This window comes from Bacteroides sp. AM32-11AC, from assembly GCF_003603515.1.
Lineage (GTDB): Bacteria > Bacteroidota > Bacteroidia > Bacteroidales > Bacteroidaceae > Bacteroides > Bacteroides uniformis.
Window position 1 is genome coordinate 1 of record NZ_QTNH01000022.1, and the last position, 52,409, is coordinate 52,409.

Consider the following 52,409-nt stretch of genomic DNA (forward strand, 5'->3'; position numbering starts at 1 on the left):
ATGGTTCAAAGATACTAAAATGAAAGCAAATCACAACGTGTGTGTGCGTGTCTGTGTGTATTTGTTTTCCAAAGATAGTGAATCTTAATAAGAATCTCTCTGATTTCGCTACTATTTGGTATCTTTACACACTTTTCTTTATACATGAGTACTGACTATAAATAAATCATATTGTGGAAATGATCCAACGCATCCGCCTCCTCCTTTCCGAAATGAACCGGGGAGTATACGAAAAAGAAACCGAAATAAACCTCTCCCTGCTGGCAGCCCTGGCAGGCGAGAGCATCCTGCTCCTGGGACCTCCGGGAGTAGCCAAGTCAATGGTAGCCAGGCGGCTAAAGTCGGCTTTTACAGATGCCCGTGCCTTTGAATACCTGATGTCCCGCTTCTCTACGCCCGACGAGATTTTCGGTCCTGTCAGCATTAGCCGACTGAAAGAATCCGACAAGTATGAACGTGCCATCGACGGCTATCTGCCCACAGCCGATGTCGTGTTTCTGGACGAAATATGGAAAGCAGGCCCTGCCATACAGAACACTCTGCTGACCGTCATCAACGAGAAACTTTTCCGCAATGGCGACAAGGAACTGCATCTCCCCCTCAAACTGCTCGTAGCTGCCAGTAACGAACTGCCCGCTCAAGGCGAGGGACTGGAAGCCCTATGGGACCGCTTCCTTATCCGCATTCTCTGCACCTGCGTCAAGCAGGAAGAATCTTTCTACAAAATGCTGCTGGACGATTCTGCCGACCATCCGGAAACGACTGCTTGCGAATGGCAAATCTCCGACCGCGAGTATGCCGAATGGCAAGCTGAGATACGCCGCGTAACCTTGCCTCTCGATGTTCTTTCCTGCATCACAGCCATTCGCCACGGACTGACAAGCGTAGAGATGCAAGACTCCGACCTGCGCCGCAATGTCTACGTCAGCGACCGCCGCTGGAAGAACATCGTGAAGCTGCTCAAGACCTCCGCCTTCGTCCACGGCCGCACGGAAGTCTCCATGACCGACCTGCTTCCCGTCTACCACTGCCTATGGAGTGAGCCTGATGAGAGCGTTGCCATCCGTGACATCGTAATCCGTGCCTTATTCGTGTCCCACACAAAACAGATTGCCGGTATCGCCTCCTCGCTGAAATCCGATTTGAAAGTCAGCCGTGTGCGCGAAGCCCTCGACAAAGCCCGCCTTGCCGGCGACCGTAGGGACGATGACCTGCTGATAACGGAACACTTCTACTACCAGGTGGAGAAACATGGTACGGGCAACACCTACATCTTTATCGTGGACTACAAAAATCTGAAGGAGTACAGCGCCAAAGATGTCCCCACCTTGGGCGTAATGTATGCCGACCCCATCAATCCCAAGCGTACCATCATCCGCGCCTTTGCCGACACCGGCGCCGTGAAAGAGGAAGGCACCGAACGCGTCACCCTCTACCGCGACGATAAGCATCTCTACATCAACGGTGTGCGCTTCCCCATGCGGCGTCTGCAACGAGGTGAGGAGCAACAACTCTGGCTGGGAAACCTCTCCGTCACCGACCGTGACTACGAGACGGAACTGGACACCGCCGCCACCAGCATAGACCGCCTGGTAAGAGATTTGTCCGACAACCTTTTCGTCTCCGAAGAAGACAAAAAGAGCGTAGCTCAATACGTCTCCATCGTCCGCAAGGAAATAGCCTGGGCGCGTGTGGACATGCGCAAACTGAGATATGGAGACGAATAATCCTCCAGTAACCAAGAAGAAGATGAACACCACCGTCACCCGATATGACACCGCCTTCTATGTGCAGGCACTGGACCGTTTCGTTGCCACCGGAGAGTGCGCAGAGACGGATACCGAGCCCTTGTATGCCTATCTACTCTCTGTGATGAACGACTCCATGGTCAAGGTGCAGGTGCTGGGCGATGAGGTCTGTGCACGTATCTTTTACGACACCATGATTCAGTTCATCCAATTGAACTTGGAGAAGGAGAGGTACCACCTCCGGAAAAGCCAGTCGGAACGGACCGGGATGAAACTCGTGCTGGAATGGTCCATGGCAAAGCGGAAAGACGGCTGGCAAGCCTTGCTCCAGCAGATTTCCGACAAATACCGGGAGTACGGCTTCGACTCCCGTTTCTACCGCAGCCACTTCGGCACAGAAGGAGGATATGCGGACGATGAAGTCTGGGAGAAAATGGTGGACGACTGGGAAGACGCCTTCCAACTGAAGATGCACGAAGAAAAGGAGAAAGAGATTGCTTTCCGCAAAGATGCCCTCGAGCGCAGGCTCCGTTCCAATCTGAAAGACATCCCCGAGTACATCCGCCAGAACCGGGTGGATAAGGACGAATTCTTCCAGACCTGGGGCATGATGAGCGGCTTGTGGAATACTGTTGACTTTGAGCGTATACGGAAAATCGTGCGCATCCAGCGCTCTTGCCCCGAGATAGTGAAAGTGGCCCGCAAGATGGGGCGTATGGCAGACGACGAAGGACGTGAGCAAATCCGCGTTGCCGAGGGAAACGTCTACAAAATGGAGCACTCCTCCAAATGTGACATCCTGGGTATCAGTACCGGCAACGACCTCAATGCTCTGCTTCCCATTGAGCTTGCCCATTCCGCTGACAGTGAACTGGAAGATTTGTTCGTCTACAAATACCTTACTCGCAAGCTTCAGACCTTCCGTTATAAATCGGAAATCATGCAGCCTGCCCGGCGTATCGAAACCAAGCCCGCCCGTCCCAAAGGTCCGATGATTGTCTGTCTGGACACCTCGGGAAGCATGGCTGGCAAGCCGGAGAAGATTGCTCACTCTCTGCTGATAAAGCTCCTGGAGATAGCCGACCGTCAACGGCGGAACTGCTTTCTGATAGCCTTTTCCGTCTCCATTCATCCGATTGACGTAAGGAAAGAGCGGGCAAGGCTGCTCGAATTCTTCTCAAAGACAGCTTGCGGGGATACAGATGCCACCCGCATGTTGGAAGCCACGTTCCGCCTGCTCAAAGAAGGCAAGGAGTATATGAATGCCGATGTACTTTGGGTCAGCGACTTCAAGATTCCTCACTCTTCACCTGCCCTTATGGAGGAGATTCGCCGTTACCGGGAAGCCGGTACACACTTCTATGGCCTGCAGATTGGCATCACGGAAAACGAGTGGGCACCTTTCTTCGACCGCATCTATCGGGCGGAGTATATCCCTTCGCGACAGTATTAAAAATTGATGTTTACACCTCCCATCACCGTAGCTTTCGGCATGGGGAAGCCTGCATTGATTTCATAGCGTTGTGCCAGCAGGTTTTCACCCTTGACGAAGACGTCGGCAAAACTGCACAGACGGTAGTTGGCACGCAGGTTCCAGAGTACGAAGCTTTCCTGCTTCTCCTTACCCGGGGTGACCGAGGTATGGAGACCCTTCACGTATTGTATACCGGTAGATAGGCCCCAACGTCCTTGCGTAAAGTCCGCACCGGCATAGAGTTTGTGCTCGGGAGCCGCCAGTACCGGATTCTCCATGTGCAGCCAGCTATAATTGGCATTCATCTGCCAGTGGCGGTTGATGCGGTATCCGAGGTTGGTTTCCACACCCCAGTTCTCTATCTCACCGGAGTTGACGTTCTTGCGCAGGGCAGGGTCCGTCATGATGATGTTGTCCCCGTTGATGTAGTAGAGGTTCACCCCATAGGACATGGGCCCTCCCAAAAGCTGCCCCGTAAAGGAGAGTTCATAGTTCATCAGGCTCTCCGCTTTCAAATCGGGATTCTGTGGAGGGAACATGTACATCTCCCGGATGGTGGGGTTACGGAATCCTTTGCTCACCATTGCTTTCAGTTCTGCCTGCCGCGGCAGATGGAAAGCCAGTCCCCCTTGGGGAATCCATTCCGTGCCTACGTGCGAATGGTGGTCTATGCGGACACCGGCGTCCAGTGAAAGCCAACTGTTGATGTCCTGCCTGAAATCCACATAGCCTGCAAATTCATCCATCTGCTTGTCCACGCCGGGGATGCGGTCACCAATCTGCTGTCCGGGTTTTGCCTCGTCGATGGCGACAACCTTGTTCCAGGACTCTCCGCCGAAGTGCTGGTAATCGAAACCTACGGTCAGGCGGTTACCGGTGAAGAGCGTGGCGCTTTGATACCACGATATGCCCAGCATCCGGTCCTTGGAGTTGAAGTGCGACTTCTGGGGCTCTTCTCCGGGGTGGTAGCCGTCGTTAATCCTGTGCCGGCCCCAGTTATAGAAGAAGCTCACGGCGCCGGAAGTACGGTCGTAACGATTTTCCAGTGCGAAGGAGGTCATGCCGCGTGTGATGCGCGAGTCGTTGTCTATATACGGATTGTCGGCTTCGCCGGGATTGGAGGCGTTGAAGCGGGTGATGTTCACGTCGCCCCACAGCTTCCAGGTGTCGCTGAAGTCGTATCCCAGTTTGGCATAGCCGCCATACTGCTCAAACTCCATGTCGTCACGGTGTCCGTCGGTACGGTTGTACGAGCCGGTCACCACGCTGCTGAAACGCCCTTTCCTCACGCGGTTGGAGACTTCCGTCTGCAGGGTATTGTAGGAACCGTATCCTATCTGCGCATTGGTTTTCACCCCGTCCTCCTGCATCTTGCGGGTGACGATGTTGATAACCCCGCCCATTGCATTGGACCCGTAGAGGACGGAGGCGGGACCGCGCAGCACTTCCACCCGTTCGGCCATCATGCTCTGGTAGGCGTCGGCGATGGGATGCCCCATCAGGCCCATGTATTGCGGATGTCCGTCTATCAGCACCAGCAGGCTGGTCGTAGGTCCTCCGGCGGCATTCACCCCGGCGCCTATGCCGCGCAGGCTCATGCCTCCTGCGGCTCCCGTGGATACGCCGTAGCCCATGATGCCGCGGCTTGTGGTGAAAAGTCCGGGCACCTGCTCGGTCAGTGCAGGCAGGATGGAGGGCTGGTAGGTCTGTTCCAGTTGCCGACGACCCACTACGGAGATGGCCATTGGCAGGTGGCGGATGTCTGTTTCATTTCTCGTCCCGGTCACCACGACTTCATCAAGCTTGTAGCTTTTCAGCCGGAGGCTGTCGGCAGGTGCGGACAGCATACTACCCGGAAGGGCGATACTTATTAAAACTGCGGTTAAAATCTTTTTATTCATCGTTTATCTATGGTTCTTTTTGCAAAGTTATACAAAAAGAAGAATCTGTATATGATTGGTAATCCTTAAAATGGACAACCAGGGTTGAAGGTAAGTCCGTTAAAGGGTTTCCTGCTTCAGCGCTTCCACAAATCGGTCTATCTCCTGCAGTTTCGCCGGGATGTCGATGCCTTGCGGACAGTGCGGGTTGCATTGGCCGCAACCGGTGCAGCGGTTGGCTTGGCGGAGACGGGGAACACTGCGGTCATAGCCTATCAGGAAGGCGCGGCGTGCCTCGCGGTAATTCTCGTCTTGGCTGTTCTGCGGCACGTTGCCCTCGTTGATGCAGCGGTTGTAGTGCAGCAAGATGGCTGGAATATCCAGTCCATAGGGGCACGGCATACAGTATTTGCAGTCGTTGCACGGCACGGTGGGGTATTGCAGCATTCGCTGGGCGGTATCTTCCAGCAGGGTAAACTCCTCTTCCGTACATGGAACAAGCGGGGAGAAGGTACGCAGGTTGTCTTGCAGATGCTCCATGTACGTCATTCCGCTTAGTACGGTCAGCACATCGGGGAAAGTACCTGCGAATCGGAAGGCCCAGGAAGCCACGCTCTCCTGCGGACGGCGTTGTTTTAGACGTGCCATCAAGTGGTCGTTCAGGCGGGATAGGCGTCCGCCCAGCAACGGCTCCATGATAACGGCGGGAATGTTGCGCTTCACCAGCTCGGCATATAGGTATTCGGCATCCGTGTTGCGGGTATTCACTTCTTTGGCATGTCGCCAGTCCACGTAGTTCAGTTGGATTTGTACGAAGTCCCATTTCAGTTCGTCGTGGCGGGAGAGCAGGTAGTCAAAGACTTCGATGTCTCCATGATAGGAGAATCCGAGGTTGCGGATGCGTCCGGCTTCGCGCTCTTTCAGCAGGAAGTCCAGCATGCCGTTGTCCAGATAGCGGGAACGGAGGGCTTCCATGCCGCCCATGCCGATGCCGTGCAGCAGGAGGTAGTCGATGTAGTCCACTTGCAGGTCGCGGAAGGAGCGGTGATACATGGCAAGGGACTCTTCGCGGCTGTGCGTGCTGGGACTGAAGTTGGACAGCTTTGTGGCAAGGAAGAATTTCTCCCGTGGATGGCGTTTTAAGGCAATGCCTGTGGCGCGCTCCGACAGACCTTGCACATAGGCGGGGGAGGTGTCGAAATAGTTCACTCCGTGGGCAATGGCATAGTCTATCAGGTCGTTCACGGCTTCCTGGTCTATTTCGTCTCCATTCCCGTCGGCGCGTTTCCGGGTGGGCCATCGCATGCATCCGTATCCCAGCAGGGAAACCCGGTCGCCCGTGTTGGGGTTGGTACGATAGGTCATCTTGTCGGTTGATATCTCGCCCAGTGCGGCCGATTCGCTTTCCCCGTTGTTCTTGTTGCCCGAACAGCCGTATAGGGCTGCTGCCGAGGCAAGCGTTCCTGCACCGGCGAGTTTGAAGAAATCGCGGCGGTTTATCTTGTTCTTATTGTCTTCTTTCATTGTGATAGGACTGAAATTATAAATGGATATTTGGATGATAAAGCTGCTTCAGATAGTTCTGTGCATCACATGGCCTTCCACATAAATGGCACTGAACGGACGCGACGGACAAAGGTTCTCGCATGCTCCGCATCCGATACAGCGTTCGGCGTTGACTACCGGTATCTTGATGGAGGCTTCGTCTTCCGGGTCTGAAGGAACCATCTGTATGGCACCGGCCGGACAATGGCGGGCACAGTTCCCGCATTCCATCTTGTCTGTGATGCAGATGCAATTCTCCTTAATCCATACGGCATGACCGATTTGGACGGCCGATTTCTCGGCGAGGCTTGTCAGATGGATGGCATCGGTAGGACACACCTCCGCACACTTGGCGCATTCGGGGCGGCAGTAACCGCGTTCGTAGGACATTTCCGGCTGCATCAGTTTTGTCAAGTCCGAAGAAGGACGGAGCACTTGGTTGGGACATACCGATATGCAGAGCTGGCAGGCTGTGCAGTGTTGTGCAAAGTGGCGGGCGCTCAGTGAGCCCGGAGGAGTGATGGGAGTGGCGCGCTCGGGGATTTTTTTGTCCTCGATGACAGCCAGTCCACCGTCCACTTTCTTCTCCTGCGCCTTGAGGGCTGCCGTAGCAGCAAACACGGCAGTTGTAGAGAGAAATGCGCGGCGGGCGTCGTTTACCTGCTCCGGTGCCACGGAGGTTTCCTGGGAGACAGCAGCGGAGGCCGGCTTGCGGCGTGTGTAAGTGATGGCACCTTTCCTGCACTTGTTGATACAGTCCATACATGCCACGCAACGACTGTAATCTATTTCGTGTGCCTTGATGTTGATGCACGATGCCTTGCAGTTGCGGGCACAAAGTCCGCAACTGTTGCACTTCTTTGTGTCAATCACCGGTTTCAGCAAGGAATACTTCGAGAGGAAGCCAAGCACTGTACCTACCGGACAGATGGTGTTGCAATAGGTACGTCCACCTCGCCATGCCAGCACGATGAGGACCACCAGAGTGACCGTGGCAATCAGCAGGGTAGGGAGACTCTTCATCCATACATCCGTTTCATAGAAGGCATAGCTGTCAGCACGTTCGGCCAGGTAGGCCAGTCCGTTGTTTGCCCACTGGTAGAGTGGGGAGAAAAGGCTGGAAACGATGCGCCCGTATGAGCTGTAAGGGGCCAGCAGCACGACAAAAGAGTTCAGTCCGCCGATAATGGCAAGTACGAATACTCCCAGCACACCGTAGCGTAGCCATTTCAGTGCGGACGAGTAGCGGAAACGGTTTTTCTTCCGTTTGGCGGAGAGCCAGGAAACAATGTCCTGGAATACTCCCAACGGGCAGATGACGGAGCAGTAGATGCGTCCGAATACCAAGGTCAGCACTGCAAGAAACAGTACTACACCGATGTTCAGTGCCAGCACGGCCGGCAGGAATTGTATCTTCGCCATCCATCCGAACCAGGCATGCAGTGTTCCCGTGAAGTCGAGGAACAACAGCGTGATGAGTGCGAAGAAGATGACGGCAAGGGTCAGTCTGATGGTACGTAGCATAAATGTATTGTATAGCGATTAGTATTCGTTCTTTATACCTTTTTTCCCATCTCGTAGGCTTCGTGCATGGAAGGCTTGTCGTTTATCTCGCCCACCTTCCAGGCACCCACGCCATAAATGGTGCCGCATTCTTTGGGCTCTTCCAGGCAGTCGAGGAAGCCACGGAAACCATCGATGGTACGCTCCATCATGGGGACACTTTCTTCGGCGGCGGCGATGATGAAGTAGAACTCCTTGTCCTTTATTTCAAGGTAGCGTGCGCAACAACGGTCAATCAGTGTCTTCATCTGCGCGCTCATGGTGTAGAAGTAGACGGGGGTTGCCATGACGATGACGTCGGCGGCAATCATCTTTTCCACCACTTCGGCGGCATCGTCCTTTTGCGGGCAGGGTTTGCCGTACATGCTGCATACGCTGCATCCCGTGCAGTAGTTGATGTGCTTGTCTTTCAGGAAAATCTTTTCTACTTGATGTCCGGCCTCTGCGGCACCGCGCATGAATTCATTGCACAAGAGGTCGGAGTTTCCATTCCTGCGGGGACTGGAGGAGAGGATTAATACTTTTTTGCTCATATTCGTTGTTCGTTAGTTAGTAAATGATTACGTGCTGCAAAAATAGGCAGGTTTTATGAGAATGGCAGTATACAAATTACGGTTGTTGTTACCTAAATTACTGATTCATTCCAAAAGTATCTCCCGTTCGATGCCGGTGTCTTTCAGAAACTCCCGGTCGTGGCTGATGGCAATTACGGTGCCGGCGTAGTCGCGTATCGTTGCCGTTATTATTTCTATACTCTCGATGTCCAGATTGTTGGTGGGTTCGTCCAGAATGAACATATCCGGGGTATTGTCGGCAATCATCAGGCAGCAGAAGGAGAGGCGCATCTTTTCGCCGCCACTCAGTTTGCCGCACGGCTTGTTCCACACGTCGCGGGGAAAGAGGTAACGGTTGAGGATGGTTTTCACTTCATGTTCCGGCAGGTGGCGGTGGTTGAAAGCTTCTGCTTGTTGGAGTACGCTGCGCTCATTACGGACGAGGGAGTATTCCTGGTCCAGATAGACGGAGGTGAAGTCGGCACGCTCCATCACTCCGCCGGTGGGGTGCAGTTCGCCCATGATGAGTTTCAGCAGGGTTGTTTTTCCACTGCCGTTTTTTCCTTTCAAGCTGAGGCGGTCGCCGCTTCTCAACTGGAAGGTGAGGGAGGAAGACCAGAGCTCCTTTACTGCCTCCGGACGGGTTGTCTCCATAGGAGAAGCCGCGAGGCTGGGATAATGAAAGTTGACGTCCTTTGCCTTGACCAGAACTTTCCCCACATGCAGATGAGAGGCATTGAAGTCTGTTTTCAGTTTGTCTGTCTGTGGCAGTGAACTTTTGATGCCTGACATTTCTGCCTGCAATTTTTCCGTTTTCTCCGTATGAATGCTGCTGAGTCTGCTGCTGCTGTTTTCCGCATTGTTTTTCAGTGCTCCCATCATGATGCGGGGAATCCCCTTTTTAATGGAGTTTTTTTCTCCCCGCACATTCTGTTTGGCCTTCCGTTCTTCTACTTCGCGTGCCACTTTGCGTGCAAGGCGCAGGGCTTTCTGCTTCTCTTCCAGTTGTTGGGTAAGGGCTTTCTGTTGCAGGGCCTTCTGTTCTTTGTAGAAGTCGTAGTTTCCGCTGTAATACGTCAATCCCTGGGAGGAGAGTTCGCAGATGGCAGGCAACTGATTCAGTAGCGTGCGGTCGTGACTGATGACGAGCACGGTAGCCGATGTCCGTCGTATCAAGTTATACAGACGTTCCCGTCCATCCGCGTCCAGATAGTTGGTCGGTTCGTCCAGCAGGATGGCTGTTGGGTTGTGCAACTCCATGCCTGCCAGGAAGATGCGGGTCTTTTCGCCGCCGCTAAGTCCTTCCATCGGACGGGAGAGTGGGATACCGTCCAGTCCCCAGCTGTCGAGAGAAGTCTGGGCGCGTTCTTCCACGTTCCAGTCATCATTGAGCGTATTGAAGTGCTTTTCGGTAGCGTCACCGCTTAGGATGGCATGCAGGGCAGATAGCTTGTGGCTGATTCCCAAAGCTTGTGCTATTGTCTGCCGGTCGTATTGTCCGAAGTGCTGGGGCACGTAGTACAGATGTTCGGGGCGTAGCACCGTTCCCGAACTTGGTGACAAGTCTCCTGCCAAAATGCGCATGAGGGTAGACTTGCCGCAACCGTTATTTCCGGTCAGGGCTATTTTATCTCCGGAGTTGATACTCAAGTGGAGGTGTGAAAACAAGATTTCCTTATCTGCATGGATATAGCTAAGGTCTTTAATGATAAAGCTCATAAGTTTCTACTGTGTTTTTAGAAGTAAGAATGATAGGGGAGATGCAAGCATTCCCCGAAATTGAAATTCTCGAAGGGGAGGGGTACAGACAAACACAGTATTGGCTAAACATCTATATAGGTGATGCTCAGCGTTCAGTCTGAAAAAGCATGTTGATAGTGATGTTTACCGAAATGTGTTGTCTTTAGTCGGATATTCTCATCGGTGGAATTAATTGGTTAGTGGGCGCAAAGGTAATGATTTCCACTGAATAACAAAGGCTTTTTGCGATATTAATATCGTGTCGGCAAGAAGTTAATATCGTGTTTGCAAGAAATTAACTTCCTGCAGACACGATGTTAATACTTTATTGGTTCTGTTACTTCATGGCCGAAGCATCGAACGAGAGTGGCAGTAATTCTCCCACATTCTTCAGCTCGTAGATTCCCTTTTTGCCATATAGCAACACCCTCATGGGATGCTTGAAGCGCTTCTCCGTTTCGAGCATCACTTGCCGGCAGGCGCCGCAGGGAGGGATGGGAGACTCCAGGAACTCGTTGTGCTCGTTGCGTGCGGCAATGGCGAGGGTGGTTACCGCCTGGTCGGGATGTTGGGAGTTGGCATAGAATAGGGTGGTGCGTTCTGCACACAGCCCGGAAGGGTAGGCGGCGTTTTCCTGGTTGGTGCCGGTCACTACAATACCGTTTGCCAGTCTGGCTGCAGCTCCTACCGAGAAGTGGGAGTAAGGGGCATAGCTGCGGTTGGTAGCCTCGCGGGCGGCATCCATCAGTTCGCGGTCGGCGGCATCCAGTTCTTCATAGTCGTATATCTTGACGGCAATTTCGATATTTAATTCTTTCATAAGGCAAAGGGTTATATTGTAATTAATGTTACAAAGATAGAAAAGAGATTGGTTATTTCAATTCTTTTACGGACTTTTGTGCAGAACTCAACATTTTAAGCATGAAACGGATTTTCAGACTGACTGCTATCATAGCATTTCTTTTTATTTCCATAACAACAGTGCAGGCACAACGCCGGAATGCCCGCTACAATGAGTATATCAAACAGTATGCTCCCCTTGCCGTGGAGCAGATGCAACGTCATAAGATACCTGCCAGCATCACGCTGGCCCAAGGGCTGTTGGAGAGCGGTGCCGGATACAGTGAGCTGGCGCGCAAGAGCAACAATCACTTCGGCATCAAGTGTGGAGGCAACTGGCGCGGACGGACGGTGAGGCATGATGACGATGCCCGCAATGAATGTTTCCGCGCTTATCGCAATCCGAAAGACTCTTATGAAGACCATTCCGATTTCCTGAAACGGGGAGCACGTTATGCTTTTCTTTTCAAACTGAAGATTACGGACTATAAGGGTTGGGCGCGCGGCTTGAAGAAGGCCGGCTATGCTACCGACCCGTCGTATGCCAACCGCCTGATAACCATTATTGAGGACTATGAACTGTATAAGTACGACAGCCGTGGCATGAGCAAGCGCGATGTCCGCAGTTGGGAGAAGGAACTGAAAAAGAAACCTTGGCTGGCCAATCCGCATCAGGTGTACATTGCCAACGATATAGCTTATGTCGTGGCGCGCGACGGAGACACCTTCCAGGTGTTGGGCAAGGAGTTTGACATCAGCTGGAAGAAGCTGGTGAAATACAACGACCTCCATAAAGAATACACACTGGAGGCGGGAGACATTATTTACTTGAAAGAAAAGCGCAAGAAAGCCGCCAAACCCCATACCGTCTACATAGTGAAAGACGGTGATTCCATGCATACCATTTCCCAAAAGTACGGCATTCGTCTGAAGAACCTTTATAAGATGAATCGCAAGGATGCGGAATACGTGCCGGAGATTGGCGACAGATTGAGATTAAGATAAAGAAGCTATCCGAAAATGTACAGGGTGTCCGAAAACGGACACCCTTCTTTTTTCTCTTTTCGCTTACTTTCAGGGGTTTATGATTTTGGCATGGATTTAGTATATATTAAGCGTTATGTTCGCAAACAATAAAATTTAAAGATATGGATAGAGAAATTCCGAAAGAAGTGCGTAATAAAGAACGCAATAAGAAAATCATCCGCTACGGTGCTATCGGCGTGGCAGGTATCGTAGTGGTCAGTGTACTCATTTCATTGATGCGTACGGGAGTGAAGGAGAAAGACCTTGTTTTCTCCCAAGTGGGTAAAGGTACGATTGAAGTCAGCGTCAGCGCCTCCGGCAAGGTGGTCCCGGCATTCGAGGAAATCATCAACTCGCCCATCAATACCCGCATTTTGGAAGTGTACAGAAAAGGTGGCGACAGCGTGGATGTAGGTACCCCCATCCTGAAGCTGGACTTGCAGAGCGCCGAAACCGACTACAAGAAGATGCTGGACGAAGAGCAGATGCGCAGCTACAAGCTGAAACAACTGAAACTTGACAACCAGACCAAGCTGACCGACCTGCAGATGAAAATCAAAGTCTCCGCCATGAAGCTGGACCGCATGAAGGTGGAGCTGCGCAACGAGCAGTACCTCGACAGTCTCGGTTCGGGTACTACCGATAAGGTGCGCCAAGCCGAACTGAGCTACAACGTGGCACAACTGGAATACGAGCAATTGCAGCAGCAGTATGCCAACGAGAAGGAAGTGCTGGCTGCGGAATACCAAGTACAGGAACTGGATTTCAGCATGTTCCAGAAGACACTGGCCGAAACCAAACGTACGCTCGACGATGCGCAGGTGCGTTCGCCCCGGAAGGCTATCCTTACTTATATCAACAATCAGATTGGTGCCCAAGTGCCCGAAGGCTCACAGATTGCCGTCATCTCCGACTTGAGCCACTTCAAGGTGGAAGGCGAGATTGCCGATACTTACGGTGACCGTGTGGCTGCCGGCGGCAAGGCCATTGTGAAGATTGGCAGCGAAAAGCTGGAAGGTTCCGTAAGCAGTGTTACTCCGCTTTCAAAGAATGGCGTCATCTCCTTTACCGTGCAGTTGAATGAGGACAACAACCGCCGACTGCGTTCCGGTCTGAAAACCGACGTCTATGTGATGAATGCAGTGAAGGAAGACGTGATGCGCATAGCCAATGCCAGCTATTATGTGGGACGTGGGGAGTATGAACTTTTTGTACGCAATTCCGACAAGGAAATTGTAAAGCGCAAGGTGCAGCTGGGCGATTCCAACTTTGAGTTTGTAGAAGTGGTCAGTGGTTTGCAACCGGGTGATGAAGTAGTGGTGAGCGATATGAGTAACTATAAGAACAAGAATAAGTTGAAGCTAAAATGATAAAGGTTTACTTGAAACAAGCCTGGGAGCTGTTGAAGCAGAATAAACTGTTCAGCATGCTCTACATTGTGGGTACGGGGCTGGCCATTGCCATGACAATGATTATGGCGGTGGTGTATTATGTGAAGATTGCGCCCGTCTATCCAGAGGCAAACCGCATGAATACGCTTTACCTCAGCAATTCAAAATTCACGCAGGGAAGCGGCAACAATACTAGGACCATGCAATGGGCTGTTTCCTACAAGGCACTGCAAGACTGGTTCTATCCCGTAGAGAATGCTCTTGTCGTTTCGGCCGAGCTGCATAATGACTTGTCGGAAAACAGTTATATACAGCCTGCCGACCGTAGCGGTGATTTTCCGGTTATGGTAAAGTTGACAGACCCTGCTTTTTTCAAGATATATTCTTTCCAATTCCTGGAAGGCAGTCCATTCACGGCATCCGACCTGGCAAGTGGCATTTCCACTGCTGTCGTTACCGATGATTTGGCACGCCGCTTGTTCGGTACGACGGAAGAGGTAGTAGGACGCTCGTTCAGCCTGAACTATATCGACTACCGGGTTTGTGGAGTGGTGCGTAGCGCCAGTTACCTCACCTCCAAATCCTATGCACAGCTTTACGTACCTTATACGGTGTCGCCCGATTACAGCAGTCCTAAATACAACCTTCCCTATCTGGGAGCTTTCAGTGCTACCTTTCTGGTGCAGGACAGTAAGCAGGGAGATGCTCTGCGGGCTGAGATAAAGGAAATCTGCCGCAAGGAGAATCTTATGCATCCCGATGAATGGAAAGTAGATTTCTGGGAGCAGCCCACCTCCCATCTGTTGAGTGTCTTCAAGACTTATGCAAGTATGGAGTTTGACCTTTGGGCCACAGTGCGCCACTTTCTGCTTGTCCTGCTCGTATTGCTGTTGGTGCCTGCCCTGAATCTGAGCGGCATGATATCGAGCCGTATGGAGGGACGTCTGGCAGAGATGGGCGTGCGGAAATCGTTTGGAGCCGGACGTAAGATACTGCTTTCACAAGTGATGTGGGAAAACCTGCTGCTGACCGCACTGGGCGGAGCATTGGGCTTGCTGCTGGCATGGCTGGCACTTTACGTGGGACGCGAGTGGATATTTACGGTATTCGACAGCTGGCCGAATATGGTACCCGAAGGAGTGGAGGTCCGCGTATCGGGTGAAATGCTGTTTGCTCCGCTGGTTTTTCTCGCCGCATTGGCGCTGTGCGTCGTGCTGAATCTGTTGTCGGCCCTTATACCGGCGTGGTATTCCTTGCGGAAACCGATTGTGAACTCACTGAATGAAAAACGATAAGACACGGGAGGTTGGTATGTTTAAGTTAATATGGAAGAATCTTTGGGCGCGCCGCCGCAAGAACGGATGGTTGTTGGCCGAATTGATATTGGTGAGTATCATCAGTTGGGTTGTATTGGACCCGGTGATTGTGGTCACGCACGATCGTAATATCCCGTTGGGCTATGATGCGGAGCGGCTTTGCCTCATTTCATTGGGCGCATTGCAGCCCCAGGCACCGGGATACGATGCCGAAGCGCAGGACTCTGCTACGTTGGTGGACAACTATTATAATTTGGTGCGTTATGTCAAGGACTTTGACGGTGTGGAATCGGCCACTCCCGTGCTGGGATTCTGTTATCCCAATTCTTCGGGAAGTTCGAATAGTCAATTGTTTGCCGAAGGGGATACGATTCCCTTATCTATTATGATGATACAATTTTTGCCTCATACGAACTTTTTCGATACGTATGGTTTCCGTTCCGGTAAGGGGCGGACACCCGGACAGCTGTCCGACTACGCCTATGCCCCGAATGACATTGTACTGACGGAGAATGCTGCCGAACAGTTGTTCCATACCAAAGACGCGCATGGCAAACGCTGTATAAGCAGAGACCATGGAGATACCTTGTACATGCCGGTTGTCGGTACGATAGGAGCCATGAAGATGTATAGCGAGTGGCGTCCCGTCCCCGTTGCATTTATGCCGATGCTTACCATCGATACAAGTTATATCCCTGAAAGTGCCCATATCCTGGTACGTCTCAAAGAGGGTGTCAGCATGGAGCGTTTTCTGCACGATTTCCGTCCTTGGATGGTGAAGGAGATGAGGCGGGGCAATCTGTTTGCTCGCAGTGTCCGTTCCTATGAGCAGATTATAACGGAGAGCGAAGCCAGCAATTCCACACCGATTTACCGCCGTAATCTGGCGATGGCGGCTTTCTTCCTGGTGAATCTTTGTCTGGGTGTCATCGGTACCTTCTGGTTGCAGACACGTACGAGGCGCGAGGAAGTGGGAGTGATGCTGTCGTTCGGAGCTACACGCAGCGACATTGTCCGCCTGCTGATGGGCGAAGGCACGGTATTGACCGTGGTCGCTTCACTGACTGGTTTTCTGCTCTATTTGCAATATGCACTGAAAGAAGGGCTGGCCAAAGGGCAGAATTGGGTGGAGAGCACAGAGAGCTATTGGGTGTCGGATTTCACCTCGCATTATCTGCTCGTGTCGCTCGTCATCTTTCTGATACTGCTGGTGGTAGTGTTGGTGGGAATCTATATCCCGGCGCGCAACATCAGCCGCATTCCACCTACGGAAGCCCTGCGTGACGAATAGATGAAAACGGACAAGGTGTTCATTTTCGGACACCTTACTGCATGTATAAATAGCAGATAATCAATAATAAACGATTTTGGCACAACTTTTGACCTCTTGAAACAGAAATTGTGCGGAATAGAAACAGAACAGAATAATAACAATTAAATACTTACCATTATGATTAAGTTAACTGGCATCAACAAGATTTATCGTACAAACGAGATTGAAACCGTGGCATTGGAAAATGTAAACCTCGAAGTGAACAAGGGAGAATTTCTCAGTATCATGGGACCTTCCGGTTGTGGAAAATCTACGTTGCTGAACATTATGGGTTTACTGGATGCACCTACCAGCGGCACCATCGAAATAGCCGGTACAAAAGTGGACGGCATGAAGGACAAGGAGCTGGCTGCTTTCCGTAACCAGAAGCTGGGTTTTGTGTTCCAGTCTTTCCATCTGATTAATTCGCTGAATGTGCTGGATAATGTGGAGCTGCCTTTGCTGTATAGAAAGGTGTCTGCCAAGGAACGCCGTCATCTGGCGGAAGAGGTATTGAAGAAGGTCGGTTTGAGCCACCGCATGCGTCACATGCCTACACAGCTTTCCGGCGGTCAGTGCCAGCGTGTAGCCATTGCCCGTGCCATTATCGGCAACCCGGAGATAATCCTCGCCGATGAGCCCACCGGTAACCTGGACTCCAAGATGGGTGCCGAAGTCATGGAACTGTTGCATCAACTGAACAAGGAAGACGGACGTACCATCGTGATGGTGACCCACAATGAAGAGCAGGCCAAACAGACCTCACGTACCGTCCGCTTCTTCGACGGACGTCAGGTGGAATAATTACTGCTTAACAGCCAACTGTCAACTATTAATTATCAACTATCAATAAATGAAATGCAAACCGTAAGACAAGCTTTTACAATCTTGAAGCAGAATCCGCTGCTAAGTACGATTTCCATATTGGGTACGGCCTTTGCTATCACCATGATTATGGCTATTGTGATTACTTGGCAGACAAAATATGCTGACTTGGAACCGGAAGTGAACCGCAGTCGGTGTCTTTACTTTTCCGCTATGCACGTATACGACAAGGAAAAGGACGGCAATAATAATTGGAGTAATCCTTCGGCGGCATTTATGAAAGAATGCGTGCAGCCGGTGCCCGAAGTGGAATACTGTACGGCATTTTCCCCAGCCGGTTTGTCGTTGGCTTCGTTGACTGACGGTAACAATCGGGTGAAAGTGGATGCTATGCGGACAGATCCCGACTTCTGGAAAGTGTTCAGCATGCAGTTTCTTGCCGGACGCGGCTTCAGCGAAGCCGACCGTGCTGGAGAAAGCAAGGCTGTAGTAGTTTGTGCGTCTGTAGCGCGGAAACTGTATGGAAGTACAGATGTAGTGGGACAGGAATTCCTGCTGAACCGGGAACTTGCGCGTATCGTGGGAGTGGTGAAAGATGTTTCCGTCACTGCTAAGGATGCATATGCACAAGTATGGGGTATGTACAGTGCCGACGAACTGAAAATTACCGGAGTCCACAGTTATTTGGGAGGCATGCAGATTGCTGTATTGGCACGTACATCCGATGACTTTCCTGCCATCCGGGAGGGCATTGCCAAGCAGGTGGAACGTGTTAATGCCGGATTGGGTAATAAACAGATAGACATCATGGAACAGCCGGACAATATCGTGGCGCACGTCAACCACGTATGGGCTAATGTAGGGCCAGACTTGACAATGCTTTATCTTCAATATGCTGTAGCTTTATTTATCATTTTGTTGGTACCGTCACTCAATCTGTGTGGCTTGAGTAACAGCCGCATGCAGCAACGTATTACTGAATTAGGTGTACGTAAGGCTTTTGGAGGAACGAAAAGTGTGCTTGTGCGGCAGATACTGAACGAAAATCTGATGTTGACATTACTGGGTGGAGTAGTGGGACTGCTTTTCAGTTATTTGGCAGTATATGCCATGCGTATGTGGCTGTTCACCAATAATCAGAATGTGGGTACGTCGGGCGAGTTCAGCTTGAACATGGAGGCGCTGTTTAGTCCGTGGGTATTCCTGCTGGCATTTGTTTTCTGTGTGGTCATCAATCTGTTGAGTGCGGCACTGCCTGCATGGATAGCGGCACGGCGCACTATTGTAGATTCTTTGAATGATAAATAGAAGGAGGTACTTGATATGAAATTTACGATACATAACTTACGTATGATAAAGGCACGCTTCAGCAGTAACGGCTGGGTATTGGCTGAATTGTTCTTGGTATTCATCGTGATGTGGTTCCTCTGTGACTCACTGGGATGCATGAAATATACTTTCTACCGTCCGCTGGGTTATAATATTGAACATGTCTATAAATTATCCACCGTTGTAGGTGGAGAAAGTCGGGATACGAGTCTGACTGATGCCGATAAATATCTGGGTATATTGGCGAAATTGGAACAAGAGCCTTCCGTAGAGGCAGCTGCCCTTTGTTATTGGAGCCTTCCGATGAGTGGCAGTAATAGTTACAATGCGTTGGTTGTGCAAGATACTTCCTGGGTGCAAGGACGCTGTATTTATACGACTGGAGGATATATGGATGTTTTCCGGATAAGTGAGGACCCGCGTCACCCGTTCCGGGACACTCCCGCAGGATGGAACAATGTGACACTGAGTAATGCCGCTTTTGAACGTTTTCGTAAGAAAATGCCGGAGTTTTCGCAGACTACGCCGTTAGGTAATGGTGATTCTGTTACAATCATCAAGCAGATGGGGAAGACCGGTGCTTTCCGTTCCTATCGTTATGGAGTTGAGGAACCTTGGTTCTTTTATCATTTGGGAGAGAATATGATTAAGGCAGAGTTTGCCGACAATTGGTCGCAGATTGTTTTCCGCGTGAAGCCTGCTGCCGACGGACCGGATTATCGGGAGAAGTTTCTGCGCGAAATAGCGCCTAAACTGGACACGGACAATGCGTTTGTGGCAGATGCCGCTCCCTATACTGAACAACAGTTGCAGTTCGAGGTGATGAATGGCGATACGGATAAGGTGAACAGTCAGGCTGTGGTGGTGCTCTTCCTGCTGGTGAATGTATTTTTGGGGTTAATAGGCACCTTCTGGTTCCGTACTCGCCGCCGCCGTTCGGAGATAGCTCTACGGATGGCGATGGGCAGTACGCGTGGCGGTGTGTTTCGTTTACTGATAGGTGAGGGGTTACTGTTATTGGCGTTAGTGACATTGCCTGCCATGGTTGTATGCTACAATGTGGGGATGGCGGAATTTACTATAGGACGTACCTCTCTCATATCCACTTGGCCGATAGAGTGGAGTGTGATACGCTTCCTTGCAGGTTCTCTAGGGGCTTGGTTACTGATAGCTCTGATGGTAGTGATTGGAATATGGTTTCCGGCACGGCAGGCTATGAAGATTGAGCCGGCAGAGGCGTTGCATGAAGAGTAGTATGAAAAACAATAGAGGATTAACAATAAAAAAGAAGAAAAATGAAAACTAATATAGTAGGTATTATCATTGCATTGATATTGACATTTGTAGGTATGCTGAGTGTTTATGCACAAGATACCAAAGTGAGTGAAGTGCGCAAAGTGGATGCCTTTTCGTCCATTGAGATAACGTCTGTGGGAACAATTTATTTTACACAGAGTGACACTTATTCTTTCAAGATTGAAGGTAAGGAGAAGCACGTGAAGAATACAGAAACCACAGTGAAGGACGGCTGTCTGCTGATAGGCTTCAAGGATAGGAAAAACAAGAGCATGAGAAATCAGAAAGATGGCGTGACCATTTGGATTTCGGCTCCTGATTTGAAGAAGGTGGAGTTTACCGGTGTAGGGGAATTCAATTGTGAGAAGCCCTTGAAACTGGATGAAGTGTCATTTGAGGTAAAGGGAGTGGGTGAAGTGAATGTATCCGATTTGACGTGTGACGAGCTGAAAGTTACTTTACGCGGAGTAGGTAGCGCCGATATTCATGTAGTCTGCGATTATTTGACTGCCAGAATGAGTGGTGTGGGTGACGTCACTTTGAGCGGAACTGCCGGGCATGCTGACATTTCTAAAGGAGGCATAGGCGGAGTGAATACATGTAACCTGAAGGTGGGCCGTTGAGTAGCGGTAACACCAATCGTAAATAGTAAATCGTCTAATCGTAAATATCAATATGATAAAGCAATACTTCACACAAGCCTGGGCACAGTTGCGGCAGCAACCGATGATTAGTGCCGTCAGCATAGCCGGTACGGCACTTGCCATCTTCCTCATCATGCTGGTGGTGATGATGCAGCAGGTGAAGGTAGCTCCGTTTGCTCCGGAGAGCAACCGCGACCGCTTTCTACATGTGCATTATATGAGCATCACCAACAAAAGCTGGGGAGAGGGAAACAGTTCCAACGGACCGATGGGGATAAAGACTGCGCTTGAGTGCTTCAAATCGCTGAAGACCCCCGAAGCAGTAACGATTTATACCTGTATGGTCATTTCTACCCCCGTGAATCTGCCGGGACAACCTGCAACGGGTATCGACCTGTTGCAGACAGATGATACTTTCTGGCGTGTGTTTGATTTCTCTTTTGTTGCCGGGAAACCTTATGACCAGGCTACATTCGATGCCGGACTACCTGTAGCGGTAATTACGGAAAGTGTAGCGCGCAGGTTATTCCAGACAACGGAGGCTGTTGGTCGCGAATTCCTTTTGAACCATGCTCCTTATACAGTGTCCGGTGTAGTGAAGGATGTTTCTACTTTGGCCAACACTGCCTATGCGCAGGTATGGGTGCCCTATACTTCTACTGAGATAACGAAAAGCACATGGAGTGATGAGCATATGGGGATGATGAGCGTTACCATTCTGGCGAAAAGCCGTGATGATTTTCCTGCTATTCGTGAGGAGACGGAACGCCGCCGTCAGGAGTACGACACTGTAATTGGCGAGAATGGTTATTCGTTGATTTACCGTAACCGTCCTTATGACCAGGAGAAAAATGCCGCAGGAATGGCTGCCAACATCGAACCGGACGTGGACCAGGCACGCAGGCAGCGTCTCATTATCTTCATCATTCTACTGATTGTTCCTGCCATCAACCTCAGCTCGATGACGCAGAGCCGTCTGCGCCAGCGTGTGGCAGAGATTGGTGTGCGCCGGGCATTCGGTTCAACGAGACTGGAACTGATGGGGCAAATCATTGCAGAAAATCTGGTGGTGACATTGCTGGCAGGGGTGATGGGATTGTTGCTGAGTGTAGCATTCGCTTATTTGGGAAATACACTGCTGTTTGCGCAGGAATTCAGCCAGACGCTGAGTCCTCCGGCAGTGGATGCAAGCATATTGCTGCATGGCTCCACCTTTGGCTGGGCGTTGTTGTTCTGCTTTGTGCTGAACTTACTAAGTTCCGGTATTCCCGCATGGCGTGCATCAAGAATAGGGATTGTAAATGCATTGGGCGGACGTTTGCATAAATAACTCCATCACAAAACATTAATCATTGAAGAAAATGACTAAGAAACTTCTTACACAGATAAAGAATGAATGGCTCTCAAACCTATGGTTGGTGTTGGAGTTATTGGTAGTGAGTGTAGTGATGTGGTACGTGGTAGACTATCTCTACACGCGCGCCGCCACCTATCTGGAGCCGAGAGGCTTTAATATAGAGCACTGCTACCTTATAGAGTTGGGGGAACTGACACCCAAAAGTCCCGACTACATAGCCGGGCATACCTCTCAGCAGACCCACGATGACATAGCCGAGTTGTTGGAGCGTCTGCGTCGTCGGCCGGAGATAGAAGCGGTCAGCCTTTCGCAGAATTCGTATCCTTACAACGGAAGCAATTCAGGCGCTGAAGTAAGCTATGACACTTTGCGTTCTCCCGGTTGGACCATCCGCAGGTTAGTGACACCGGACTTTCCCCGTGTATTCCGCTATCGGGGCACGCGTGGCGAGACACCCGAACAATTGGCTGAAATGTTGGAGCGCGGGGAGTTTATGGCTTCGGATAACCTCTACCGGAAATACGACCGCCGGATGACAGATCTCGTAGGCCAGCGGTTCTATCTTTTTGGTGATACTACGAAGACCTACCGGCTGGGTGCTGCACTGCAAAATGTACGCTATCACGATTATGACCAGGCGCGAAGCTCATATTCCATGATGGTGAAGCAGAGTTTCTACTATATCGGTCTCGAACTTTGTGTCCGCGTCCGTGAAGGGCAGGACAATGACTTCATTGAGAAGCTGAAGGCAGACAGTGAGAGCCAGTTCCGCGTAGGCAACATCTTCATTTCGGAGATACGTTCTTTCAAGGATATTCGTCGCAACTACCAGCAGGCATGGACCAATGACATCCGTAACTATGTGATGGGTATGGGATTCCTACTGCTGAACATTTTCCTCGGCTTGCTCGGAACATTCTGGTTCCGTACGCAGCAACGCCGTTCGGAGATAGCACTGCACAAAGCGCATGGAGCGACAGACCGTGCCATCTTCAGCCGGCTGCTTAGTGAAGGGATATTGTTGTTGGCAATTGTCACCCCCGTTGCATTGCTCATCGATTATAATCTTGCACACCTGGAGTTGAATTCCTGGAGGAACGGTACGACGTTGGAGTGGGACCGCCTGCTGCTCTGTGCTGCCATCAGCTTTGTGCTGATTACCCTAATGATTGTCATCGGTATAGGTATTCCTGCCCGCAAGGCGATGAAGGTGCAGCCTGCCGAAGCATTGCACGATGAATAGAAAGCTATGGAACAAATTTTAGCTCTTATCCGCCAGAATCCCTTTTTCAGTGCTGTTTCCGTCATCGGTACGGCAGTGAGTATAACCTTTGTCATGGTCATTTACATGGTGTATGACATCCAGACGGCTGACTTGGCTCCCGAGTCGCACCGCAGTAGCATGGTATATTCTTCTTATGGATACTCTTACCGCAAGTCCGACCACAGCAATTCCAATACGGGCATGTCTTATCGGGCTGTCAACGCTATTTTTGCAGAACTTCCGGGTGCGGAACTTGTCACCTATCTGGGACCTACCTATCTTAGATACTGTGGGGATTCGCCCGTGCGGGGAATGCGCCGTACGGTTCGTCAGGTGGATTTGAACTATTGGCGTGTCTACGATATCCCTCTTGTGGCGGGCCGTCTTTTCAGTACCGAAGAGTTCGATGCTTGCCGGGATGTCGTGGTTATAGGCGAACAGCTTGCCCGCGAAGCTTTCGGGTCTGCCGAAGCAGCCATTGGCAAAAATTATTTTGTCAACTTTCGCCCTAAGCGCATTGTCGGGGTCACCAAGGATGTGAGCTCTCTGTTCACATTTGCCTATGGAGAGTTGTGGATGCCTTATTCCACCCGGGATTCCGGTCTGGGCAGTGAAGGGCTACGGGGAGATTTCGAGGCTGTGGCCCTTGTCAAGCCCGGTGTCGGCAGAGAGGAACTCAAGCGGCAGATAGAACAGTCGCTTGCCCGCTTCAACGAGATACTGGTCGAATATGAACTGGAGCTTCCCGACCTCAGCACCTATACGGAACGGCAGTTCTTCCGTAATGACACGATGAGTCCTGCCGTAACCTGCATCATCCTGGGTTTGATATTGCTTATTGTGCCCGCTATCAATGTCAGCGGACTTATATCTTCGCAAATGTCCCGTCGCATGGCTGAGCTTGCGGTAAGGAAAGCATACGGCGCCAGCCGTTCTACCTTGATGGTGCAGTTGCTCCGCGAGAACCTGGCCTTGGCATTTGCCGGCGCATTGCTCGGTTTTCTCTTTTCGTGCATATTCCTATGGCTGGGTAAGGACTGGATGCTTGGCGATGGTGCTTCCGGAACGAATTTTGATGTAAGCGTCTGGCTCTTCCTCCGTCCTGCGGTTTTCGTGGCTGTATTGGTGGTGTGTCTGTTGTTCAACCTGCTTTCTGTGTTTATTCCTGCCTGGCATGCCACCCGTCGCCCTATAGCCGAGGTTCTTGGCGGAGAATGAGCGGATAAACGAATCCCAATTAAAACAGTAACGAGTATGATACATTCTATTTTACACCAGATATGGAACCAGCGCCGCAGTAACGGCTGGCTGTTTGTCGAGCTGTTGATTGTATTTACATTGATGTGGTATTGTGTGGATGTACTCTATGGCTTTGCCCATGCAGAACGGCAGCCTAAGGGGTATGATTTGGAGCATGTCTATAAGATAAGGATTTCCTGCAATCCCACACAGATAGTGCCGTGCACGTCGGAAGACAGCCTGCAGACCTTCTGGTTCAAGCCGATGGAGGAAGTGCTCCGGCGTATCAGGCAATATCCTGCAGTGGAAAGTGCTGCCACGTGGCTGGGTACCGATACTTATACCCGCGGGCGTGTTTACCAGGGGTATACGACGGACAGCGTGCATGTTGTCGAGACTACAGTGCGCTATGTGTCTCCCGAATATTTCGACGTCATGCGCATTCCGCTGTTGCAGGGGAATGTCTCGGATTGGAATTCCACTGCCAGTCCTCTGCCTGCCGTGGTGACCCGTGATTTGGCAGACAGCCTTTTCCTGACAAGTGCCGAGGCGGTGGGTCGCGAGTTCCTGGATTATTACAACGGAGGTCTTCGTTACCGTGTTTCCGCAGTCTGTGCTTTGCAGAAGACGGATGATTATGCCCGTTACGGGCCTTTTGTACTGACTCCTTTCCCCAGTTGGTTTTATAAGGACCAGTACCTTCCGTTCATTTCCCTACGGATACGCCCGGAGGCGGATACGGATAATTTTGCAGCCTGTTTTTATCAGGATATGACATCGCAGTTGCAGGTCACTCCATTCTATCTTTTCGACATACAGAGCTACAAAGAACAGAAAATAGAACGGGATGCTGCTGAAGGAATAACTCCATACATTCGCAGTGCAAGGCTCATTGTAGTATTCTTCGTTTTCAATGTATTCATCGGGCTGATGGGAACTTTCTGGTTCCGTACCCGCCACCGTCGCAGCGAGATTGCTTTGCGCATGGCCATGGGCAGCAGCCGCGGAAGAATACGCTGGCAATTGCTGGGTGAAGGGTTGCTGCTGTTGGCACTTGCTTCCATCCCCGCTTTGATGATATGTATCAATATGGTTATGGCAGATGTCACTTTTACGGAAGCCACGGATGCCACTTGGGGGAGATTTGTCATATGCGTTTCTATTGTCTGGATATTGATGGCATTGATGGTGATTGCAGGAATCTGGTATCCGGCTTCACGGGCCATGAAGGTACAGCCTGCCGAAGCATTGCACGATGAGTGAGTTTTTTTTGAATAATCTGTGCTCATTCTCAATATAACTTGTATATTTGCGTGACGAATAAGAGTTTTGCGTTGAGTATACAAAATCTATATTATGATGAAACGCCTTTTCTTTCCATTGTTTGCAGGCTTGTTGTGGTTGATGTCGGGAACACTTTCGGCTACGGAACGTACGTACAATGTACTTTTCATACAGTCCTATACAAAAAATACTCCTTGGCACAGCCTTCTGACAGAAAATTTGGAGAACGGACTGGACAAGGGGGGAGTTAAAGCCAATATCACTACTGAATATCTGAATGCCGATTACTGGTCTTTCGCTTCCGAGTGCTTCATCATGCGCCGCATCTGCGAGCGTGCCAGGCAACGGAAAACGGACTTGATTGTGACCTCCAGCGATGAGGCTTTCTTCACATTGACCCATTGCGGTGATTCCCTGCCTTATCAGATACCGGTAGTGGTTTCGGGTATCAAATACCCGGATGAGAGGGTCTTTGAAAGAATGCCCAACGTCTCCGGCTATGTTTCGAAAACGGATTTCGATGTCTTGCTGGATGCGGCTGTCCGCATGTTTCCTTCCCGCAGGGAGTTGGTCTGTCTGTCCGACAGCAGTTTCCTGAGCCTTAAAGGGGTTAAGGCTGTGGAGGAATCCTGGGAACGCATAAAGAGCAACTATCCGGAGCATGAGTTGAAAGTGCTGAATGTGCAGGCCAAGTCCTTGAACTCTATCATCACTTCCATTTGCTATGACTACAATGCCTACAAGCATATTGTCATTGCTCCCAAATGGATTCCCTTTCTTTCCTTGAAGTTGAAGGCCCCCGTGTTTACCAGCCAGAACCTGGCTATGACGAACGGTGTTCTGTGTGTGTACGATGCCGTTCCCGGAGAGGATGCCTTTGCCGCCGGCCGGCAGGCTGCAAGTATTTTGAAGGGCAAGTCGCCCGCTTCATTGGGAGTAAAGGACTTTGGGGGCAAGTTACTGTTCGATTACAAACAGTTGCAGTTTTTCCGTGTGGACACGAACCGTGCGGAGAGCAAGGGCATCGTTTTGAATATACCGCTGGTGGAGCGCTACCGTGTCTGGTTCATTCTGTTCTATTCGCTGATTGTCGGGGCATTGGTGCTGCTGGTTGCTTGGCTTTTCCGTGCCAACCGTAGGGAATCGCGCAAGCGCATACATGCCCAGACCCGCTTGTTGATACAGCACCGCCTGGTGGAGCAGCGCGACGAGTTCGACAATATCTTCTGTTCCATTCGCGACGGCTTGATTACGTATGATACAGACCTGCGCATCCATTTTGTCAACCGTCCGTTGCTACAGATGCTGGGACTTTCTTCCGAGACCTATACGTCCCGTTTCTATGAAGGGCAGATGGCCGGCTCCATTTTTAGGATTTACATGAATGGAGAAAATATCCTGCAGGACTTGTTGAAGAAAGTACGTACCGGCAAGAGCCCTATTCCTATTCCGGAGAAAGCCTTCATGCAGGAGAACCATCAAGGAACGTATTTCCCCGTTTCCGGCGAGGTGGTACCTATCTTTGCCAATGAAAAGATGACGGGAATGGCGATTGTATGCCGCAATATCTCCGAAGAGGAGATGCAGAGGCGCTTTTTCAACATGGCGGTGGAGGAGAGCTCCATTTATCCGTGGCAGTACAACATGCGTATGAACCGCTTCCATTTCCCAGGTGGATTGCTGCGCCGTTTCGGGTATATAGGTGATACGGACTTGCTGACGCGTGATGAGATGGATGCCCTTATACATCCGGAAGACTTGCCGCATACGCGCAGGAATTTTGATGCCATTCTGTTGGGTAATGAAATCAATTCACGGATGAGTTTCCGGTTGAAGAGTGTGGACGGGAGCTATGAATGGTGGGAGTTTCGCAGTACCGCTTATGACGGCCTGACGGTCGATACCCCATACATGGTGTTGGGAGTATGCCAAAGCATCCAGCGTTACAAGGATACGGAGGAAGCCCTGATTGCCGCACGTGACCGTGCCTTGCAGGCCGACAAGCTCAAATCTGCGTTCCTTGCCAATATGAGCCATGAGATACGTACCCCTCTGAATGCCATTGTCGGCTTCTCGGATTTATTGAAGGACTTGGACGCTTTTTCTCCGGAAGAGGTAAAGCAGTTCGTCGAAACAATCAACATCAACTGTACGTTGCTGCTGGCGTTGATAAACGATATTCTGGACCTCTCGCGCATAGAATCGGGCACGATGGACTTTAAGTTCGGAGCATTCAACCTGGCGTTTATCATGCAGGAGGTCCATGAATCCCAGCGTCTGAGTATGCCTCGGGATGTAGAGCTGCGTATAGAGATTCCGGAAGGGGAAGACAAATTGGTCATCACCGATTCCGTCCGCTTGAAGCAGGTCGTGAACAACTTGATAAACAATGCCAAGAAATTCACGGTAACGGGCAGCATCACCTTCGGCTATGTCACGAACCGGGAAGGATATACCACCATCTTTGTCGAAGACACGGGAAGCGGTATCTCTGAAGACGCCCAGAAACATATCTTCGAACGCTTTTACAAAGAAGACAGCTTTACGCAGGGCGCCGGTTTGGGGCTGAGCATTTGCCAGACCATCGTAGACCGCCTGCATGGTTCTATCTCGGTCTCCTCAGAGTTGGGAAAAGGAACGCGTTTCGAGGTGGTGATACCGGATGCGAACGAGTAATCATTCAATCCGTTTGCAGGCATTGGCTTGCAGGAACTCTTCCAATATATCCTCGTAATTGCCATACAGCATGATGTGATGGTTGCCCAGCGGTGTCTTGAGGAAATAGTCGGCAGGGGAGTTCATTTTTATCCGCACTTGGGTGCGGCACATATTGATGTAGTTTGTATTCTCAACAAGCGTGCCGGTGCTCAAGTAATATTCGTCCAGGCTTTCGCTTCCGCATTTTACGATGGTTACATCTCCCGTCGGCAGGATTCCCTGAATACCGATGCCGCTTTCCGTCTCAAAATGGTTGCGTATGATGAACTGCTCCGTTTGTGCGATGCCGATGGTGCAGTGTGCCAATATGATTTCATTGGTACGGGCATTTATCATGGAAGGATTGGCCATGAAGGAGTTTTTCCCCGTCAGCACTTTTACGGCCAGCATGGTGAAGACGGATTGCAAATCGCCTTCACATCCGGCAATGATTCCTTCGTCGTTCAGCAAGGCAAGGGCAAGGCAGCCGGTGGTTCCCGTTTGGTCTATCAGGCGGAAGCAGCTGAGGGTAATGGCGCTCAGTCGCTCTTCCTCTACAATCCTCTTGATGGCTCGATACAGCCGCATGGCTTTTATCATGTCTTCGGGGCTTGCCTCTCGGCAGGCAAGCGCTTTTCCTGCCAGTCCGGCGCATGCTTCGCCCACCTCGTCGTCCGTTATCTGTCCGTAGTATTCATAAATGCGGTCCAATGAGACGTCTGTGTACTCGATACCCCAGCGGCGTTTGGCAAGCAGATAATCCACATTGCTGGCAACGAGCCAGCTGGACGGAGTGCCCATTACGCCGATGCGCATGCCGAAAAGGCTGCGTTGTGCCACGAAATTGCTGTGCAGGACAAAAATACGCTTGATGGTCTCGGGGAGCTCTCCGTGAAGAATCTCGCTTTTCATTCCCCGGCCGCGCAGCCAGGAAGATATTTCGAGAGCGGCGGCCAGTGAGTTCTGCATGCCGTCTGCCAAGAGGATGGCGGGGCGGGGAAGGGATTCGAAATGCTGGATTACCAGCCGTTCCACACCTCCGGTGGCAATGAATATAATACTGAAGTCATCGGGTGATAACTTGTCTATGTCTTTGTAATCAATGAAGTTGACGGTAAAGTATTTTTCCAATTCAGTCAATATCACTTCGTGGGAGCTACGGACTGATGCTTGTTTATGCAGTATGGAAGCAAAAGTTATAAGGTTGATGACCATGGTGTTATTTACTATTTGACTATTTACTATTTACAATTGATTCTACTTGGCTCGTTTGCTTTTTCAAAGATACAAGTTTCTGTTTACATATCATAGAGTTTTTACGATAGATAAGTTTTTTAAAGTTTTTATGGTCTTGCCTTCCTTTTGGTTTCAAATAATTCGCTACATTTGCAACTTTAATGATAAAGTGATAGCAATATCACCTATAAATACTCTATTAAATAGTAAATCATAAATCGTCAAATAGTAAATAAACCTCATGCCAACAATATCTATTCGCGGAATGGAGATGCCCGCATCTCCTATCAGAAAACTGGCTCCTCTGGCAGATGCTGCCAAGCAGAGGGGTATACATGTATTTCACCTGAACATCGGTCAACCCGACCTGCCTACTCCGGAAGTCGCGATTGAAGCGATACGGAACATCGACCGGAAAGTTCTGGAATACAGTCCCAGTGCGGGATATCGCAGTTACCGCGAGAAGTTGGTGGGTTACTATGCAAAGTACAATATCAATCTGACTGCAGACGACATCATCATCACTTCCGGCGGCTCGGAGGCGGTGTTGTTCTCTTTCCTGGCTTGCCTCAATCCGGGGGATGAAATCATTGTTCCCGAGCCGGCCTATGCCAATTATATGGCGTTTGCCATCTCTGCCGGAGCCAAGATACGCACCATTGCCACGACCATCGAAGAGGGTTTCTCGTTGCCCAAGGTAGAGAAGTTCGAGGAGTTGATTAACGAGCGCACGCGTGCTATTTTGATTTGCAATCCCAACAATCCTACGGGTTACCTCTATACACGCCGTGAAATGAACCAGATTCGCGACCTTGTGAAGAAGTACGATTTGTTCCTCTTCTCGGACGAGGTGTACCGTGAATTTATTTATACGGGTTCTCCCTATATCTCTGCCTGCCATCTGGAGGGCATTGAGAACAATGTGGTGCTGATTGATTCCGTGTCCAAGCGCTATTCGGAGTGCGGCATCCGCATCGGTGCCCTGATAACGAAGAACAAGGAAATCCGGGATGCTGTCATGAAGTTCTGCCAGGCACGTCTCAGTCCTCCGTTGATTGGCCAGATTGCCGCAGAAGCATCGCTGGATGCCGGTGAGGATTATCTGCGCGACACATACGATGAATATGTAGAACGCCGTAAATGCCTGATTGACGGATTGAACCGTATACCGGGCGTATATTCGCCCATCCCGATGGGAGCATTCTATACGGTGGCAAAGCTTCCAGTAGATGATTCGGACAAGTTCTGTGCCTGGTGTCTGTCGGAGTTCGAATACGAGGGACAGACGGTATTCATGGCGCCTGCGTCCGGATTCTATACTACGCCGGGTTCCGGTCGCAACGAAGTGCGTATCGCATACGTACTGAAGAAAGACGACTTGAACCGCGCCTTGTTTGTATTGCAAAAAGCATTGGAAGCCTATCCGGGAAGAGAAATGAAGGATTAGGGATTAATTTATGAACTTATCTCGCTTTATAGCGTTGCGCATTTATCGCAACTCGGAGCCGGGCAAGCAAGTTTCCCGTCCGGCTGTCCTTATTGCCATGGTGGGCATTGCTCTCGGACTGGCGGTGATGATTATTGCCGTGTCCGTCATTGTCGGCTTCAAGAGCGAGGTAAGGGATAAAATCGTGGGTTTCGGTGCCCATATCCAGATAGGCAACCTGGATGCTGCACGCTCTTATGAGACGCGCCCGGTGGTGGTGGGCGACAGCATGATGGCTGCGCTTTCCGATTATCCCGAAGTGAAGCATGTACAACGCTACTCCACCAAGCCGGGGATGATAAAGACCACCGATGCCTTTCAGGGAATGGTGCTGAAAGGTGTGGGGCAGGAGTATGACAGCACCTTTTTCCACCGCCATCTGCTGGAGGGGGAGTTTCCGCAATTCAGCGATTCCGCTTCGTCCAACCGCGTAGTCATCTCAAAGTCTCTTGCCAACAAGCTGCAATTGAAACTCGGTGACAAGATAGACACCTACTTCATCCAGGACGATGTGCGTGCTCGCCGCCTGAAGATTGTAGGTATCTACCAAACCAACTTCTCCGAATACGACAACCTATTCCTGCTTACCGACCTCTATTTGGTGAATCGCCTGAACAACTGGGAACCGGACCAGGTGAGCGGTGTGGAGCTGGAAATACGCGATTATGACAAGCTGGAAGAAACCACCTATGAGATAGCTGTCGATACGGACGAGAATCCCGACCGCTATGGTGCCGAGTATTGCGTCCGCAATGTAGAGCAGCTCAATCCCCAAATCTTTGCCTGGCTGGGCATCTTGGATGTCAACATCTGGGTCATTCTCATTCTGATGATTGGAGTGGCGGGGTTCACCATGGTATCCGGCCTGCTGATTATCATCATAGAGCGTACCTCCATGATAGGCGTGCTGAAGTCTTTGGGAGCCAATAACTTTACCATCCGTAAAGTCTTCCTTTGGTTTTCGGTCTTCCTCATTGGGAAAGGCATGCTTTGGGGGAACATAATCGGCCTTGCGTTCTATTTCGTGCAGCGCTGGTCCGGCTTGTTCAAGCTCGACCCTGAAACCTATTACATGGCTACTGTTCCGGTATCTTTCAATATCTGGCTGTTCCTGCTGCTGAATGCTGGCACATTGCTGGCTTCGGTCCTGATGTTGCTGGGCCCATCATTCCTGATTACACGCATCCATCCGGCAACTTCCATCCGTTACGAATAAGAGAATCACTTTCTCAGAAAACCGCTTTTCTTGCGGAACAGACAGTACCATTTCCAACGTAAAGACTGTATCGGCTGCAATAGGTCGAAAGCCGGTAGTGTGAAGTAATATCTGCGCTGTTCTTCCAGGTCGTGGGCAGTCTTGTTGACAATGACTGCCTGCATGGTGAAACGGAACAGGAACAAAAGAAAAGCGACGCCTGCTGCCAGCCAGTGGAAGTGCAGAATGCCGATGACCATCGCGGCTATCCAGGATGCGTGGAATGCCAGGCGGGTCAGGGTCTCAAAACCGGCCAGCCAGCGTTGCATTCCATGATACAGCCGTGCTGTGGAGGCGTAGCCTATTTTCTCTTCTTTCCAGTCCTTGGTACGCAGAAGCGGCTGCATGCGCACAATGGCATTGGCATCCGTTTCTACCCGCGTGTTCTCCGGGGTAGCCACGTGGTTGATGAACAAATCGTCGTCTCCCCGTTGCAGGTTGAGGTGTGCGGAGAATCCTTTCTGTTGGTAGAAGAGTTCCTTCCGGTAGGCCAGGTTACGCCCGATGCCCATGTAGGGGCTGCCTGCCAGGGCAAATCCCAGATAGCGCATGGAAGTGAACAGATTGTCGAATGCCGCCCGTTTGTGCAGCCAGCCTTTGCCGCGTTCGTAGCCGCTGTATCCCAGCACCACTTGGGTACGTGATGTGAAGTTGCGTGCCATCAGTCGCAGCCATTGGTTGCTTTGGGGCATGCAGTTGGCATTGGTAAACACCAGCCATTCATATTTGCTGGCCTTGATTCCAAGCGTCACGGCCAGCTTCTTGCGGCTGATGTAGCGGGAGGAATCGGGCACGAAGCTGTGGTAGAGATGGGGATATTTCTCCTCGAGGATGGTCAGGTAATCCTCGCTCTCATCGGTGTTGCCGTCGTTAATGACGATGACTTCAAATTGGGGATAGTCCTGCTCCAGCACGGCGCCCAGGTTGCGGCGCAGATTCTCGGATTCCTCGCGGGCGCAGATGATGACGGATATGGGGGGCAGTTCCTGGGTGAAGTGCGTGTCTCCCTGCTTCACGGCACGGTTGCGCGCATGAATACGGTTGTAGAGACAGAGGTAGTAGATAATTTGAATAAGGAACAGACCACCCGCCGTAGCGAGTACGATAATTTCAGTTGAATCTAATGTGAATGCTTCCATGTGCAGTAGGACGTTTATGTGCTGCAAATTTACACAATTTCCGGCACTACCTCAAACTTTGTTCCGGGAAAGTGCTTGGACAAATACTGCTTGATGTATTTCATCGTGTCTTCCTGGATAGTCTTGTCCTCTACCGTGGGATAGAGGTTGTAGAGTACCGTATCGAGCGCGATGCCCCGGTTCTTGATGGCTTCGAAGCTCAGCAAGGTGTGGTTGATGCTGCCCAGCTTTCCGGAGGTGACAAAGATAAGCGGGTACTGCTTCTCCGCAATGTAGTCTATCGTCAGGAAATCTTCGGTAAGGGGAACCATCAGACCGCCGGCGCCTTCTACGAGCACGGTATCATAGCGATGGGAAAGTTCCCTGGTGGCACGCTCTATTTTTTCGAAGTCTATCGGGCGCTTGTCTATGCGGGCGGCGAGGTGGGGGGAGCAGGGGTAGGAGAATATCTCGGGCATGGTCAGCCCCTCTTTGTCTTCCGGCAGGTAGCCGGTTCCGGTGAGGCGGCGGTGCAGGTCGATGTCCTCGGAATGGCCGGTGTTGCCGGTCTGGATGAACTTTTGGGTGATGACGCGCAGGTCGCGTTGCATAAGCTCACGGGCATACCAGGCGGTGCAATAGCTTTTTCCGGCATCTGTATCAATGCCGCTGATGAAGTAGATGTTTTTTGTTTCCATTATTTTGTTTTTTTTCGTGCGATGATATAAATGGGGTGATAGGTCAGGTTTACGTTGCCTGCGGCATCACTGAACCGGGTTGTGTATTCTTTGCAGAAGGATTGCAGGCGGCTGCGCGTCCATATCCTTTTTTCCGTTCCCGTCACTCCGGTTTGCTTCAGATGCTTCAGCACTGCCTGAGGGGTGGGGAAGGGCAGGGTTACTACCTCTTCCTCGGCATGGAGAATATCGAAGTGGGGAGACAGCAGGGCTTGCAGCTCCTCAACGGAGAGATAGTCCAGCCCATGCCCCGTCAGTTGGCGTATTTCGTGCATGTTTGTGGCGCCGAAGGTGCTGAAGGCAAGCAGGCCGTCTGCCACCAGTGCTTGGTGGCAGCGGGTGAAGAAAGCACCTGGGTCGTTGAACCATTGTAGGGTGGAGCACGAGGTTATCAGGTCGGTTTCTCCGGGGAAGTCGATGGCTTCGGCATCACCGGGGACGAACTGCACGGTAGTGCCGTCGCAAAGTTCCTTGACGCACTCTTCCATTTCCCGGCACAAGTCGTTCAGCAGCAGGGTTTCCGGTTGCAAGGTGTGGAGGAGGATACGCGAGTAGCTTCCCGTTCCGCAGCCAAACTCTACGACACGGCGGAAACGTGTGTATGGTTCCTTTATGAGCTGCATCATCTTCTCGGCGACTTGTTGCTGCACGCGGGCCTCCCGGGTATAGGTATTCCGGGCTTTGGCAAAGCGGGAGGCTATCAGTTGTTTGTCCATCGGGTTCAGTGGCTTGTCCATAGGTCTTGCAGGTAATGTCTGAATAACTCTTCCTGATAGTGGGCATCCTCCGTTTGCAGTACGGGGGTGCCGAGTGTTTCCCAGGCTTGCAGCTGGTTGGCTGGCGGAATGATGCGGTCGTTGCCTCCCGTTACTGCCTGCTGCCAATGGAAGGTGGCAGCAGGCAGTGTGTGGTACATCTTCTCAATCTCCGTCAACTCATCTCTCAACTCTTCCAGCGGACGGCGGGGAGTGATTTCCAGGAAAGCTTTGAAGGCTGCTCCGTTGGCGCACATGCGGCGGAGGAATTTGTGCAGTGAAGCCCCGGTCAGTCCGTCCAATGTCCCGTGGTAGATGGCGGGTGGAATGCCCATATGCTGGTCTATGGGGTAGGGTGTTCCGTTGATGGCGATGCTGTTTGCCATATGGATACCTTCGCCGGATGTACCTGGCGATGAGAGCTGTGGCACGGTCTGCGAAGCCGCCCATACCCCCATAGACCAGCCGATGAGGTTAATTTCGCGGTATTCTTCCAGTCCGGAGGCGTCAAAATCCAGTGTGCGGTAGTCATAGCACACCATGAAGTCGCTGGCTACCGGACGATACATTTTGAAAGGCGTCTCATCGGCTCCCCAGCCGGCAAAGAACAGCAATAGCCGGGGATGATGCTCGTGTATAATGTAACTTTGTTTCATCTGTTTTTAGAATCGTATAGCGTTAGTATTCCTCTCTTCCTTTAGGGGAATAAGGGGTATAAGTTCTCCAATCTCATCTTCCCGTATGTCTGCCGTCAGCGAGAAGCGGATGCGTGATGTCCCTTCGGGCACCGTGGGCGGGCGTACCGGCAGTGCATAAAAGCCATGCCTCTGCAGCAGCTCTGCGCACAGCACGGTGTCGGCACTGGGGCCAATAATCAGTGGGACGATATGGCTTGCGCTGGGGCATCCGTACCCCTTGGCTTGTAATGCTTCGCGCAGTGTCCGGCTGATTCTTGCCAGATGCTCGCGGTGGTCCTGCATCCTGGCAAGTTTCCGTACGATAAACAGTGTCCAGGCAATACTTGTCGGAGGTAATGCCGTGGTGAAGATGAGGGTTCGCATCCGGTTGACGAGATACTCGCGTATCGTCCGGCAGCAGGCGATGTATGCGCCGGCAGACGCCGCTGCCTTGCCGAAGGTGCCCACGAGGAAATCTATATCCCGGATGCATCCGGTTTCTTCGGCGCAGCCCAGACCGCGCGGTCCCCTTACGCCGAATGCATGGGCTTCGTCCACATAGAGCAGTACGTTGGAGTATCTTTTTTTCAAACGCACCAATGCCGTGAGGTCGGCTTGGTCACCGTCCATGCTGAAGATGCTTTCTGTGACGATAATCAATTGCCGGAATGTTGCATGGTGTTGTTCCAGCAGGCGTTCCAGTTGTACCAGGTCGTTGTGGCGGAAGCGGATGCAGCGTGCGGTGGATAGGCGGATGCCGTCGATGATGCTGGCATGCACCAGCTTGTCTGCCAATATCAGGGTTTGTGCATCGCTCACGGCGGGTAGAATCCCCATATTGGCATGATAGCCGCTATTGAGCACCAGTGCTGTCTCTGTGCCGAAAAGTGTAGCGAGTTCCGTCTCCAGCTCTTCGTAAATCCCGAAGTTCCCCGTCAGCAGGCGGGAGGAGGAGGAAGTCGGCAGGAAGGTGTCCGGTGTCAGTGTCTGCAGGAATTCTTCCTTCAGCTGGCGGTCGGCAGCCAGACCCAGATAGTCGTTGGACGAAAGGTTCAGCATATGCCGGCCATCGGCTACAACCGTGCGTCCCTCGTGTGTCAGTTGCGGCAGGCGGCGCAGGTTGCTGTGTTCTTTCAATGTTTGCAGCTCTTGCTGCATATAGTTAGTTACGTTCATAAATTCTTGATATAATAATTTCCCCTTTATCCTCTCAATTCATTTCCTGTATAATTTTCATCAACCCTCCCGTCAGCTTCCTCAGCTGTTCCGGCTCTATAATGAACGGAGGCATCAGGTATACCAATCTTCCGAACGGGCGTACCCAGATTCCCTCCTCAACGAAGCGTTTTTGCATCCACGCCATGTCTACGGGTTCTTTTGTCTCAATCACCCCGATGGCTCCCAACACACGTACATCCGTCACTTGCGGCAATCGGCGTGCCGGTTCAAGCTCTTCTTGCAGTTGCCGGCTGATGCGAGTCACCTTGCCTTGCCAGTCGTATTCGGGCGAGGTCAGCAGCTTCACCGAAGCGCACGCCACGGCGCATGCCAGTGGATTCCCCATAAAGGTGGGTCCGTGCATAAACACCTCCGGCGTATGGTTGGAGATGGTATCTGCCACTTCATTCGTCGTCAGTACGGCAGACAGCGTCATGTATCCGCCCGTTATGGCCTTTCCTATGCACATGATGTCCGGTTCTACACCCGCGTGCTCCCAGGCAAAGAGTTTTCCCGTCCGTCCGAAGCCCGTGGCTATCTCATCGAATATCAGCAGCAGGCCATGTTCCTTGCATATCTGTGCCGCTTCGCGCAGGTACTGGGGGTGGTAGAACCACATGCCGCCAGCGCCCTGCACCACAGGTTCGAGGATAAGCGCTGCCAGTTCCTCGTGATGCTCCTCTACCAGTTTCCGCAGTTCCACCGTATCCCGTTCATCCCATTCGCCGTGGAAGCGCGAGCGCGGCTGCGGCACGAAATAGCGCACCGGCAATGATGCCCCGAACAGCGAATGCATGCCCGTCACCGGGTCGCAGACAGACATGGCATTCCATGTATCCCCGTGATAACCCGAACGGATAGTCACAAAATTGTTCTTCTTCGCCTTTCCCTTGCCATACCAGTACTGCACGGCCATTTTCAAGGCCACCTCTACTGCCACCGAGCCCGAGTCGGCATAGAATATCTTCTGCATGGACGGCGGGACGAGCGGTAGCAGCAACTGGCCCAGTTCAATGGCAGGGTCGTGTGTCAGCCCTCCGAACATCACATGCGACATCTTGCCCAGCTGTTCCTCTGCCGCCCGGTTCAGTGTAGGGTGGTTGTACCCGTGGACGGCGCACCACCACGACGACATTCCCTCTACGAGTGTTTCTCCGCTTTCCAGGGTGATGGTGGCGCCTTCGGCATGCTTCACCTTGTACACCGGTAGCGGGTTGGTGGTGGAGGTATAGGGGTGCCATAGGTGCTCTCTGTCGAACTGCGAGCCGCAGAACCGGTATCCGGCATTTTCTATCAGCACCTTGTCTTCCGACACTTTCGAGCCGAGCGTTGTCAGCAGGTCGCCCACGATGGCAGAGTTGATGCCGATGTGCAGCGCTTGCTTCACGGCCTCCTTGCTCAGTTGCGAGCGTCCTCCGGCAAAGCGGAGGAAAGCCGTCGGGTTGATGAAGCGGAAGAGGGCGATGGTGGTCAGTATTTCCTCCTCGCTGAGTGGCGCCTGCCGTTCCAGCGGTGTGCCGGGGATGGGGCTCAGGAGGTTGATGGGGATGGACTGTACTTCCAGCTCGCGCAGTGTGAAGGCGAATTCGATACGTTGCTCCATGCTCTCGCCCATACCGATGATGCCGCCGCTGCAGATGTCCATGCCTACGTTGCGGGCGGCTTGCAGGGTGCGCAGCTTCTCTTCCTGCGTGTGCGTGCTGCACAGTTGGGGAAAGTAGGAGGGGGCTGTCTCCAGGTTGCAGTGATAGCGGGTGATGCCTGCGTCGTGCAGTGCCCGCATTTCGTCTTCGTTGAGCAGTCCCAGTGATGCGCACAACTGGATGGACGAGTGCCGGCGCATGTGCCGGGCGGCTTCGCACAGTTTCTCCATGTTTCTGGAGGAGGGCTTCCGTCCACTGGTCACCAGCGAGAAACGTGCCACGCCCTGGGCTTCATTATGCAGGGCATGCCGCAGGCATTCTTCTTTGTCCACCAGGTCGTACACGTCTGCCTGGGTTTTGTAGTGCGACGACTGTGCACACCACTTGCAGTTTTCCGGGCATCGTCCGGACTTGGCATTAATGATGGAGCACATGTCGAACTCCTCCGAGGCTCGGGCCCGGGTTATCTCGTGGGCAGCTTCGTATAGCGCTTCCTTGTCGGGTTGCACAGCCAGCCATTCGGCTTCTTCCTTACTGATGTGGCTGCCGCGCAGCACTTGTTCCTTTAATTTCTGTAGGGTCATATCTTTCTTGGGTTATGTTCATGGATAAAGACAGAGGTACGGATTGCCGGGGCGGTGCAGCTCGTCATTCTGCTGCATGGCTTCCGGTAATCCGTACCTCTTGTTCTCTTTTGTTTCAGGCTATATGTGTCTTGTCCGCCCGTATTCCCGCAGGGGCGGATGAATTGTGTTTCAAAAAGAATGTGCCGGTTCGTTCCCGGCTCCGTGAGGATACTTGTCAGGACGCTGCTGCTACCCAGCGGAATGCCGGTGTCGGTTTCCCTTCCTTCCGTTTCTCCTTTCCAGGTACTCTCTTCCCCGCATCCGGCATGTCCGGCGGTTCCCGCAGTCTTCTGTTTGGACAGAGAGCTGTCTGCCACGCTTTTGCGCAGGCAACCGATGGTGACACACCGTCCTATGCTGGCAAATGCAGCGTAGGCTTTTCTGCTCCAGCGGCGGAAGCGGATGGTAGGTGCGGCGGGTGATGTATTCCTCATGTTTTTTTCAGCCTGATGCGGTTTTGTTTCCTTTTAGCGGATGCAAATGTAGAAAAAATAATTTCATAACGGTAATGGTCATGCATGAAAAAGCCGCGCAAATGCAACTATTGCGCGGCTCTTCTTTAAGCAATGTCGTAGGATTTCACTCTTTGGACGACTGGTAGTAGAGATACCAGTCATTATTGGTGGCACCATTGGACTCTACCCATTTGGCGAAATCGGGATACTCCAGGTCGATGCGTACGGTTTCCTTTGCCGGAGTGAACCGGATGGGGCCTTCCGTGCCGGTTGTGGCCGGCAGCATGATGGCGAATGGATATTTGCCGTCCTTGTTGATGTAGTAGGCATCGTCTTCGGCTCCGATTTGCTCTGCGTTGGCTTTACCGGTCGCTTTCTTCTTGGGCAGATGCACTTCTGTCCGGTTGTCGGCTCCGGCTGTATACTGGGCAATGATGAACGGGTTCAAGTCGCTCTCCAGATTCTTCTTAGGCAATGTGTTGTCTGCAAATGTACGGGTTACGGTAAATTCGTTGCCCTGCACAGACTTTGCATCGGGGAATAGGATGACAGAAGAGGTCTCTGTTTCATCGACTGCTCCGGCAGGCAGTTCTATGCTGCCTCGCTGGCTGGCCACATATTGCACGGCAAATGCGTTGGAGTATGTGGCGGCACCACTTTGCTGTACGGGTACAAAGGTGTCTTCCACCTTCAGCACATAATTGTTGCTGTTGAATGAAATGGCCCGTTTGTGTTCGATAATCACGTCGTTCAAGTCATAGTCACCGCCATTGGGCCAGATGTCTTCGTAGGCATACGTGCGGTAGGTTGTTTCGGAGCTCGTCACCGTAGGCTCTTCCGGGTCTATGACCGGACGGTCCGGGTCTTGAATGGCTTCATTGGGGTTGGCATCGATACAGAACAGTATGTCTTCGTAGCTGGTATCATCGCCATCTTCTACTCCGTAGACTACCGTGCCGTTGCTGGTGGAGAGGGAGATAAAGCGAGCTTGTTGGCCTGCATATATCTTGTTCCATTCTTTATTGGAATATATATAATTTATAGAGTAGTCGATACCTTTATTGGGGGTATATCCATTGGGGATGATGAAATATCCTATGGTATATCCTGCCGGGAATTTGGTGGAGACATTACCGTTTTCGTCCTGATACAGAAGTTGTATTTTTGTATTCTTCTGTATGGGAGCGTCATATCGGGAATATTTGTTACCACTTCCAGACCATCCGGTATACGGGTCGTCTCCTGCAATGGATGCATTGGGAATGATAATGAATTTGTCTACCTTGTCAGGGCTGTTGGGAATTTCATTGGTCTTGTAGTAATAATAGCCGATGGAAGTCAGGTAACCGGCACGTTCGGTCAGGAAGGTCAGATACAGTTCTGCATCGGTAATCGTTACGTGTTGTCCCTGGTTGTTGATATATGCTTGGGCAATGGTGGTGTTCACATGCTTTGTATCGCTCACCAAAGCTCTGTTGTCCAGATTGCTGGGTTTGCTGTCATAACCTTTCCACAGTGTGTGTTGTAACTGCTTTAAAGTTCCGTCATTGAAATTTCCCGTAGTTACAATGTCATTATTATCAATAATCTCACCGTGAGATTGTCCCCATCCAACGATGGAGTATACCCGTTCCTTCCTATCCTTTAGGTCGATAGTCAGGTTGGATTTTGCACGTGTCATGGCAGCTGAGCGAGTGTTGGCATTGTCCTCGGTCATATCTACCACCACTTTGCCGTTTTCCACATCCGCTTCCACACACATGGGGGCTCCCCAACTTTGTGAGATGATATATACCTTTTCTGTCGCTTTGGGCAGTTCTACGTTGCCGGTGAAGCGTCCGTCTGCATCTGCAAAGATTTTAAAAACCGCTTCGCCGTTGATGGAGTAGAGGTTGTTTGTCTGATAGGTGATGGGGTCTTCTGTAAACACCTCTATTAATGCGCCTCCTGCGATTTTTCCATAATTCACGTCAAAAGCTACCTGGGCTGTTGTTGCAAAGTCAAAGTATTCGCTCTCCGGCTTTAGTTCTGTTTTTCCACGTTCGGGATTGTATAGGTCTTTTTCGGTACATCCCGTGAATATGCTGCAGGCAATTGCTGAAATGAGGGTTGCAGCACTAACTTTCGTCATAAGTCTAACTTTCATATTTTTATTGTTGTAGATTGCTTGCTTGTTTGTCTTATGAACGCTGTCTATATCACAACCGCCACCCACTTCACAGACGAGTTGTAGATACTACATTTTCTCGAGCGCTTTTTTCATGTTGCAAATATAAACATAGTATTTATAATCTACAACTTTTGGGGTTTAAAAACACTTTTGGTGGGTTAAAAAGTTGTATAAAGTGAATTGATACTAATTGGATGAATCGAATGGTGCGGGCATAAAAAAAGGCTATCTATCCCAGACAGCCAATCTTTTGTTAACCTTAAATCTAATACTATGAAAAACACATTGCAAAGGTACGTGTTTTCTGATAATCTCCAAATTTGCAGTAGATAATATCATGTTTTATAACAAGACTTAATGGTCATTAAGAACTTTATCTGCAATATTCATCGTACATTTGCTCCTGATATATCATCCGTTTGCCCTTTATGCATTATGCATTCGGTGCAGACGGATGATGTGTTTTCGTGAACTTATATACAGACAAACAACTATAAAACAGACGTTTATAATGAAATCAATCCAGAACAAAGGAATAAACCTCACCGCAGAAGACCTCAAAAATCGAATCGCTGACAGAAAAGAACGATATACCAAGCAGCAGGCACGACGCGAGAAATTGGAACAAACCATGGAGAACACCCGCAATGACATCGAGCAACTGGAGTATACCCTTGCACAGATGGAACGTACCGCCAAGCGCTCCCGTAATGCTGCCGCACAGCCTTCCCGTTTTGTTCCCCGCGAGCGTATCGCTAGCTTCTTTGCCCGTGTTTCCCGTTTTTTCGACCACCTTCAGCACCGCTTGCACCGTAGCTTGAACTATACTTGGTTCTGCCTTGTGCTATGCTCCCGATATACTTTTCAGAGCCGCCTGAAAAGCGTAGAACGCTGCTGTCTTACACCGGCCACGGTGCTGGGGTACTTCAAGAGGGAGAGGGAGATGTAACCAGTGACTTCGCTCTTATGGTAGAAGCAGCCTTAGGGATTAGTGCGGAACTCCTCGTTAATAGGCAGGCGAGATATAATATGGCTGTCTCTCTTAAAGAAAAATCGCTGACCGATAAGTTACATGAAATACGCAAAATGTGTGCTTCCCTATTATAGTATGAAAGTGTTGCTTTTATCAATAAGACAGTGAGGGTGTGTCATCAACCGTTTTGACACATTCATTTTTCTTGAGCAAGTTTTCTTATTGCCACTCGAACTTTCCCAGTTTTCCCTCCCATTCTAACTTTGCAACATGTTTTATTAATAAATATATGCAAAATGATAAAAGAACAAAGTTTTGAATGGCTGCTCGAGGGATGCCATCGCATTGCAGATGTGGCAGTGGCCTATTACCCAAACTACGCGTATGCCTGCTCGGCCGTAAAGGCCCTGCGCCGTTCCATTGCGGAACACGCTTGCCTGCTGAAGGATCTGACGGACCAGGGCTATACCGCCAGGACTGCCCACCTCACCCCCGTACAGATAGGCATCCTCCTGAGCTACTGGGGGATGCCCGACCACGTGAAGGATATGACCGTGAAAAATCCGTATCTTCTGGTCTCTAAAAAATATGCGAAATAGAGAATGTATTTCTAATACATTCTGATTATTTTAGTATATTATCATATAGGGTGGTGGAGGATGAGGTGAACCCCTCTCTCGCCACCTTATGTATTTCATTAATTTTTAGCCGATTCTAACTGCTTATTTGTATCCCCCTGGCTGGTCCCTTACCTTTGTCGCATTATCGAATTAAGAATAGACAAAAATGGAAAAAGAAATGAGACCCATGACAACGGAGATGCTGAAGAAAGGCTATCTCCTCTTCCCCAAAGCCTTGTTTGAGGAACAAATGAATATGAAAACCGGAGAGAAAGCCGCCGATGCCTTCGAAGCCTTTGTCTTTGTGCTGACACACGTCAACTACAGCACGGTGACCTGCAACGTCAGGGGACACCTTTTCGACTGTGTACGTGGCGAGTCCGTACTTTCCCTGGCTCGCTGGATGGAGATATTGGGGTGGCCTCGCAACCGTACGCGCTACTTCTTCAACAAGATGTTCGACGCCGGCATCGTGGAGCGGGTGGCCAACCCCTACGTGATGCACATCCGTATCCCCGATTATGATTTCCTTACTGGCAATGCCCGTCCTAAAGCAGCCCCGCGGAAGAAGAAGGCAGCGCCGGTGGCTGGGGTGGGAGAGGACTTCTGCATCTTCTGGGAAAAGTTTCATGACATCACCGAGCATCCCAAGGTAAACATCGGCCGGGCCCGTCGCGAATGGAAAAAATTGACGGCAGGCGAGAAACAGCGGGCACTGGACAACATCGACGAATATTACGACCATCTGAACAACCAAAAATATTGTAAACAAGCCGCCACCTATCTGGCGGACAAATCTTTTGAAAATGAATATGATGACTGAAACTACTTTTTCCCACGACAGTGACCTCGAAGAAGCTGTCATCGGTGCCTGCATGATAGAGCGCGCTGCCATGCCTCTGGTGGTGGACAAACTTCGTCCCGAGATGTTCTACGAGGAGAAGAATCTGGAAATTTTTGCCGCCCTGCAATCGATGTATCGCAGCGCAAAGTCCATAGATACCATCACGCTGAAGAACGAACTGGCAGCCCGTGGCAAACTCGATGCCGTGGGCGGGCCTTACGAACTGTTACGCATCAGCTCGAAGGTCAGCTCCAGTGCTCATCTGGAGTATCATGCGCTCATCCTTAGGCAATTGCACACGCGGCGTATCATGCGTACGGGATTCCAGCAACTGCTGGCGTTCAGTGCCGACGAGTCGATGGATATTGACGACATCCTGGTGGAAGCCCATCGACTGCTGGAGGGGCTGGAGGACGAGAGCGGCGTAGCCGACCACCTTCGCTCCATAGACCGGCTGATGGACGACACGCTGGCCGAGGTGGAGCAGCGTATGGAGCACGGATGCAACGGCATTACGGGTATCCCTACGGGTTTTGACGCTCTGGACCACGTTACGGCGGGCTGGCAGCGCGGCGACTTGAACATCCTTGCTGCCCGTCCGTCGGTGGGGAAGACGGCCTTTGCCCTCCACCTGGCCCGTGCCGCTGCCATGGCGGGGCGTCATGTGGTGGTCTTCAGCCTCGAAATGCAAGGCGAGCGCCTGGGAGACCGCTGGCTGCTTGCAGCTACGGAGGGGGTAGACCCGCAACACCTGCGTAGCGGCCAGCTCACACCCGGCGAGGTGAGGCAGGTGCATGAGGCGTCTGCCGAGTTGTCGCGGTTGCCCATACTGATAGACGACCATCCGATGACGAGCATGGACCGCGTGCGTTCTTCCGCCCGCCTGCTGAAGAGCAAGAATCGCTGTGACATGGTGATTGTGGACTATCTGCAACTATGTGACATGAGGAGTGACCAGAAAAACCGCAACCGCGAGCAGGAAGTGGCGCAGGCAAGCCGCAAGGCAAAGCTGCTGGCCAAGGAGCTGGATATCCCCGTACTGCTGCTGAGTCAGCTGAACCGGGCGAGCGACGGTAGCATAGACCATCGCCCCACCCTGAGCAACCTGCGCGAGAGCGGCGCCATAGAGCAGGATGCGGATATGGTAATGCTGCTTTGCCGCCCTGCCCTCTACGGCAAGACCGTCGATAAGAAGAGTACTTATCCCACCGATGGCCTGGGTATCGTCATCATAGCCAAGCACCGTAATGGCAAAACCGGTGAAGTCTATTTCCATCATAACCAAAGCATGACAAAACTGGTGGACTACATACCACCATTGGAGTGGCTGACGAGGAATGCAAAGTGATGGATGGAAATTTATAGAATACAGAGACACAAAGACACGGAGATTTTTCTTATTGCTTGAAAAACTCTGTGTCTCCGTGTTTTTTGTAGTAAAAAAAATGGCAAAACACTTGACTTCCGCTTCTTAATGTTGTATCTTTGTAATGTGCTTAAGAAAAGGAATAATCATTGATTCGGGCGCCCTATCCCTTCCCTTACCCACTTCTCTCTTATAACTCATTTTTCTTAACTTAAACCTTAACTTTTTAAATTTATGGATGTAATTGTAGAGCGCTTCCAGCGCCGTAAAATCGTGAGCAACCCGGCTTCGCCCATGTTGTACTATCTCCGTCAGAAACCCAAGACCTGCGGCACCGTGGACATCGATGTCCTTGCCGCCTCCATTCAGAAAAACTGTGCCATGACGAAGGGCGACGTGAAGCACGTCATCGAAGCCCTGGTGGAGGAGATTCAAGGCAACCTTGCCAATGGCGACAAGGTGAAGCTGAACCAGCTGGGCACTTTCCACATGACGTTCCGCTGTCCCGGCATGGAGGCCTCGGACAAATGTACGGTGCGCAATATCTCGAAGGTGAATATCCGCTTTATCCCCGACAAGGAGCTGAAGCTGGTGAACGGCAGTACCGCCGTGACCCGCAGCCCGGCGAATGTGGGCTTTGTGCTCGACAAGCCCGAGGAGGGCGGCTCCGGCGGCGGCAATCAAGGCGGTGGTTCCGGAGGCGGCTCCGGCGACGACGGCGACCAGGGCGAAAATCCGCTGGGATAAAGAAGGAATGATTAAGGGTTAGTGATTAATGGTTAATGAACACAAGCAAATCGCTTATCGCTAATCAATCCCTAATGATTAACCATTAATCATTAGCCCTTAATCCTTAATCACTAATCCTTAATCACTAATCCTTAATCACTAATCCTTAACCATTAATTCTTAACTATTAATCCTTAATTTTATGAGTACAAAATCATCTGTTTGGGATAAGATTCTGAAAGTGATAATCGCTGTAGCCTCCGCGCTTATTGGTGCCCTGAGCGCCCATGCCATGACAGTGTAGCGGGTTTCCTTCACTTTTAATTTTTAATTTCTAATTTTTAATTCTCATGAGATTCATCAATCTTATCGTCGTCCATTGTTCCGCCACCCGCTGCGACCGCTGCTATACGGAGCACGACTTGACGACAGACCACCTGCGCCGGGGCTTCTCCGGCGCAGGTTATCATTTTTATATCCGCAAGAACGGTGACATCAAGTCCCTGCGTCCCTTGTCCCTGCCTGGTGCCCATGTCCGGGGTTGGAATGCAGGTAGCATCGGTGTCTGTTACGAAGGCGGTCTTGACGAGTGCGGTCGCCCTGCCGATACACGCACCCTTTTCCAAAAGCACTCCCTGCATGTGCTTGTGTTGCTGCTGCTGAAGGATTATCCCGGTTCCCGGCTTTGCGGTCACCGCGACCTGAGCCCCGACCTGAACCATAACGGGGAGATAGAGCCGGAAGAGTGGGTGAAACAATGTCCCTGCTTTGATGCGGCGACTATACTGACAGAACCGCCACCACCCAATCCGGCATGCTTATAAAATGTTTTTATTCTCTTTCTTCGTGCTCTTCGCGCGCACGTATATATATAATGTATAGTTATTTTCTCTCTTTTTCCTTTCTTCAAAATTGTTCATGCGAAATGCATTTATGAATCAGTAAGTTACAAAAAAGTTTCATTTTTATTAAAAAAAATGATAGATATGTTTGGCTTGTATTGTTAAATCCTATACCTTTGCACCCGCTTTCCAAGAGAAGGAAAGTGGTAAGATTGAAATACTGAAACAGAAGTGTGGAAGGTGACACAGAGAAATAAAAAGAGATAAAAATATTTTTCGAAAAACATTTGGAACTTATTAATAATTCTCCTTATCTTTGCAGTCCGACTCGCAAAGAAAAAGAACTTTTCTTGTTTTGCTTTTCTTATCCTTGTTTAAAGGATTTGAAAATACAGGAAAAAGAAAAAAATGAAAAAAAAACTTCCGAAAATATTTGGAAGATATGCTTTAAAGTTCTTACCTTTGCATCCGCTTTCTGAAAAGAACAGCAAGCGTGAAACGAGCGATCTTTGAACAGATTTACATAAACAATACAAGTAGTACAAGAGCAGGTGCTTCGCAAATTAATAATTGGAAACTAATAATTAAGGCGCGTCGTACCTGGGTAAAACAAAAGAACCGTCAATACTTATTCTATATAGATAGGTAAAGATAAACTTTTGAATTCGAGCGTCCTGAACAGATAATTAAGCTGTCGCACTTTAATTTTTAATTTGCGCAGTCACGATACTTTTACAATGAAGAGTTTGATCCTGGCTCAGGATGAACGCTAGCTACAGGCTTAACACATGCAAGTCGAGGGGCAGCATGAACTTAGCTTGCTAAGTTTGATGGCGACCGGCGCACGGGTGAGTAACACGTATCCAACCTGCCGATGACTCGGGGATAGCCTTTCGAAAGAAAGATTAATACCCGATGGCATAGTTCTTCCGCATGGTAGAACTATTAAAGAATTTCGGTCATCGATGGGGATGCGTTCCATTAGGTTGTTGGCGGGGTAACGGCCCACCAAGCCTTCGATGGATAGGGGTTCTGAGAGGAAGGTCCCCCACATTGGAACTGAGACACGGTCCAAACTCCTACGGGAGGCAGCAGTGAGGAATATTGGTCAATGGACGAGAGTCTGAACCAGCCAAGTAGCGTGAAGGATGACTGCCCTATGGGTTGTAAACTTCTTTTATACGGGAATAAAGTGAGGCACGTGTGCCTTTTTGTATGTACCGTATGAATAAGGATCGGCTAACTCCGTGCCAGCAGCCGCGGTAATACGGAGGATCCGAGCGTTATCCGGATTTATTGGGTTTAAAGGGAGCGTAGGCGGACGCTTAAGTCAGTTGTGAAAGTTTGCGGCTCAACCGTAAAATTGCAGTTGATACTGGGTGTCTTGAGTACAGTAGAGGCAGGCGGAATTCGTGGGGGAGCGGTGAAATGCTTAGATATCACGAAGAACTCCGATTGCGAAGGCAGCTTGCTGGACTGTAACTGACGCTGATGCTCGAAAGTGTGGGTATCAAACAGGATTAGATACCCTGGTAGTCCACACAGTAAACGATGAATACTCGCTGTTTGCGATATACAGTAAGCGGCCAAGCGAAAGCGTTAAGTATTCCACCTGGGGAGTACGCCGGCAACGGTGAAACTCAAAGGAATTGACGGGGGCCCGCACAAGCGGAGGAACATGTGGTTTAATTCGATGATACGCGAGGAACCTTACCCGGGCTTGAATTGCAACTGAATGATGTGGAGACATGTCAGCCGCAAGGCAGTTGTGAAGGTGCTGCATGGTTGTCGTCAGCTCGTGCCGTGAGGTGTCGGCTTAAGTGCCATAACGAGCGCAACCCTTATCGATAGTTACCATCAGGTTATGCTGGGGACTCTGTCGAGACTGCCGTCGTAAGATGTGAGGAAGGTGGGGATGACGTCAAATCAGCACGGCCCTTACGTCCGGGGCTACACACGTGTTACAATGGGGGGTACAGAAGGCAGCTACACGGCGACGTGATGCTAATCCCTAAAGCCTCTCTCAGTTCGGATTGGAGTCTGCAACCCGACTCCATGAAGCTGGATTCGCTAGTAATCGCGCATCAGCCACGGCGCGGTGAATACGTTCCCGGGCCTTGTACACACCGCCCGTCAAGCCATGAAAGCCGGGGGTACCTGAAGTGCGTAACCGCAAGGAGCGCCCTAGGGTAAAACTGGTGATTGGGGCTAAGTCGTAACAAGGTAGCCGTACCGGAAGGTGCGGCTGGAACACCTCCTTTCTGGAGCGACGTCTCGACTCGATCGTTGGTTCTTGAAGTTATGCTTCCATAAGAACCTCTTGTACTGCGCGTACTTGTTTATTAAAATATACGAGAAAAGTAGAAGCCGAGCCGTAAGGCGAGGGTTTGACTGACAGTCCTATAGCTCAGTTGGTTAGAGCGCTACACTGATAATGTAGAGGTCGGCAGTTCAACTCTGCCTGGGACTACTTCAAAGTTGAAAACTGAAAATTGACAACTGAAAATCGGGAACTCTCCGGACTTTCCACTTTCCACTTTCCGTTTTCCACTTATAAGAAGGGGGATTAGCTCAGCTGGCTAGAGCACCTGCTTTGCACGCAGGGGGTCAACGGTTCGAATCCGTTATTCTCCACTCCGTTTTGATTATTGTTTTATAATTGAAACACCGTTCTTTGACATGATGTGACCAAAAAAAAGTAAAGTTAAAAGCTGAAAGTATATATCGACCATACGTGATCGGTAAGACAAAAAGTAAGTAAGGGCACATGGCGGATGCCTTGGCTCTCGGAGGCGATGAAGGACGTGATAAGCTGCGATAAGCTGCGGGTAGGTGCAAATGACCTTTGATCCGCGGATTTCCGAATGGGACAACCCGGTACTTTGAAGAAGTATCATCCTGCATTGCAGGAGGCTAACGCAGGGAACTGAAACATCTTAGTACCTGCAGGAAAAGAAAATAAACAATGATTCCCCCAGTAGTGGCGAGCGAACGGGGAACAGCCCAAACCATCCATGTTACGGCATGGGTGGGGTTGTAGGACCACGCCGTGGCAAGAAAGTTGGTGAGCAGAATGTTCTGGAAAGTACAGCCATAGAGCATGAGAGCTGCGTATGCGAAGCCAACCGAAGCCTAGTGGTATCCTGAGTAGCGCGGAGCACGAGGAATTCTGCGTGAATCTGCCGGGACCATCCGGTAAGGCTAAATACTCCCGAGAGACCGATAGTGAACCAGTACTGTGAAGGAAAGGTGAAAAGCACTTCGAACAGAAGAGTGAAATAGTTCCTGAAACCATGTGCCTACAAGCGGTCGGAGCACCTTCTGGTGTGACGGCGTGCCTTTTGCATAATGAACCTACGAGTTACTTTTTCCGGCGAGGTTAAGGATTTCAGATCTGCAGCCGAAGCGAAAGCGAGTCTGAACAGGGCGTATAGTCGGAAGGAGTAGACGCGAAACCAAGTGATCTACCCTTGGGCAGGTTGAAGGATGGGTAACACCATCTGGAGGACCGAACCAATAAGCGTTGAAAAGCTTCTGGATGACCTGAGGGTGGGGGTGAAAGGCTAATCAAACTTGGAGATAGCTCGTACTCCCCGAAATGCATTTAGGTGCAGCCTTGACTTATACTGGCATGAGGTAGAGCGACTGATAAGATGCGAGGGCTTCACCGCCTATCAAGTCTTGACAAACTCCGAATGCGTGTCAGTTCTATGTCAGGAGTGAGGGCATGGGTGCTAAGGTCCATGTCCTAAAGGAGAACAATCCGGACCAACAGCTAAGGTCCCGAAATGAATACTAAGTTGAACTAACGAAGTCAGATTGCTAAGACAGCTAGGATGTTGGCTTGGAAGCAGCCATTCATTTAAAGAGTGCGTAACAGCTCACTAGTCGAGGAGTTTGGCGTGGATAATAATCGGGCATAAGTATTCTACCGAAGCTTTGGGATGAGAAATCATCGGTAGGGGAGCATTCCACTCTGCGTCGAAGGTGAAGCGCGAGCTTTGCTGGAGCGTGTGGAAAAGCAAATGTAGGTATAAGTAACGATAAAGGGGGTGGGAAACCCCCTCGCCGAAAGACTAAGGTTTCCTGATCAACGCTAATCGGATCAGGGTAAGTCGGGTCCTAAGGCTCAGCCGAACGGCGAGGCCGATGGCAGAACCGGTTAATATTCCGGTACTACCTGTGGGAGTGACGTGGAGACGGAGTCGTGACAGCGCCGCGGACTGACGGAATAGTCCGTTGAAGGGTGTAGATGCTGATTGTTCCAGGCAAATCCGGAGCAAGAGTCGAACCTGACAGTATGGAGCGTTCTTAGAACAATCCAATAGTGCGTGTAATCATACTTCCAAGAAAATCCGCTAAACTTAATCCTGCAGGTACCCGTACCGCAAACGGACACACGTAGTCGGGTTGAATATACTAAGGCGCTTGAGTGATTCACGGTTAAGGAACTAGGCAAACTGACCCTGTAACTTCGGGATAAAGGGTCCTCGCTTTACGGCGAGGCGCAGAGAATAGGTCCAGGCAACTGTTTAACAAAAACACAGGGCTGTGCAAAATTGAAAGATGAAGTATACAGCCTGACACCTGCCCGGTGCTGGAAGGTTAAGAGGAGATGTCATCGCAAGAGAAGCATTGAATTGAAGCCCCAGTAAACGGCGGCCGTAACTATAACGGTCCTAAGGTAGCGAAATTCCTTGTCGGGTAAGTTCCGACCTGCACGAATGGTGTAATGATCTGGACGCTGTCTCAACCGTGAGCTCAGTGAAATTGTAGTATCGGTGAAGATGCCGATTACCCGCGATGGGACGAAAAGACCCCGTGAACCTTTACTATAGCTTAACATTGAATTTGGGTAATTGATGTGTAGGATAGGCCGGAGGCTTTGAAGCGGGCACGCCAGTGTCCGTGGAGCCGCTGTTGAAATACGGCCCTTTGATTATTTGAGTTCTAACCCGTTGTTGCGGGGACACTGTTTGGTGGGTAGTTTGACTGGGGTGGTCGCCTCCAAAAGTGTAACGGAGGCTTCTAAAGGTGCCCTCACGACGATTGGTAACCGTCGGCAGAGTGTAATGGCATAAGGGCGCTTGACTGGGAGACTTACAAGTCGATCAGGTAGGAAACTAGAGCATAGTGATCCGGTGTTTCTGTATGGAAAGGACATCGCTCAAAGGATAAAAGGTACTCCGGGGATAACAGGCTGATCCCTCCCAAGAGCTCATATCGACGGAGGGGTTTGGCACCTCGATGTCGGCTCGTCACATCCTGGGGCTGGAGAAGGTCCCAAGGGGTGGGCTGTTCGCCCATTAAAGTGGCACGCGAGCTGGGTTCAGAA

The 52,409-nt window shown here is 50.8% G+C and carries 39 protein-coding genes, 2 tRNA genes and 2 rRNA genes (1 of these 43 running past the window's edge); 28 read left to right on the forward strand and 15 right to left on the reverse strand.

The features are described 5' to 3' along the window. The first annotated feature begins 173 nt into the window (after positions 1-173). Positions 174-1,727: an AAA family ATPase gene (locus DW800_RS18665; RefSeq protein WP_119958261.1), complete on the forward strand. Its 1,554-nt coding sequence runs from the start codon at positions 174-176 to the stop codon at positions 1,725-1,727. A 22-nt stretch (positions 1,728-1,749) separates the two neighbouring features. Then, entirely contained in the window at positions 1,750-3,201 is a 1,452-nt protein-coding gene (locus DW800_RS18670) for a hypothetical protein (protein WP_119958273.1), read from the forward strand. Here the strand turns inward: DW800_RS18670 and DW800_RS18675 are convergent. The 6 genes from DW800_RS18675 to cdd form a co-directional block, all read right to left on the reverse strand. Next, positions 3,198-5,069, reverse strand: a complete 1,872-nt coding sequence (locus DW800_RS18675) for a TonB-dependent receptor (RefSeq protein ID WP_374937506.1) — start codon at positions 5,067-5,069, stop codon at positions 3,198-3,200. The genes DW800_RS18670 and DW800_RS18675 overlap by 4 nt on opposite strands. A 153-nt stretch (positions 5,070-5,222) precedes the next feature. Continuing rightward, positions 5,223-6,626: an aldo/keto reductase gene (locus DW800_RS18680; RefSeq protein ID WP_005837427.1), complete on the reverse strand. Its 1,404-nt coding sequence runs from the start codon at positions 6,624-6,626 to the stop codon at positions 5,223-5,225. A gap of 48 nt (positions 6,627-6,674) precedes the next feature. Beyond that, on the reverse strand, positions 6,675-8,171 hold the full coding sequence (locus tag DW800_RS18685) for a 4Fe-4S binding protein (RefSeq protein WP_119958262.1): 1,497 nt from the start codon (positions 8,169-8,171) through the stop codon (positions 6,675-6,677). Between the two features lie 32 nt (positions 8,172-8,203). After that, positions 8,204-8,743 carry a flavodoxin family protein gene (locus DW800_RS18690; protein ID WP_022400806.1) on the reverse strand — a complete coding sequence of 180 codons (540 nt, stop codon included), beginning with the start codon at positions 8,741-8,743 and terminating at the stop codon, positions 8,204-8,206. Between the two features lie 105 nt (positions 8,744-8,848). Next, positions 8,849-10,483, reverse strand: coding sequence for an ABC-F family ATP-binding cassette domain-containing protein (locus DW800_RS18695; RefSeq protein WP_119958263.1), 1,635 nt, complete (start codon positions 10,481-10,483; stop codon positions 8,849-8,851). Between the two features lie 358 nt (positions 10,484-10,841). Further along, the gene (cdd, locus tag DW800_RS18700; RefSeq protein ID WP_005831168.1) at positions 10,842-11,324 is read right to left on the reverse strand and encodes a cytidine deaminase; all 483 of its coding nucleotides are present in this window, start codon (positions 11,322-11,324) and stop codon (positions 10,842-10,844) included. Positions 11,325-11,425: 101 nt separating this feature from the next. On the opposite strand from cdd, the gene DW800_RS18705 reads away from it, so the two are divergent. The 13 genes from DW800_RS18705 (at position 11,426) to DW800_RS18765 (ending at position 28,303) form a co-directional block, all read left to right on the forward strand. After that, on the forward strand, positions 11,426-12,349 hold the full coding sequence (locus DW800_RS18705; RefSeq protein ID WP_035448747.1) for a glucosaminidase domain-containing protein: 924 nt from the start codon (positions 11,426-11,428) through the stop codon (positions 12,347-12,349). Between the two features lie 143 nt (positions 12,350-12,492). Further along, positions 12,493-13,740, forward strand: coding sequence for an efflux RND transporter periplasmic adaptor subunit (locus tag DW800_RS18710; RefSeq protein WP_016274396.1), 1,248 nt, complete (start codon positions 12,493-12,495; stop codon positions 13,738-13,740). Continuing rightward, a complete protein-coding gene (locus DW800_RS18715) occupies positions 13,737-15,056 on the forward strand; it encodes an ABC transporter permease (RefSeq protein ID WP_119958264.1) in 1,320 nt (439 codons plus the stop codon). The genes DW800_RS18710 and DW800_RS18715 overlap by 4 nt, the downstream gene beginning before the upstream one ends. A 16-nt stretch (positions 15,057-15,072) precedes the next feature. Next, positions 15,073-16,368, forward strand: coding sequence for an ABC transporter permease (locus DW800_RS18720; protein WP_008664747.1), 1,296 nt, complete (start codon positions 15,073-15,075; stop codon positions 16,366-16,368). Between the two features lie 159 nt (positions 16,369-16,527). Continuing rightward, positions 16,528-17,193 (forward strand): ABC transporter ATP-binding protein, encoded by a 666-nt coding sequence (locus tag DW800_RS18725; RefSeq protein WP_005831162.1) that lies wholly within the window; start codon positions 16,528-16,530, stop codon positions 17,191-17,193. Positions 17,194-17,247: 54 nt separating this feature from the next. Beyond that, positions 17,248-18,522 carry an ABC transporter permease gene (locus DW800_RS18730; RefSeq protein ID WP_005831160.1) on the forward strand — a complete coding sequence of 425 codons (1,275 nt, stop codon included), beginning with the start codon at positions 17,248-17,250 and terminating at the stop codon, positions 18,520-18,522. Between the two features lie 15 nt (positions 18,523-18,537). Further along, entirely contained in the window at positions 18,538-19,797 is a 1,260-nt protein-coding gene (locus tag DW800_RS18735; RefSeq protein WP_005831158.1) for an FtsX-like permease family protein, read from the forward strand. 41 nt (positions 19,798-19,838) lie between these two features. Next, positions 19,839-20,462, forward strand: a complete 624-nt coding sequence (locus DW800_RS18740; RefSeq protein WP_005831156.1) for a GIN domain-containing protein — start codon at positions 19,839-19,841, stop codon at positions 20,460-20,462. 52 nt (positions 20,463-20,514) lie between these two features. Next, complete coding sequence (locus DW800_RS18745) at positions 20,515-21,813, forward strand: ABC transporter permease (RefSeq protein ID WP_005831154.1); 1,299 nt, start codon at positions 20,515-20,517, stop codon at positions 21,811-21,813. 31 nt (positions 21,814-21,844) lie between these two features. Then, entirely contained in the window at positions 21,845-23,083 is a 1,239-nt protein-coding gene (locus tag DW800_RS18750) for an ABC transporter permease (RefSeq protein ID WP_044467995.1), read from the forward strand. A 6-nt stretch (positions 23,084-23,089) separates the two neighbouring features. Continuing rightward, positions 23,090-24,322: an ABC transporter permease gene (locus DW800_RS18755; RefSeq protein WP_119958265.1), complete on the forward strand. Its 1,233-nt coding sequence runs from the start codon at positions 23,090-23,092 to the stop codon at positions 24,320-24,322. 36 nt (positions 24,323-24,358) lie between these two features. Then, positions 24,359-25,606: an ABC transporter permease gene (locus tag DW800_RS18760; protein ID WP_119958266.1), complete on the forward strand. Its 1,248-nt coding sequence runs from the start codon at positions 24,359-24,361 to the stop codon at positions 25,604-25,606. A 93-nt stretch (positions 25,607-25,699) separates the two neighbouring features. After that, positions 25,700-28,303 (forward strand): PAS domain-containing sensor histidine kinase, encoded by a 2,604-nt coding sequence (locus tag DW800_RS18765; protein ID WP_119958267.1) that lies wholly within the window; start codon positions 25,700-25,702, stop codon positions 28,301-28,303. On the opposite strand, the gene DW800_RS18770 is transcribed toward DW800_RS18765, so the two are convergent. Next, positions 28,304-29,539 (reverse strand): fucose isomerase, encoded by a 1,236-nt coding sequence (locus tag DW800_RS18770; RefSeq protein ID WP_005831144.1) that lies wholly within the window; start codon positions 29,537-29,539, stop codon positions 28,304-28,306. Between the two features lie 262 nt (positions 29,540-29,801). Here DW800_RS18770 and DW800_RS18780 point away from each other — a divergent pair, with 262 nt between their 5' ends. Together DW800_RS18780 and DW800_RS18785 are read left to right on the forward strand one after the other, a co-directional pair. Continuing rightward, entirely contained in the window at positions 29,802-31,007 is a 1,206-nt protein-coding gene (locus DW800_RS18780) for a pyridoxal phosphate-dependent aminotransferase (protein ID WP_005837410.1), read from the forward strand. Between the two features lie 10 nt (positions 31,008-31,017). Next, the gene (locus DW800_RS18785) at positions 31,018-32,262 is read left to right on the forward strand and encodes an ABC transporter permease (protein WP_119958268.1); all 1,245 of its coding nucleotides are present in this window, start codon (positions 31,018-31,020) and stop codon (positions 32,260-32,262) included. 5 nt (positions 32,263-32,267) lie between these two features. On the opposite strand, the gene DW800_RS18790 is transcribed toward DW800_RS18785, so the two are convergent. From DW800_RS18790 to DW800_RS18830, 8 genes are all read right to left on the reverse strand, one after another. Next, positions 32,268-33,440 (reverse strand): glycosyltransferase, encoded by a 1,173-nt coding sequence (locus DW800_RS18790; protein ID WP_057252813.1) that lies wholly within the window; start codon positions 33,438-33,440, stop codon positions 32,268-32,270. A 29-nt stretch (positions 33,441-33,469) separates the two neighbouring features. Continuing rightward, positions 33,470-34,117 (reverse strand): dethiobiotin synthase, encoded by a 648-nt coding sequence (gene bioD / locus DW800_RS18795; RefSeq protein WP_057252815.1) that lies wholly within the window; start codon positions 34,115-34,117, stop codon positions 33,470-33,472. Continuing rightward, complete coding sequence (gene bioC, locus DW800_RS18800; protein WP_119958269.1) at positions 34,117-34,893, reverse strand: malonyl-ACP O-methyltransferase BioC; 777 nt, start codon at positions 34,891-34,893, stop codon at positions 34,117-34,119. Before bioC ends, bioD begins: the two co-directional genes overlap by 1 nt. After that, a complete protein-coding gene (locus tag DW800_RS18805; RefSeq protein ID WP_119958270.1) occupies positions 34,878-35,567 on the reverse strand; it encodes a pimeloyl-ACP methyl esterase BioG family protein in 690 nt (229 codons plus the stop codon). The genes bioC and DW800_RS18805 overlap by 16 nt, the downstream gene beginning before the upstream one ends. Positions 35,568-35,573: 6 nt before the next feature. After that, positions 35,574-36,764 carry an 8-amino-7-oxononanoate synthase gene (locus DW800_RS18810; RefSeq protein ID WP_119958271.1) on the reverse strand — a complete coding sequence of 397 codons (1,191 nt, stop codon included), beginning with the start codon at positions 36,762-36,764 and terminating at the stop codon, positions 35,574-35,576. A 34-nt stretch (positions 36,765-36,798) separates the two neighbouring features. Further along, a complete protein-coding gene (gene bioA / locus DW800_RS18815; protein WP_022400567.1) occupies positions 36,799-39,033 on the reverse strand; it encodes an adenosylmethionine--8-amino-7-oxononanoate transaminase in 2,235 nt (744 codons plus the stop codon). Continuing rightward, positions 39,030-39,509 (reverse strand): hypothetical protein, encoded by a 480-nt coding sequence (locus tag DW800_RS18820; protein WP_005837403.1) that lies wholly within the window; start codon positions 39,507-39,509, stop codon positions 39,030-39,032. Before DW800_RS18820 ends, bioA begins: the two co-directional genes overlap by 4 nt. Before the next feature lie 145 nt (positions 39,510-39,654). Further along, positions 39,655-41,676, reverse strand: coding sequence for an LruC domain-containing protein (locus DW800_RS18830; protein WP_009038283.1), 2,022 nt, complete (start codon positions 41,674-41,676; stop codon positions 39,655-39,657). A gap of 535 nt (positions 41,677-42,211) precedes the next feature. Here DW800_RS18830 and DW800_RS18835 point away from each other — a divergent pair. From DW800_RS18835 to DW800_RS18890, 11 genes are all read left to right on the forward strand, one after another. Next, positions 42,212-42,649, forward strand: a complete 438-nt coding sequence (locus tag DW800_RS18835; protein WP_057097918.1) for a hypothetical protein — start codon at positions 42,212-42,214, stop codon at positions 42,647-42,649. 320 nt (positions 42,650-42,969) lie between these two features. Then, positions 42,970-43,272, forward strand: coding sequence for a DUF4248 domain-containing protein (locus DW800_RS18845; protein ID WP_005831107.1), 303 nt, complete (start codon positions 42,970-42,972; stop codon positions 43,270-43,272). 187 nt (positions 43,273-43,459) lie between these two features. Further along, positions 43,460-44,116 carry a hypothetical protein gene (locus tag DW800_RS18850; protein WP_005831106.1) on the forward strand — a complete coding sequence of 219 codons (657 nt, stop codon included), beginning with the start codon at positions 43,460-43,462 and terminating at the stop codon, positions 44,114-44,116. Continuing rightward, entirely contained in the window at positions 44,106-45,485 is a 1,380-nt protein-coding gene (gene dnaB, locus DW800_RS18855; RefSeq protein ID WP_022400564.1) for a replicative DNA helicase, read from the forward strand. The genes DW800_RS18850 and dnaB overlap by 11 nt, the downstream gene beginning before the upstream one ends. A gap of 252 nt (positions 45,486-45,737) precedes the next feature. Beyond that, the gene (locus tag DW800_RS18860) at positions 45,738-46,250 is read left to right on the forward strand and encodes an HU family DNA-binding protein (protein ID WP_005837397.1); all 513 of its coding nucleotides are present in this window, start codon (positions 45,738-45,740) and stop codon (positions 46,248-46,250) included. A 184-nt stretch (positions 46,251-46,434) separates the two neighbouring features. Further along, complete coding sequence (locus tag DW800_RS19760) at positions 46,435-46,536, forward strand: smalltalk protein (protein WP_005837396.1); 102 nt, start codon at positions 46,435-46,437, stop codon at positions 46,534-46,536. 46 nt (positions 46,537-46,582) lie between these two features. Then, positions 46,583-47,056, forward strand: coding sequence for an N-acetylmuramoyl-L-alanine amidase (locus DW800_RS18865; RefSeq protein WP_005831100.1), 474 nt, complete (start codon positions 46,583-46,585; stop codon positions 47,054-47,056). Between the two features lie 752 nt (positions 47,057-47,808). After that, a 16S ribosomal RNA gene (locus tag DW800_RS18875) occupies positions 47,809-49,335 on the forward strand. Positions 49,336-49,470: 135 nt separating this feature from the next. Then, a tRNA-Ile gene (locus tag DW800_RS18880) sits at positions 49,471-49,544 on the forward strand. Positions 49,545-49,634: 90 nt separating this feature from the next. Beyond that, positions 49,635-49,708 (forward strand) — tRNA-Ala (locus DW800_RS18885). Between the two features lie 113 nt (positions 49,709-49,821). Continuing rightward, positions 49,822-52,409: ribosomal RNA gene (locus DW800_RS18890) — 23S ribosomal RNA — on the forward strand (it continues 346 nt past the right edge of the window). Together the 16S and 23S rRNA genes with 2 tRNA genes alongside form the textbook arrangement of a ribosomal RNA operon.

Excerpts from the sequence above, each read along its gene's own strand:
- DW800_RS18810 (WP_119958271.1), bottom strand. The coding sequence starts at position 36,764 with ATGAACGTAACTAACTATATGCAGCAAGAGCTGCAAACATTGAAAGAA.
- DW800_RS18725 (WP_005831162.1), top strand. The coding sequence starts at position 16,528 with ATGATTAAGTTAACTGGCATCAACAAGATTTATCGTACAAACGAGATT.
- cdd (WP_005831168.1), bottom strand. The coding sequence starts at position 11,324 with ATGAAAGAATTAAATATCGAAATTGCCGTCAAGATATACGACTATGAA.
- DW800_RS18830 (WP_009038283.1), bottom strand. The coding sequence starts at position 41,676 with ATGAAAGTTAGACTTATGACGAAAGTTAGTGCTGCAACCCTCATTTCA.
- DW800_RS18755 (WP_119958265.1), top strand. The coding sequence starts at position 23,090 with ATGGAACAAATTTTAGCTCTTATCCGCCAGAATCCCTTTTTCAGTGCT.
- DW800_RS18835 (WP_057097918.1), top strand. The coding sequence starts at position 42,212 with ATGAAATCAATCCAGAACAAAGGAATAAACCTCACCGCAGAAGACCTC.
- DW800_RS18735 (WP_005831158.1), top strand. The coding sequence starts at position 18,538 with ATGAAATTTACGATACATAACTTACGTATGATAAAGGCACGCTTCAGC.
- DW800_RS18765 (WP_119958267.1), top strand. The coding sequence starts at position 25,700 with ATGATGAAACGCCTTTTCTTTCCATTGTTTGCAGGCTTGTTGTGGTTG.
- DW800_RS18720 (WP_008664747.1), top strand. The coding sequence starts at position 15,073 with ATGTTTAAGTTAATATGGAAGAATCTTTGGGCGCGCCGCCGCAAGAAC.
- DW800_RS19760 (WP_005837396.1), top strand. The coding sequence starts at position 46,435 with ATGAGTACAAAATCATCTGTTTGGGATAAGATTCTGAAAGTGATAATC.
- bioC (WP_119958269.1), bottom strand. The coding sequence starts at position 34,893 with ATGGACAAGCCACTGAACCCGATGGACAAACAACTGATAGCCTCCCGC.
- bioA (WP_022400567.1), bottom strand. The coding sequence starts at position 39,033 with ATGACCCTACAGAAATTAAAGGAACAAGTGCTGCGCGGCAGCCACATC.
- DW800_RS18670 (WP_119958273.1), top strand. The coding sequence starts at position 1,750 with ATGAACACCACCGTCACCCGATATGACACCGCCTTCTATGTGCAGGCA.
- DW800_RS18770 (WP_005831144.1), bottom strand. The coding sequence starts at position 29,539 with ATGGTCATCAACCTTATAACTTTTGCTTCCATACTGCATAAACAAGCA.
- DW800_RS18805 (WP_119958270.1), bottom strand. The coding sequence starts at position 35,567 with ATGAAACAAAGTTACATTATACACGAGCATCATCCCCGGCTATTGCTG.
- DW800_RS18860 (WP_005837397.1), top strand. The coding sequence starts at position 45,738 with ATGGATGTAATTGTAGAGCGCTTCCAGCGCCGTAAAATCGTGAGCAAC.
- DW800_RS18680 (WP_005837427.1), bottom strand. The coding sequence starts at position 6,626 with ATGAAAGAAGACAATAAGAACAAGATAAACCGCCGCGATTTCTTCAAA.
- DW800_RS18850 (WP_005831106.1), top strand. The coding sequence starts at position 43,460 with ATGGAAAAAGAAATGAGACCCATGACAACGGAGATGCTGAAGAAAGGC.
- DW800_RS18710 (WP_016274396.1), top strand. The coding sequence starts at position 12,493 with ATGGATAGAGAAATTCCGAAAGAAGTGCGTAATAAAGAACGCAATAAG.
- DW800_RS18685 (WP_119958262.1), bottom strand. The coding sequence starts at position 8,171 with ATGCTACGTACCATCAGACTGACCCTTGCCGTCATCTTCTTCGCACTC.
- DW800_RS18760 (WP_119958266.1), top strand. The coding sequence starts at position 24,359 with ATGATACATTCTATTTTACACCAGATATGGAACCAGCGCCGCAGTAAC.
- DW800_RS18745 (WP_005831154.1), top strand. The coding sequence starts at position 20,515 with ATGATAAAGCAATACTTCACACAAGCCTGGGCACAGTTGCGGCAGCAA.
- DW800_RS18780 (WP_005837410.1), top strand. The coding sequence starts at position 29,802 with ATGCCAACAATATCTATTCGCGGAATGGAGATGCCCGCATCTCCTATC.
- DW800_RS18695 (WP_119958263.1), bottom strand. The coding sequence starts at position 10,483 with ATGAGCTTTATCATTAAAGACCTTAGCTATATCCATGCAGATAAGGAA.
- bioD (WP_057252815.1), bottom strand. The coding sequence starts at position 34,117 with ATGGAAACAAAAAACATCTACTTCATCAGCGGCATTGATACAGATGCC.
- DW800_RS18730 (WP_005831160.1), top strand. The coding sequence starts at position 17,248 with ATGCAAACCGTAAGACAAGCTTTTACAATCTTGAAGCAGAATCCGCTG.
- DW800_RS18705 (WP_035448747.1), top strand. The coding sequence starts at position 11,426 with ATGAAACGGATTTTCAGACTGACTGCTATCATAGCATTTCTTTTTATT.
- DW800_RS18750 (WP_044467995.1), top strand. The coding sequence starts at position 21,845 with ATGACTAAGAAACTTCTTACACAGATAAAGAATGAATGGCTCTCAAAC.
- DW800_RS18690 (WP_022400806.1), bottom strand. The coding sequence starts at position 8,743 with ATGAGCAAAAAAGTATTAATCCTCTCCTCCAGTCCCCGCAGGAATGGA.
- DW800_RS18790 (WP_057252813.1), bottom strand. The coding sequence starts at position 33,440 with ATGGAAGCATTCACATTAGATTCAACTGAAATTATCGTACTCGCTACG.
- DW800_RS18675 (WP_374937506.1), bottom strand. The coding sequence starts at position 5,069 with ATGCTGTCCGCACCTGCCGACAGCCTCCGGCTGAAAAGCTACAAGCTT.
- DW800_RS18715 (WP_119958264.1), top strand. The coding sequence starts at position 13,737 with ATGATAAAGGTTTACTTGAAACAAGCCTGGGAGCTGTTGAAGCAGAAT.
- DW800_RS18740 (WP_005831156.1), top strand. The coding sequence starts at position 19,839 with ATGAAAACTAATATAGTAGGTATTATCATTGCATTGATATTGACATTT.
- DW800_RS18820 (WP_005837403.1), bottom strand. The coding sequence starts at position 39,509 with ATGAGGAATACATCACCCGCCGCACCTACCATCCGCTTCCGCCGCTGG.
- dnaB (WP_022400564.1), top strand. The coding sequence starts at position 44,106 with ATGATGACTGAAACTACTTTTTCCCACGACAGTGACCTCGAAGAAGCT.
- DW800_RS18845 (WP_005831107.1), top strand. The coding sequence starts at position 42,970 with ATGATAAAAGAACAAAGTTTTGAATGGCTGCTCGAGGGATGCCATCGC.
- DW800_RS18865 (WP_005831100.1), top strand. The coding sequence starts at position 46,583 with ATGAGATTCATCAATCTTATCGTCGTCCATTGTTCCGCCACCCGCTGC.
- DW800_RS18785 (WP_119958268.1), top strand. The coding sequence starts at position 31,018 with ATGAACTTATCTCGCTTTATAGCGTTGCGCATTTATCGCAACTCGGAG.